Origin of the sequence: Lactiplantibacillus sp. DA1 (assembly GCF_032681335.1) — a bacterium.
Classification (GTDB): Bacteria; Bacillota; Bacilli; order Lactobacillales; family Lactobacillaceae; genus Lactiplantibacillus.
The window spans coordinates 461,373-506,400 of the sequence record NZ_JAWHTQ010000002.1 but is presented as its reverse complement, the minus strand read 5'-3'; the positions used below and the strand labels follow the sequence as shown (position 1 = coordinate 506,400).

The window sequence follows — 45,028 nt, the reverse complement described above, 5'->3', positions numbered from 1 at the left end:
AAGCACCCATAGCGCAATTGGATAGAGTGTCTGACTACGAATCAGAAGGTTGTAGGTTCGACTCCTACTGGGTGCATATAACGGGAAATAGCTCAGCTTGGTAGAGCACCTGGTTTGGGACCAGGGGGTCGCAGGTTCGAATCCTGTTTTCCCGATTAAGTAGTCATTTACGATTATTTAACACATCGCGGTGTAGCTCAGCTGGCTAGAGCGTCCGGTTCATACCCGGGAGGTCGAGGGTTCGATTCCCCCTGCCGCGATAGGAATAAGAGCTTGGACCTTTAGCTCAGTTGGTTAGAGCAGACGGCTCATAACCGTCCGGTCGTAGGTTCGAGCCCTACAAGGTCCATCTACTATTAATAGTGGACATTTCCTAGTTACATCATATGGAGGATTACCCAAGTCTGGCTGAAGGGAACGGTCTTGAAAACCGTCAGGTGGGTCAAACCACGCGAGAGTTCGAATCTCTCATCCTCCTTATTATCGCGGGATGGAGCAGTCTGGTAGCTCGTCGGGCTCATAACCCGAAGGTCGCAGGTTCAAACCCTGCTCCCGCAATTGGTCCGTTGGTCTAGTTGGTTTAGGACGCCTGCCTGTCACGCAGGAGATCACGAGTTCGAGTCTCGTACGGACCGTTAAGTTAATATTTTAAAATGGCTACAATGGCTCGGTAGCTCAGTCGGTAGAGCAATGGATTGAAGCTCCATGTGTCGGCGGTTCGATTCCGTCCCGCGCCATATCTGTATTCTGCGGGTATAGTTTAGTGGTAAAACCACAGCCTTCCAAGCTGTTGTCGCGAGTCCGATTCTCGTTACCCGCTTTTTTGGGCCTATAGCTCAGCTGGTTTAGAGCGCACGCCTGATAAGCGTGAGGTCGATGGTTCAAGTCCATTTAGGCCCATTTTGGAGAAGTACTCAAGTGGCTGAAGAGGTGCCCCTGCTAAGGGTATAGATCGCGCAAGCGGTGCGAGGGTTCGAATCCCTCCTTCTCCGTTGTTTCATATTAAAAATATGACCCCTTGGTCAAGTGGTTTAAGACACTGCCCTTTCACGGCAGTAACATGGGTTCGAATCCCGTAGGGGTCATTATATTATCGCGGGATGGAGCAGTCTGGTAGCTCGTCGGGCTCATAACCCGAAGGTCGCAGGTTCAAACCCTGCTCCCGCAATTGGTCCGTTGGTCTAGTTGGTTTAGGACGCCTGCCTGTCACGCAGGAGATCACGAGTTCGAGTCTCGTACGGACCGTCACAAACATCATTCGTTAATGAATGATGTTTTTTTATGGTGTAAATTATGAACTTGAATCAATGTTGCTAACCCATCGATTCCTTTTCTTAAATCCGTCCGACCACAGACGATATAAATCTGATTTAATTGGCGTAAATCAATTAGCCGATTAGTCATGAGCCGCAAAGGCCTTTTTAAGGACCGCCTCCAGAATACGCTGTTGAATACCGTTATAAATAATGATCGTTTGACCATAGATTCTCAATTGACAGGCTGCTTGACGAGCCGCTTTAGACTGGTCATGGGATGCTTGTTTGGTATTTAGAGATACTGGAACAATTTGGTTATGCATTGGAAAACCTCCGTTAATTGATATGCTAAGCATACCGAAAAAGCGGAGGCGAAAATAGGCATCATCTTATTAAGTGCTTACGTAAATAACTGACCGGATTGCTTTATTCTCTATAGGTTACCTTGAAATACAAAAAGAAAGTTCCAATGCTTCTCGGTTTTGAGGCTATTCGTCAAGTGAAGTTAATGAAGTTACTATGGAGTACCTGACCTTAAATTGGGGTAGGTACTTTTTATTTCCGACAGATTTCCGGTGCTGTACTATTCTGAGTTGAGAAATAATTTATTTTGCAAATTTTGGGGTTCATTGTCAGCGTCTATTAAGGATTAGCGATTTTTTTGCGATAGACTGCAATTTTACCGTCTAAAATCAGCCAAGTTAGAACGTCATTCAGTTGATATGGACAGTCCTATTTTCAATGCCGCTTTGATGATGTGAGTGGTTAATCTATCTAGTACTTGCTAATTTTACGGTAAATATTGAAAGTGCTTAGAATACCAATGATGTAAAAAAAGTCGTTGCGGTATACGCAGCGACTTTGAACTTCATACTGAGTTATGATTTTAATGAACGAACGAATGAATAACGGCTTTCATGGTAACCATAATCGGAAGTAATATACTTCGCAAATGGTTTGAATGATTCGCTTCGCAACCAAACGGCATATTCGGAGTCACTATGCCAATTTGTAACAATTACGAAGGCTGCGTTATTTTTAGATTCACGTAAAATCCAAAAGTGCTTAAGGCCATCTGGTTTGTTGTAATCATGCCGAAAACTACTGAATTTAGAATTAAAGACTTTTTGTTCTTCGACGGGTAACTCAATAAAAATAAAGCTAGTCATTCCATGCCAGTCGGCTGATCCCTTTGAAAGTAAAACGTCATATGTTACGGGACTTGAAAAAACTGTTTTTTCACCAGTTAAGTCGAGTAACATGTAGCGATCTTCAGTAGCGTTGGCCTGCATTAAAAGCAAGTCTCGATCAGCATGTTTTTGTTGGATCATAGTTAGAATTTTGCGTGTCCCAAATGTTGCTGCAATCTTTCCACTCATCAATATCACTCCTTATTTATTACATCTATTATTATACGTGTTTTTCAAAATAATTGAAAATATGTTAAGTTGTTGGTTTCATTTTTTCTTGTGGCTATATTAAAATAAGGTAGTACAGAAAATTGAAGGGATGATCAATAATGAAATTAACAGTTCTAGGTTATTACGGTGGTTATCCATATAATGGGGTAGGGACGAGTTCTTACCTAGTTACGGCTGGTGATTATCACTTGTTGCTCGATTGTGGGTCAGGGGCTTTGAACGCCTTAGAAGAGGTTCTAGACCCCTTACAGCTCGATAGTGTTCTTTTAACACATTATCACCATGATCATACGGCCGATGTGGGTGTTTTACAATATTATTGGCAGTTACGTCCTGGAGAACGTAAAACACCGATTTTACCGATTTATGGCCACACAGCCGATCCACTAAACTTTGGTGCGCTGACGTGGGCCGGTGCTACAGAAGGTCGCGCTTATGATCCGGCCGTCATCAACCAGATTGGGCCGTTTGATATTAGCTTTTTGCCAACTAAGCATCCGGTTCCAGCGTACGCGGTCAAAATTGTTGAGCGGGCTACCGGCCAACAATTGGTCTTTTCGGCTGATACAGCTTATTTACCAGAATTGGCAACCTTTGCGACTGGGGCACAGTTATTAATGACTGATACGAATTTTGATGCCGATAAAACCGGAAAAATCTGGCACATGACATCGGCACAATCCGGTAAAACCGCTAAGCAGGCGCACGTTCAAAAATTATTGTTAACACATTTGCCACAAGATATCTCTTTTGATCGGCTGCAACAAGAAGCGCAAGCGGCAGCTGGTCCGGATATTCCGGTGATGGTTGCTCAGAAGTTTTTACAATTAAATCTTGGTTGATACGATAAAGCTTAGCAAATTATTTTGCTAAGCTTTTTTGGTCAGTTTACTGCAAATCGGTTATTAATATCATAAGGTAGAAATGAATTGTATACAACCTTATTAATAACAAAATTCATAATAAAAGCGATTTATTTTAGAGATAAATAACAAAATATGAATAATTGTAAATTAAATAATCAGTTTAATCTAAAATAATTTCGTTAAACCTATTCACAATTAAAAGCGGTTAGCGTATAATGAATTATATTATAGAAATTGATTAACGACGCCAAGGAGGAACCCAGTATGGTTATTTTATATACCGCACCAAGTTGTACCTCATGTCGCAAAGCTAGGGCCTGGTTACAGACACACGACATTGATTTTCAAGAACGCAATCTGTTTACTGAGCCACTTTCAATTGAGAATATTAAGCATATTTTACAGTTAACTGAATCAGGAACGGAAGAGATTATTTCTACGCGATCAAAGGCTTTTCAGCAATTAAATGTTGATATTGATGACTTATCGCTTAATGAATTATTTGATATGATTACTCGGGATCCAAGCCTGTTACGTCGACCAATCATGTTAGACGAAAAACGATTACAAGTTGGTTATAATGAAGATGAAATTCGGCGCTTTTTACCACGGAAGATTCGAACGTTAGAATTATTACGGGCACAACAATTAGCAAATATGTGATAATCATTGGCTAGTTAGCTTAACTAATTGGCCAATTTTTGTATTTTCAGATAGATTACTTTACAATAAACTGAAATAAGTTAAAATTGTGATAGTGATTATGGCCCTTGACACTTAGAAAGGGGTGGATCTGTAATGGAGATGGAACGCATCAACGAAGATACGATTCGCGTCGTTATTGGAAATGATGATCTCAATGAACGCGGCATTCGCGTATTAGATTTACTAGGGAATCATAAGCAAATTGAAAGTTTCTTTTATAGCATCTTGGAGGAAGTTGATGTTGATCATCAGTTTCAGGATAACGATGCCGTGACTTTCCAAGTATTACCGAACCGAAATGGCTTAGAATTATTTATAAGTAAAAATAGTGATAACTTACAAGATACGATTGCGAAAGCCACCCAGTCACCTGATCAATCAGATGATGATGATTCGCAGGATGATGTTTCGGATTATTTAAAACGCAAACTGATGCAGACGGATACGAATCAAGTTGAAGACGGGCAAGGTATTGCGCATAATCCAACTAAGGATACGAATGATCTCGATCCGTATCTTGATGATCCGGACACACCAACTAAGGAATATGTGTTGAAATTTGATCAATTTGAAGATTTGGTATCATTAGCACAGTTATTCCGGCCAGAAGGACTCGCATCTAACTTATTTAAGTATCGGGATCAATATTATCTAGAACTGGTTTTCTTTGTTGACCAATCAACGACGGCAACTATCAAGGACGATGTAGCGGTGGCGTTGGAATACGCTCATTTAGCTAATGTTTCAGCCGACGTATTACTTGAACATGGTGAAAAAATCATGTCTAACGCCGCGTTAGAAACGATTCGTCACTATTTTAAATAGCAGTTTATCACCCCAACATGACGTTTATCCGTGATGTTGGGTTTTTTTGTGATTTAGTGCATCAAGCTGGCTTAATGACTCATGAGTTGGCAGGGATACTTGAGTTGTTTAACGAAGAAGAAATTTTTAAAAAATAACGAGGGAATTTCATAGGAATCGGTGATGGTGACGTAATTATTAGTTGAAGGGAGGGGGAGCGGATGCTTATGGCAATGAACGACTGTCAACAACTGATCAATGCGGCAACTGCGGACCGTCAGTTAGCTTATCAGTGCCCCGGATGTTCACAACCCGTACGTCTCAAACGGGGGTCAGTGGTTGTGCCCCACTTTGCACACGTGCATGTGACGGATTGTCATATTTTCTCAGAAGGCGAAACGGCTGAACATCTTTGCGGTAAACAACTATTAGCCACCTGGTTTGCGGCTAGCGGCTATACGGTTCGCTTGGAAGCCGAATTAGCGGACTTACACCAGCGACCAGATATTTTGGTCCAACGAGCTACGGCGCCACCACTAGTTTTAGAATTTCAGTGTTCCCCCTTGTCAGTAGATCGACTAGCAGCTCGTACTCACGGGTATTGGCGGCATGGTTATCAAGTGTTGTGGTTGTTGGGGCGGCCCTATCAGCGGCAGTTGCATCTCAATAGCAAGGCCTTAAAGTTTTTACAATACCAACAACAGTGGGGGCCATATCTGCTTTTTTTACACGTTACGACTGCTAATGTCCAGTTATTACATCATATTTTGACGCTGGACGCCGAACCATTGAGCTACCAAAGCTACTGGTTAAACACTAAGCAGCAATCGGTCACGAATTTGCGTCGATTCACAGCGACCGTTGATACACTGCCACTGTCAACGAATCATTTACAGCACTATTATCAACAATTAATGTTCGCCCGGCTACGCCATCAACACGTATTTGATCAGTTACAGGCCTATTGTTATCATCGTGGTGGGACGATTGCGCAACTTCCTAGCTGGACCATTCCGACGATCCCGCAATTGCCAATATTGGCAGTGCCGTATCTTGTTTGGCACGGGCACGTTTTTGGTGCGTTACGGCAATGGACTGGTTGTATCACTTCAGGGCAGTTACGCGCATTGATTTGGCATCAACTCCGGCCGTTACTTGCGCGGCGTGTGTGTTTACACGCACGGGGTCAGCTATTACAACAGCAGATTACAGTGATGATGACTATGCTAGTTGATCAGCGCGTCATTATTAAGCAGGGGTCAGTTTGGCAAATCAACGCGCAGCAACTCAAATGGCGTAATCGTTGATTTGAAAACACATGCTACCGTAGTTGCTACAATATGTGGTAATCTAGTGCTATATTGAAATAATTGGAGGAATCTGCATGGTAGCAACTAAAAAATTGCCGACTCGTTCGGCCGTTCCTGAATCGTTGACTTGGGATCTCACGCCTATTTATGCTGATCAGGCTGCGTATGCGGCGGATGTCGCGCAAATCAAAGCTGCAATCCCCACCGTTACAGCACTTAAAAATGATTTCGTCAGCTCGGCCGATACGGTGCTAGCAGGGATTCAGGCTGTCTTAGACTTGTATCGACGATTAGAAAAAGTAGCGGTATATGCTAGTTTGAAGAGTGATCAGGACACTGGAAACAGTACGAATGCGGCTTTAGATGATCAAGCTAGTAGTTTGACGGCCAAGGTATCAGCAGCAACAGCTTGGTTTGAACCGGCTATTTTACAATTGACACCAGGTGAATTGGATACGTATCTTGATGAAAACGTCATGTTACGTGATTATCGGCACTTGTTAGACACGGTAAGGTTGCAAAAAGGGCACGTATTGTCTGAAAGTGAGGAAGCTTTACTGGCAGGGGCTAGTGATATCTTTGGGGCCTCAGCTAAGACGTTTAGTGTGCTAAACAATGCAGATTTTCAATTTCCGACTGTTCAGGATGATGATGGCAATCCTGTAAAGCTCTCACAAGGGCTTTACGGCGTGTTACTAGAGTCCGTCCACCCGGCAGTCCGGCGTAAAGCTTTCGAGGCATTATATCAAGTGTATGGTCAATTTCGGCGCACACTCGCCTCAACGCTTGCCAGTCAAGTCAAAGTGCATAATTTTGTGGCCCAAGCCCATCATTATCCCGATGCGCGAACGGCTGCTTTAGCTGCTAATCAAATTCCAACGTCGGTTTATGATTCTTTAGTCACGGCTGTCGATGATCACTTGCACTTGTTGCATCGGTACGTGGCGTTGCGTAAGCGCCTATTAGGTGTTGATCAGTTGCATATGTATGATATGTATACACCGTTAGTACCTAAACCGACAATCAATTATTCTTATCAACAAGCGCAGGTAACGGCTTTACAAGCACTGAAGATTTTAGGCCCCGACTATCTCAAACATGTAAAAACGGCCTTTACTTCACGGTGGATAGACGTTGTGGAAAATCAGGGCAAACGCAGTGGTGCTTATTCGTCAGGGATGTATGATACTGCGCCGTATATGTTATTGAATTGGCAGGACAATATTGATAATCTATACACGTTGGTGCATGAAATGGGTCATAGCATGCATTCTTATTTCACGACACATAATCAACCTTATCAATATGGTGATTATTCAATTTTTGTGGCGGAGATTGCCTCAACCACTAACGAAAATTTGTTGACTAATCATTTTCTCGCAACTGAAAAGGATCCCCAGATGCGGGCCTATGTCTTGAATTATTACCTGGATGGCTTTAAAGGGACCGTTTTCCGTCAAACCCAATTTGCAGAATTCGAAGAATGGTTACACGAACAAGATCAAGCTGGCCAAGCCTTGACTGCTGACCGGTTATCGAAACAATACTTGCAGTTGAACCAACGCTATTACGGTGATGCCGTGGTCAGTGATCCACAGATCGCCGATGAATGGTCGCGTATTCCACACTTTTATTATAATTACTATGTTTACCAGTATGCCACGGGCTTTGCGGCCGCATCGACATTGGCTGACCGGATTAGTACTAAACAGGCAGGGGCTGTTGATGATTATTTAGGCTATTTGAAGGCGGGTTCTTCGGCATTTCCGATTGACGTCATGCACGGGGCCGGTGTTGATATGACCAAGCCTGATTATCTAGATGCAGCTTTCAAGGTTTTTGAAGCACGCTTAGATGAATTTGAACAGTTAGTGACGAAGCAGTAAGCAGTTGTGTCAGTGCGTATTCATAGTGCAGACGATGAGAATTTAAAAACTGGTATTAGTCAAAAGCACCCGGCGAAAATGATCGTCGGGTGCTTTTGACTGGTAAACCAGTTGAATAATTGCAATTGATGAAATTATAAAACGTGTAATTGTGCGTTAGTCAGGTTAGCGCAACTGGCATTGGTTGCGCGAGTGGCATCTTGAAAAGGGTCTAAGTTGCCATTAACCAAATCAAAAAGTGTCGTGTAATTAAATTGTTCTAACAAGACGCCATAATCATATTGGTCGCAATCAAAAACGACGGCGGAAGACGCCTCGGTAATATTCATTTCTGAAGCCAGTCGTTGATCAGCGTGAAAAGCTTGTTTCGCCAAGTCACTGTCACGATCCTCCATGAACATATCTAAATCAATTTGACAGTCCGTCGCTACTGTTTTGACGAGGTCTTCTGAATAATGTTGGCCGGCCTTAAGCATCGCGGACTGTAATGCAATCAAAAAGTTACGGCCGCGTTTTTTACCTTGAAATAGGGCCGCTTTGTAATCCAAAATAACCCGGTACAACGTTTGTGACTGTTCATTTTGGGCGTGCCAGTCGGATGTTTTGATTCCTTGGCATTTTAAAGCCCGTTGGATAACATTGATGTTCAGTAACGGTACGAATTGAAATTGGATTTGCTTGTCTGAGTCGTTTGCCAATCGTAACACATTTTGTTCATCGCGTACGCATTGGTTTGCCAACGGATTTACAAATAAGTACACTTCTAACACGTCATAATTCCTCCACTTTCTCTATTCGCGTCATAGTGCAGAATACCAATCAAACGAGGTATTTGCAAGTTTTTCATTTCATAAATTTTTAGGACCAAAGCATAACTCGTTACTTAGATTAAACCTTCACCCGTTATCATGCACCGATTTGCTAAATTCGTAAAGTATTTTGTTTCTAGGCTTGTAGTTTGGAAAAAAAGTGAACTTAGGGTTCAATCTCGAGAACGTTAACTTTTTATTCTAGCAAATTATGGTAAAATTTTAGGGTATGGATTGAAACGGAGGTGCCCCGATGGAAGATTGGAATCATTTTTTACTGCCTTATCAGCAAGCTGTTGATGAGCTCAAAGTTAAATTGCGGGGAATGCGGAAACAATTTCGTGATTTGAATCAGCATGAACCGATTGAATTTGTAACGGGGCGGGTCAAACCCGTTGATAGCATTAAGGAAAAGATGACCCGACGTAAAGTTCAAGAAGACCGCTTGGAACAAGATATGCAAGATATCGCCGGTTTACGGATTATGTGTCAGTTCGTTGAGGACATCTATCAAGTCGTTGATTTGTTGCGAAAACGGACTGATATGACGATTTTAGAAGAACGAGATTATATTAGTAATGAAAAGCCATCTGGCTACCGTTCGTATCATATCGTGATTGAGTACCCCGTCCAGATGGTTGGTGGTGAGAAGAAAATTTTGGCCGAGATCCAAGTCCGGACGCTTGCTATGAATTTCTGGGCAACGATTGAGCATTCACTTAACTATAAATATCAAGGGGATTTCCCTGAAAACTTGAGTCAGCGGCTACAACGAGCCGCCGAGGCCGCCTTTAGTTTGGATAAAGAAATGTCAGAAATTCGTGAGGAAATTCAAGAAGCTCAGAGCCTGTTCTCATATGGGAAGGGGCCTAGCAACGATGATCCTGACTCGACAAAGGAAGATCAGAATTCATGAAAGTAACGATTTTTGCAAATGCGAGCGCTAAAACGAAAAAAGTGGCGGGTGAGTTACATACTAAGTTACTAGCTGCTGGATTTGAGATCGACGATGAACACCCCGATATTGTTTTATCTGTAGGGGGCGATGGGACGCTCTTAGCAGCGTTTCATCATTATAGTCACATGGTTGATCAGGTACGCTTTGTTGGCGTGCATACTGGCCATCTCGGCTTTTATACGGACTGGCGTGATTATGAAATCGACCAACTGATAACTGGTTTGCTAGAAGATAATGGGCAGAGCGTCACCTACCCCTTGCTAGCTGTGGATATTACTTATGCTGACACCGATGCTACGGATCATTATTTGGCGTTGAATGAGTCAACGCTCAAAAAACTTGGGAGCACCATGGTTGCCGATGTTTATATTCAAGATGAATTATTTGAACGTTTCCGTGGCGATGGGTTATGCGTCTCAACACCGACCGGTTCAACAGCCTACAATAAATCAGTGGGCGGTGCGGTTATTCATCCGCGATTAGATGCTTTACAAATGGCTGAAATTGCATCGATCAACAACCGAGTCTTCCGAACACTTGGTTCGCCAGTCATCGTAGCGCCATACGAAACAATTACGATTCGCCCACAACAAAAGTCGCACTTTATCTTTACGGCTGATCAAATGGATACCCAACCACGTCCAATTGAACAAATTCGTTATTCGATTGCTAACCGGCGGATTGCCTTTGCACAACACCGGCATAACCGTTTCTGGAAACGAGTTGGAACGTCCTTCATTGGGTTGGACGAACAATGAGGTTTACTTGGATCAATCATGAGGCGACGCCGATGAAGGTCAAAACGCTCCTGGCACAGCACGGCGTGACGCGTAGTTTATTGAAAAAAGTCAAGTTTCATGGCGGAGCGATTCTCGTTAATGAGCAACCAGTATTAGCGATTCACATGTTGACGGGTGGTGAGACCGTGACGATGGTTACACCCGCCGAAATTGGCAATGATCATCTCGGCGTCTCAATGATGCCAATAACTATTTTGTATGAGGATCGGGACTATTTAATCGTGAATAAACCAGCTGGGGTGGCCTCGGTGCCGGCACACGCGTTACCCGATAATACGTTAGCTAATCGGGTGAAGGGCTATTATCAAGCTGCCCATTATGATAATGAAGTTGTGCATATTACAACTCGTTTGGACCGTGATACGAGTGGCATTGTGCTGTTCGCCAAGCACCACTTTGCACACTCGATCATTGACCATCAATTGAAGGCCCACGCGATGCGCAAAATGTACTTAGCCGTGGTCAGTGGCGAATTAGCTGCCGATCATGGTTGGCTAGATGCGCCGATTGGTCGGGCTGCTGATTCGTTTATTAAACGGACCACGCGGCCTGATGGTAAACCATCCTTGACTGAATATTGGGTAGTTAAACGATTGCGCAATATGACGGTGGTGCGGGTACGTTTGCATACTGGTCGGACGCACCAGATTCGGGTTCACTTTGCGGCTAGCGGTCATCCGTTAGTTGGAGATGAGCTTTACAATGGGCCTCGTGATCCGTGGATTCAACGTCAAGCGCTGCATTGCATGCAATTGGAATTTGATGATCCGTTCATTGATAAGACCCTGACGACTTTTGCGCCGTTGCCGTCTGATCTTAGTCGCTTGATTACACATAATCAGCGTGCCAATTCGTAAGTTGGACAGTGGAAGTATTAGTATTTGGTACCAGATTATGCTCGTTCTACTTAGTGCGAATGGTGATTAAAATGTGCTAAATAGTCAGTGCCTATCGTGGCCAACTTAGAACGAAAGCCGACAGTTTGGTTAGGGGCGCCTTGTACTGATACGCAGGCGTTTGAATAACAGCTATTGACGTCTTGATTTTTTAAATCAAAAGGCGCATCTCAAAAAATGAGATGCGTCTTTTTTGGAAGCTCTTAGTATTTAATGATTTTTGTCCCGTGGGCCTGATTAACCCCTAACGTTGCCGTGATGGTCGTTACGTTTGCAGCGGTAATGCCACCACCAGGCAAAATCTGAATCCGATCGGCTGCTTGGGCAATCGTCGTTTGTAAGTGGGGGACACAGTTGTCAATCGTCTGATCAAGTGGACCACCATGTGTCAAAATACGGTCGACGTCATGCTCTACTAACCAATCGATCGCTGTTGCCTGTTGGTCGGCAGGGATGGCGTCAAAAGCCATGTGGAAGGTGATCGACATGCCACCGGCCGCACCAATTAATAGTTCCAAGGCTTCTTCGTCAAGTTGATGATCCGCGGTTAAAGCACCAAATGCGACACCGTCAACACCCAATGATTGGGCCTGTAGGAGATCCGCTTCCATAATTTTTAATTCCGTATCGTTATAGACGAAATCCCCACCACGAGGGCGAATCATGGCGACTAGGGGCACGTGATGTTCACCAGTATACTTGGCCGCTTCGGCCATTACGCCGCGACTGACAGTGGTGCCACCAACGGCCAAATTATCGTTGAGTTCAATCCGTTTCGCACCGGCCGCAATCGCTGCGGGAATGTTGGTGTAATTTTCAACACAGACTTCTTTTAATAACATGAGCTTCATCCTTTGCTAGAAACGAACGCAAACGCCTTCGGGCACGTTGACGTCCTTTTGTAATAGACTTAGTTTACCACTCGTTAAGTCCCGAGCATACAAAGTCGCGTTGTCGGTATTTTGGTTGACGACCACAACAAAGGTTTCAGTTGGATCTAAATCAAAGTCACGGGGGAAGTCACCTTCCGTACTGATTTGCTGAATCAGGGTCAAGTGACCATCTGCGGCTACTTCAAAGACGGCTAACGTGTTGTAGCCACGATTGGAGACGTAGAGAAAATGACCGTCGTGACTTAAACGGATGGCTGCGGCACCGTTATGCGCCGTGTAGTCGGCCGGAATGGTTTTGACAATGCCAAGTTGCGTGAAGGCGCCAGTTTGGGCATCATATTTTAAGCTTGCAATCTGGCTTGATAATTCACCAGCCAAGAAGGCATATTGGCCGTCCGGACTGAACACGAGGTGGCGTGGCCCGAAACCAGCTTCCATAGTGAGTACGGATTGTTCACTTAACTGACCGGCGTCGCTGACGTTATAGACGTAGACCTTATCGCTACCCAAATCGATTACGGCTAAGCGATTGTCTGGCGTGAGGTCGGTGTAATGAATATGGGAGCCATCTTGTTCAGGACAAGGGCCATTGCCACGATGTTGAACGGTATCGACCAAAGTTAGCGCCCCATCCGCAGCAATTTTCATGACTTCGGCCGTTCCCTTATGGTAGTTAGCACTGTAGACGAGTTGCCGGGCTTCGTCGACGGCAACGTAGGCTGGTGGGGTGCCAGGTGCGACGACAGTATTTAGTTTGTGAGCGGTCTGGCCATCTAACTGCCAAGCTGCGATACCGCCCTCGTCATCTTCCTTATCGACACTATATAGGCGATCCTTAGCTGAAAGGGCCAAATAGGTGGGATTTTGAGTAACTGCTAGTAAGCCATCATTAGTTAAGGTTTTGGCAGTGGTGTCAAGGGTTCCTTGGTAAATCCCTTGGCTTGTTTTTTTCGTATACGTTCCGAATAAAATGCGTTCTTGCATGATAACAAACCTCCTTGATAGATAATTCAAGTATAGCATAGATATGCCACGTGTAAGCGATGACAAATTGGCGTCTGCGATTAGGACTATGCTACAATTAAAGCAATTAATTAATCGATGGGGGACTCAATATGACAATAACTGCAACAGTACAATCGATTGGTACGAATGCCATCGATTCCAAGGAACCAATTCTAGTTCTATTCGACGAAACGGCTACGGCACCATTACAGCAAATCGCGGTGGTTCAAAAATTTGAACAGCCCATCACGAGTCTTTCATTAGTTGCTGGTAGCACCATTACGATCGATCAACAAACTTATACGGTGGTTTTTGCCGGTGGGCTAGTTGAAGCTAATTTAACGTCAATCGGGCACGCGACGTTGTACTTCAAACCAGTACCTGCCAAACCAATGGAAAACGGTATTTATTTGACGCCGAACCAGTTACCAGTGATCAAAGTTGGTAGCGTCATTACGTATCAGGCTTAGGAAGGAGGGATTGTTTGAAACCTGATTCACAGAAACAACGGTGGTCAGCACAACGACTCATTCGGATTTTGGTCATTATTTTATTAGTATTGACGATCTTCTTTATGAGTAAACAAGTTGATTGGTTGTTGGCTCCGGTCCGGCAATTCTTTAGTATCGTAGGCCTGCCGATTATTTTGGCTGGCGTCTTGTACTACTTGCTTAATCCGCTGGTTGACTGGCTAGAAAAACGTTTTCACGTGCAACGGACTTGGACGATCATTGGGCTATTTATTGTGGTTGTCGCGCTGCTAGCGTTAGGTATAATTGCGATTATTCCGACGATTCGCGACCAAACCTTATCGATCATCAATGACTGGCCTACTTACTGGAAAAATGCCAGCACAGAAGTTAATCGCTGGATCAATGATCCGCAACTCAGTGGTATTCGTGATCAACTCGAGAGCTGGAATACGGACCTCAGTAAGTTGGTGAGTGGTCGCTTTTCGAAGTACTTGACCGGGACGGTGACTTCGCTTACGGGCGTATTCAGCACTGTGACGACCGTCATCATTGGGTTGATAACGATGCCGTTTATTCTTTTCTACCTATTACGCGATGGTCATCAGCTACCCAAGTATATGGCTAAGTTTGTGCCCACCAAGGCACGCTCGGGATTTTTAGAAGTGTTAACGGAAATCAATTCACAGGTCAGTAATTACATTCGTGGTCAATTGACTGTGGAGTTCTTTGTCGCTGTGATGTTTGCGGTCGGGTACAGCATTATTGGACTGAAATTTGCTTTGACGCTGGGGATTGCGGCCGGAATCTTAAATCTGATTCCGTATTTAGGTTCCTTCCTCGCGATGGTGCCCTCGGTGGTGATTGCGTTAGTCACTTCGCCGTGGATGCTGATCCAAGTTCTGATTGTCTTCGTCATCGAACAAACGATTGAAGGTCGCTTTATTTCACCGTTAGTCCTAGGGAGTAGCTTAGATATTCATCCGATTACGATTCTAGTCGTCTTATTAGCGGCTGGTAAAATCTTTGGGTTGATGGGCGTTATTTTCGGGATTCCGGGCTATGCGATCTTGAAAGTCTTATGGACGCATCTCTTTGACTGGTATCGACGCTCTTCGGGACTATATGAACCAGAAAAAAAGTCATCAGTTGATAAGCCCTAAAAATTAGCATATTAGTTGGCTAGTTGCATGAAAAATACGTGGTAGGGCTGCAGTTAGACGAATAAAGCCAAGTAAAAAGGTTCCACAGAGATCTGTCTGATGACAAATCCTGTGGAACCTTTTTATGGTAGTTGCACTGTTAATCATTAATGAGCTTAGTACTGATTGCCCCTTTACCAGCTCGCCTTTTTAACACCCGGAATTTGACCAGCGTGTGCTAAGCGACGAAAGTTAAGACGGGACATGCCGAACTTACGTAGGTAAGCATGTGGTCGACCGTCAAGTGAGTCGCGTCGATGAATACGCACGGGCGAGGCATTACGCGGTAATTTTGCTAATTCGGCATAGTTACCAGCAGCCTTAAGCGCTTGGCGCCGTTCAGCATACTTAGCCACAGTTGCTTCGATCCGTTTTGCTTTCGCAATTTTTGATTTCTTTGCCATCTGAATGAGTCTCCTTTATGTCATTAAATTCATGCCATTCGGTAGCAAATTCATTTGGACAATTTAAGTCAGCCTTTAGAACAGTTAATAAGATACCACACCTAAATCGTAACAGCTACTATTTTGTTCGCGATGATATGGTATGATTGAACACACGTCCTTTATATGATGTTGTAGTGGCGAATTCTTAGTCTCAGAGAAGCGCAAAAACATCGGATTGATAGGGGACGGCTGATGATAAAATTAACCAAGGCAAGGTGACACCTGTGAAAAAAATTGACCGCGGCATCCAGTTTGTTCAGTCAAACATTGGCCGCTTTCGGTGCTTAGTTTGTAACCAAGCATATGTGACAATTGACGGCCACAGCTTATGCTGTCCCAATGGGCATCAAGTGGATTTTTCTAAAAAAGGGACGTTGTATTTTTTGACGCATCAGGTTGCTAGTGAATATGATGCCAATATGTTAGCGGCCCGCCGCCGTGTTTTGCAAGCTGGTTTTTTTGGCCCGATTGTTCAGGCCATTAATGCGGCATTACCAAAAACGGCGCAACGAATCTTAGATATTGGTAGTGGTGAAGGGACGCCGTTAGCTGACTTGCTGACATTACATGCTAATCCTGCTGATGTTGGGATTGGCTTTGATATTAGTAAAGACGGGGTTAACTTAGCCACCCAATTGACAACATCCGCTTATTATTGTGTGGCAGATTTGGCCCAGTTGCCTTTTACTGATGGGGCGTTTACGGCTATTATGGACGTTTTCTCGCCATCCGCTTACCAAGAGTTTGAACGGGTACTAGTCCCCGGTGGACAGTTACTGAAGATTGTGCCTAATCCTGAATATTTAGTTGAACTGCGCCACCTACTGTTTAAACCAACTGATCGACAATATCAGTATGATAATCAACGCGTGTTAGATCTATTTGCTCAGCATTACCCAGCTGCTAAGCGGCAACGAATTCAATATCAGGTTGCACTTGATGACATTGATTTTAACGACTTATTAGTAATGACGCCACTGCACTGGGGGGCGGATGCTGAACAATTGACAATTGCTAAACAGCAAGGACTAACTAAGATTACGGTTGATGTGAGTTTACTGACGATGCAAAAAGGTTAACATAGGTGCTTGCATGATTGAAATGCCGGTGTTAAGATAACCTTTGAGAAATCGTTTGGCAGTTAACATCGACATGTCGTTGGTGACTACCGAGTTGTACTTCATTAACGTAGCGTTTCGCCGTGCCCACACCGAAATACTACGTTTTTTTGTATTTTCAAAAGGTGTCAGTAATTTGTGAATAGCAATTTTAACGAGAATCGTGCTGATAATATCTTGGTAAGCAATAACGCAGATCATGGATAAATCGTTGTTAATCCGTTTGCCGGTGAAGCAGCTTAAAAGGCCCTCCAGATCAGTCAAGTAAGACTGACGGTGGGCCTTTGTGTATTGAACGATTAATGTAAACTTGAAGTTGTTTGCTGCTTGCGACTGATTAGCCAACCTAAGATGAACCCAATTAGTGCGGGTACACTCCAGCCTAGACCTAGACTGGCAAGTGGTAACCAGGCGTTGAGGTGAAGCAAGGCTTGCAACCAGGACGCTTGCAACCAAGCGGATGGCATGGCGTTAATTCCAGCTAGACTGGCCGGAATCATGGTCCAGGCAGTTGTCATTCCGTATAGCCACCGGGACATCCCAAGCCAAGGGGCTAATACGGCCAGTAGGATTAACACAATGGCGAGCGGGTAAAGAAACATCAGCACTGGGGTTGAATAAGTAATCATTTCAGTTAGCCCAACATTGGCAAGAATGGCTGGAATGAGACAAGCAAGCGTGATTAGCCAATGATAGGAAATCTTAGGAAACATGCCATGCAACGTATCACCGAAAGCTGAGGTGAGACCGATAGCAGTTTTTAAACAAGCGATAATAACAATTAAAGCCAGTAAGACGTTACCGAATCGGCCAAAGTAGGCATCGGCAATTTGAGCTAACGTAATGCCCCCGTTTTCAGCTGGGGCAAACCGGCCTAAGCTCATGGTCCCCATAATCGCTAGCAAGCCATAGATGACGGCCATTAGACTCATACTGATCAGGCCGGCCTTGATCGTGTCAGTTGCGATTTGGCCTGGATCGCGCACACCGAGGTCACGAATCGCATCGATGACGACGATGCCAAAGGCTAACGAAGCTAGTGCATCCATTGTATTGTAACCTTCAGTGAATCCAGTTAGAATTGGATGTTTGATATAGGCTCCACTAGCGGCAACGTTCAGTGTTCCCAGTGGTTTGATGAGGGCTACGAGTATTAAGACCCCTAATAATAGTAAAAAGAGGGGGGTGAGCCACTTGCCAACGTAAGTCATAATCTTGCCTGGATTACGAGCGAGCAGCCAGGTGACCACGAAAAAGGCGATTGAGAAGACCAATAAAACCCCGGATTGTGACTTGGCGGTCAAAAAGGGAGCCAAGCCAATCTGAAAGGCGGTGGTTGCTAACCTCGGCATTGCAAATAGTGGGCCGAGAGTAAAGTATAGTAGTACGGTGAAAACATAGGCGTAAGGGCGGTTGACATTAGTGGCTAGGTCAAATACGCCCTGACTGCGCGTCAGCCCCATGCCGATCACGCCTAGTAATGGAAGTCCAATCCCGGTGATCAATAGTCCGATAATGGCCGCACCAACGTGTTGGCCGGCTTGCTGGCCCAGAAAAATTGGAAAAATCAAGTTACCAGCACCAAAAAAGAGTCCAAATAACATGGTGCCAATGAAGAGCAAATTCCGCCCTGATAAACGGTTATGCATGGTATCCCCACTTTCAAATAATCATGGCAATATTTTAGCATGCTTTGGTGAAGAATTAATTAAAGGTCGGTGAGGGCCCAAACTAGCGTTGATGCTCAGATTAAGCTGTGCTCAGCATTTTTTTATCAATCAGAATTAATTAGTTAGTACGCGTTGACGTTGTCATTAGCAAGTCTAAAGGCCGAGCACTGGCACCAAGCGTCACGAGTAATTGCCTAAAAGGAGATTGAGATAAAACTAAAAGTGTTCAGTTGCTTGAGAAAAGACTGCTTCTCAAGAAACCGAACACAATTTTTCTGCCAATATTGTCGAAACGTGCGCCAAAAGGTGGTTTGTTCCGCTTAATCCAAATTTGGTGACTATTCCAAGCCCGGGAATGAGCGCCGAATTGACGTTAATGCTTGCGAGCAGACCACCTGTTGTTCCACTCTCTGGGAGTTATATGCTAAATTCACACAGGCTGTCTAAGTTGACACAATTAAGTCACCTTAGTGAAGCCGCTGGTATGCTAACTACATGGCGAGCATTACTGGTTGGCGACTGTGAACCGTTCCTGATGATGTTGAGGTGCTTCAAGCTCGTCTAAAACGGCGACCGCCATCGTCCCACTATTGGTCACTGATTCACCATCAGCGTTCGTTAGCAACGTATCTTGACCGTACTGAACCGGAGTGGCGGGACCAGTCGTGAAGGTTGCGGCTGGGGAGATGCCCACCCAATCGACGTTGGTGACCGTCCGTAAGAAAGTCAGTTCGGCCAATTGATTTTGCGGAATGGCGACAAAGGCAGCGTTAGCCGGATTACTTTCGATGTCGTGTACGAAGAGGTGCTGATCATCGCCAGTGGTTAAACTACCAGCACCTAGAATAAAGACGAGGCGTGGTCGTTGCTGTTCACGAAGTTGCGCGATAAGCTTAGTTGCGAGGTCCACGTGTCGATAAGCTTTGTCCGGACTAGTGGCCATGGCATCCACGACCACATCAACCGTTTGTAATTCGGATAATGTTAGGTCAAACGCATCTTGGGCCTTGGTCTGTAAGTTAGGGTTGGCCGGCAGGGTAGCTAGTTTTGTTTCGGAGCGCCCGATGGCTACAACGGTGTGCCCACGGTCAAGTGCTAGTTTGGTGATGGCTGACCCGGCCATACCGGTTGCCCCAATAATCATAATTTTCATAGATGATTCCTCCTCGGTTTATATCAATTGTTTAGATGAATTGTCAGTACTAATTGTAAGGCGTACGGTGATTAGTATAGGAAAGATTAGTTAAGAATGCGAACAATGCGTTTTTTTAATTTCAAAATTCGCTGTTGGGTCGGAGACATGGTATGATTAATAAGATTGCTATGAATCAACATGGCACAGAGACTAATATGAATGAGGACGATTATTTTGACAAATCACATTGCGTTATTTGAACCGTTAATGCCGGCTAATACTGGTAATATTGCCCGGACCTGTGCCGGAACGGATACGGCCTTGCATTTAATTGAACCATTGGGTTTCAAAATTGATGATAAGCACCTAAAACGGGCTGGCTTGGACTATTGGGATAGTGTGGATATTACTTATCACGCTGACTTGCAAGACTTTTTAGCTAGTATTCCTAATTTAGATCAGCTGTACTTAGTGTCCAAGTTTGCCGAGCATGATTATGCGGATGTTGATTACAGTGACACCAGTAAGGATCATTACTTTTTATTTGGTAAGGAAACGACTGGTTTACCAGAACCCTTTATGCGCCAGTATCCAGAAAAAGCGATTCGAATCCCCCAAGATGATTCACATATTCGGGCCCTGAATTTATCGAATTCCGCTGCCATCGTGATTTATGAGGCCTTACGCCAACAACAATTTCCGAACCTTGAACGGTCACACCACTATGAAAATGATAAGTTGAAGTAACCAGCAAAACGTGCACTAGCGCTAAACGTTAGGGTGCGTTTTTTGATGGGGGACGGGGGAACTTGAGTTTGTTATAATAAAGATAGGACTAATTGAGAAAGGATGAACGAAGCGTGGCGCGTAGACAAGCAACAACGAAAAAGCGCCGAACCTCGACGCGTAAGAAGAAGCCGACGGTTGCGGCTAAGCGACAGATGACTGGGAATGTCATTGGCCTGATAGGATTACTGATTACAGTACTAGCCTTGTTGAAAGTTGGATTAGTGGGCATGGTATTTGCAGAGCTTTTCCGAGCCATTGCTGGTAATGCCTACCAGATTTTTGCGGGCTTAACATTACTCGTAATGGGTTACTTAATGATTTTTGGTCGTTGGCCACGGCTGACTTGGCGGTGGTGGGTCGGTGGTAACTTGTTTTTCTTCAGTTACTTATTGTTATTAGAGATCCCAATGTTTAATCAATTAAACCGCCATACTGATTTCTGGCAGATTACTTGGAACCTGATCAAAAATGATCTTAGCAAGGGCGGCATGGCCAGTAATCTTGGTGGTGGTTTAGTTGGTGCTGCTGGGTACAGTATTACGTATCCAATGTTAGCCAATGTTGGGACTATCTTGATCGCACTGATTTTGATGATTGCTAGCGTGTACATCACCTTTAACTTGCCATTTCACAAGACCATGCAAGTGTTACGTCAGGGACTGATACAGTTGGGGCAACAGTTGCGCGCGGGCTATGAACACCTTGCCCACGTGGTACGGGTTCAAGTGGCGCGCTGGCGTGTTCACCAACAAGTGCGCGCCAACCAAGCGGCAACCAAACCTGAACCGCAGGCAACCCCAGCAGAACCGCAATCAGCAGTTTCTGCCGAAGCCACCAGTGCAACCGCCAAGCCTGTTTCGGCAACTAGTGCAACGACGAATTCATCAGCGGATTTGAATATTACGGTGGCCAGTGATCGTGATGAGCCACCAGCTAAATCAGCGCCTTCGATGGCCACACTAGAGCATGAACAGGAATTACAAGGTACTGAAGTGATGGATGATGCGGACTATCAATTGCCAGAATCGACATTATTGACGAAAATTCCGAAAACGGATCAGAGTGCTGAATATGCAACAATTGAAAGCAACTCACAAAAGTTGACCACTACACTGGCGAGCTTTGGCGTTCAGGTTGAAGTGAAAAACGTCAGTTTAGGGCCGTCCGTAACGAAGTATGAATTACATCCAGCAGTCGGTGTTAAGGTCAGTAAGGTCGTTAATTTGGCTGATGATTTGGCGTTGGCCCTGGCCGCAAAAGATTTACGAATTGAAGCTCCAATTCCTGGTAAATCCTTGATTGGAATCGAAGTGCCAAATAAGCAAATTTCAACAGTGTCGTTTCGGGATATCGTTGAAGCCCAACCAGCGCATCCAACGAAACCGCTGGCAGTACCGTTGGGCCGCGATGTTTCTGGTAATTTAGTCGTTGCAGATTTGTCTAAAATGCCGCACTTACTGATTGCCGGTTCAACGGGGAGTGGTAAGTCAGTAGCCATTAACGTGATGATTACGGGGCTATTGATGAACACGAAACCAAGTCAAGTTAAGTTCATGTTGATTGATCCTAAAAAGGTCGAATTAGGAGTCTACAATGGTATTCCGCATTTGCTGACGCCCGTGGTAACTGAGCCGAAGAAGGCCGCACGGGCGTTGCACAAGGTGGTTGCTGAAATGGAACGGCGTTATGAATTATTTGCTGATTCTAAGCAGCGCAATATGCAGGGATATAATCAGTATATTCGCCAACAAAATGCAGCGGATGGACAAAATCGACCCGTCTTACCGTATATCGTGGTGGTTGTTGATGAATTAGCCGATTTAATGATGGTTACTTCAAGTGAGGTTGAAGATGCAATCATCCGCTTGGGACAGATGGCCCGTGCAGCCGGAATTCATATGATCTTAGCCACACAACGACCATCGGTAGATGTTATTACTGGGTTGATTAAGGCCAACGTGCCATCACGTATGGCATTTGCCGTTTCCAGTGGCACGGATTCTCGGACGATCATTGATAGTAATGGTGCCGAAAAGCTACTTGGACGTGGGGATATGCTTTACCAGCCAATGGGAATGAATAAGCCATTGCGGGTTCAAGGCGCTTATATTTCTGACCATGATGTTGAAGAAGTTGTCAATTTTATCAAAGCACAGCAGACGGCTGATTACGATGATAGTATGTTGGTCAAAGATGACGAGACTGATGCCGGTGGTAGTGGTGATCCACGCGATGGCGAAGACGAGTATTATGCTGAAGCTGTTGAGTTGGTGACTGACCAGCAGTCGGCCAGCGTCTCCATGTTGCAACGGCGTTTTCGAATCGGATATAATCGGGCGGCGCGGATTGTCGATGAAATGGAGGAACGCGGTGTGGTTGGACCTTCTGAAGGAAGTAAACCACGCAAAGTTTATCGTCAAAAGTCAGCCGATGAGGCGCCAGCTCCAGGCGACGATGTCGAACATCGTGTGTAATGAATGACGATACAAACAAATAGGCTTCCAAATGTGTTAGTGTACTTAGTCTTAACATATTGGAAGCTTTTTTAGTGTCGCTTGTGACGCATCGTGCTAGTTGTTGTTTAATAGAAATCATGGTTAAAACATGCCGTTAATTAGGTTGCTGTTTGACAGTAGTGACACCTCTTATGCTGACTTTCGGGGCTGGGTGACAATTGCTGGATCAGGGCGGACATCGATTTGAACTCATGCAGAAGCCCACTGCGCAATTTCAAATACGAGTCCTTCTTCTAACCCAAAAAATCACCCAGACAAGCAGAACTTCGCCCTGAGCATTGTCACCCAGCCCCTCCAGTCTTAAACTTGTGCGTGGGCTAGCCAACGGAGTAGTGTAGTCTTGGCATTAGTCCATTGACGTAGCCGGCAAAGGTTTCAGTGGCACAGAATACGTTTCGGTCAGCCGCCCGAATGGCAAAGTAGAACAATATTTATTAATGATAACCAAAAAGTCAGTTGCGATTGTGATTAGCAACCGTAACTGACTTTTTTGTGAGTCTTAAAATTATCATGGTATGGGCCTAGAAGGTGAGTAAACCTAAGCCGGATAAGGCAGTCAGCACCAATGAGCCAATGGTTGAAATGATCATTAACCAGATAACAATCATTGTAATTTTTTGAAAAGTTGATTTCTTCTTCATTATGTTTGTATGCACCACACTTTACGAGTAATTCTTTCATAGTTTAACGTGGAATCAGGTTTTTTTCAATTGAAATTAAAAATAGTCATGATTTCGTAAATATTCAATGCTAATAATGCAGAGAATAATCGTGCCGAGCATAAGCCAAGTAAAAGCATGAACAAGACTGGCGCCAGGTAACTTGACGTTCATACCATAAATACCGCCGATAATCGTTGGAATCGTTAGGACCATGGTGAGTGAAGTTAAGAATTTCATCACATCATTTAAGTTGTTGGAAATGACTGAACCAACTAACTGACTATACTGTTGGAGAATTTGGTTAGTTGTATCGGCCATATCAGTTGCTTGTTGGGTCTCGATCTTAATGTCATTCGTGAGCGATTGGTGGTGGGGCGCATTAAAATGGGTGACTGAATTCTCAACTGCGTCTAGTGTCGGCGCATTCTGATTAAGGGCAGCCATGAAGCGAATTAATGATTTTTGATAAGCCATGATCCGAAAGAGTTCCACATTGTGGGTGGCTTGGTTTAAGCGACTTTCCAATGTTGTTGTCCGGTGGTTGATTAGTTCAAGCGCGGTCACAAAACTGTGTTCGATATACCACATGACAGCTAGAACAAAGTTTTCGTGGTTGTCCAGACTTAATTTGGAAGACGCCGGGTCCATCACAAAATCTTGGATGAAACTGGCCGGATAGTTGCTGACGGTGAGCACAACGTCATCTACTAAAATCAAAGCGAAGGGATAGACTTGAAATTCTAAATAGCCTAAGTCGCTTGTCGTTAATTTGGGATACTGCATGACGATTAAAATCGGCTGACCAGACTGTGTTGTGGTTAACTGTTCTGTTCGGGAGATTTCCGCATCATCTAGTATGGCCGTTAAGTAATCTTTAGGTAGCTCAAATTGTGTCACCAGTTGGTCAATTTCGGCAGGGGTTGGTTGTTCGGCATTGATCCAGTAAGGCTGGTCGTGATGGTCGTCGGGTGTGGTCAGGAGACCATTTTTGCCAGTTGTGAAATATTGTAACAACGGTTATCCCTCCAATTATCAGTTTATGTTTATTATAGGGCTGTCGCAGATGATTGAAAAGTGTAAGGATAATCTCTATAATTTAACCCGACACTAATGGGGAGGCAAACACACATATGCGAGAGTTATGGACCACTTGGTATGGGCAGCTGGTTTTCCTGGCTGCAATTTCAATGATCATTTTAGGTATCAAACGGGTTGCGCACCGCGTTTGGCCACATGGTTTAAGGTTGTTAGATTTTTGGCCACCACTTTTAATTGTTTTTACCCACTTTTTGACACTGCAAGCAACGGATAGTTCGCTGGCACCTTATGAGGTGTTATCCTTGATGATTTTGGGGATTGGACTAACGCTCATTGAAGCCGCTGAACGAGGAGAAATCCTGTATTGGCGCTTCTTTAAGCTCTATTGGCGGGGGGCAGAACTGTTGACGCTTATCGTGTATATTTTGGCATTAGCTAGTCATTTCTTGCTATCGTAAATAAAAAGCTCCCCACGAAGCCCCACCTAACGAAACTAACGTTAGGTGGGGATTTTTTTGATATTTTGTTAACAATTTGGAAAAGTAACAAAACGGTGTGGTAGGAAGTGGGGGGGTGTGGTAGACTGGAATTATGTTTAATGAAAGGGGTTGATTGGCCGTGGCGTCTAAGATGTTTTTTGGAGAATTTGAACATGCTTTAGATGCAAAAGGGCGGTTAATCATTCCTGCCAAGTTTCGTGAGTTGTTGGGAGCGTCATTTGTGATAACGCGTGGTATGGATGGTTGTATTTTTGGCTATCCTGCTGAACGTTGGGCGACACTACAGGCGCAGTTGGACGATTTACCATTGACGCGTAAAGATGCGCGGGCGTTTGTCCGGTTTTTCTATGCTGCGGCCGCCGAATGTGAGTTAGATAAGCAGGGGCGGGTGATGATTCCTGCCACGTTGAGGCAATATGCGAAGTTGGAAAAGCAATGTGTGATCGTTGGCGTTTCTGATCGGTTTGAAATCTGGGGTGCTGAGCAATGGCAACAGTTTGAGACGGAAACTGAAGCGAACTTCGATGAGCTTGCAGAAAATTTAATTGATTTTTAGAAAAAATAATAATTAGGAAGGGGGCGCACGCGTGGCAACATTTGAACACACAACGGTACTCTTACATGAAGCAATCGCCGCGTTAAACGTCCGGCCGGATGGTGTCTACGTGGATTGTACGTTAGGTGGCGGTGGTCATTCACGAGAAATCTTGCAACAGTTAGGTCCTGAGGGCCATCTGTTTAGTTTTGATCAGGATCAAACGGCTATTGATTATAATCAAAGTAATTTAGCACCTTATCTTGAACGCGGTCAGGTCACGTTCATTAAAAGTAACTTTGCAAACTTGAAAACCGAATTAAATGCCCGTGGGATTGAACACGTCGATGGTGTGGTTTATGACCTCGGGGTTTCGTCGCCACAATTTGATGACGCTACCCGGGGTTTTTCGTATCAACACGATGCCCCACTGGATATGCGGATGGATCAAAGTCAAGCGCTAACGGCGCAAACGGTCGTTAATACTTGGTCATATGCGGATCTTGTTCGAATCTTTTATCGTTATGGTGAGGAGAAGTTTTCTAAGCAAGTTGCGCGACTAATTGAACGTGAACGAGCGGTACAACCGATTATCACGACTGGTCAGTTGGTCGAAATCATTAAGAATGCTATTCCTGCTCGAGCCCGGCGAACTGGTGGACATCCAGCGAAACGGGTTTTCCAAGCGATTCGAATTGCAGTCAATAATGAGCTAGGGGTTCTCGAAACTTCCCTTGAGCAAGCAATTGATCTAATCGATGTCCATGGGCGGGTTAGCGTGATTACGTTCCAATCGTTAGAAGATCGATTAGTGAAGACAATTTTTAAAGAACACAGCGATTTACCGGAGTTACCACCTGGTTTACCAGTTATTCCGGCTGAGATGCAGCCGGATTACCGATTGGTCAGTCGTAAACCAGTCGTGCCTAGTGATGCAGAGATTGAAGCTAATCGTCGTGCTCGCAGCGCGAAGTTACGTGCTATCGAACGATTAAAGTTAATGAATAAATAATATTCAGGAATAATTAAAGGAGTGATTAAAATGGCCCAAAATGGATTAGCGCGGGAGTTGCCACAGCAGACTCCTGGCGCAACCACCCCGGTACATAAAACTAAAACCGTTGTGACCCCCAACCCGTCTATTAAGACGCAACGGGTCGCATTTTCAATGTTTGAGAAAGTATTGTGTGTTGGCCTGAGTTTGGTGGTTTTTGGTTTAGCCATTATGTTAGTTTCAACGAACATTACGTCTGGTAACGCACAAAGTCAGTTACAAACGGTACAGACAAAAGTAACTAAAGTGCAGGCGAAAAATACATCGGCCGCACAGGAAATTAGTGAACTTTCAAGTCGAAGCCGGTTAAATAAAATTGCTAAGCAGTACGGGCTATCACTCAACAACGGTAGCATAAGGAATGTTTACAAATGAATAAGAACAAACAACGAATGACTTCGAAACGGTCACCAAAACAAAATCGTAGAATTTTTGGCCAATGGCTATTTTTTGGTGCGATTGCCGTCTTTGGTGTTTTGATCATTCGTTTTTCATATATCGCGATTGTGCGCCACGTTAACGGGGTCAATCTGGTCGAGGCCACTAAGAAATTATATACGGAAGATCAGACGATTACGGCCAAGCGTGGCACCATTTATACGGCCAATGGCGACCCGATTGCTGAAGACACGAGTACTTATACGCTTTATGCGATTATGGCGAAGAATCAACAAAGTGCTAGTGGTAAGGCTCTGTATGTTAAAAATAATGTGAAGGCCGCCCAAGTGTTGTCGAAGTATTTACCAATCAGTTACAAGAAAGCCCTCGCAACGTTACAAAAGGGTGCGGGTAAGTTCCAAATCGAATTTGGCACTGCCGGTAAGAATATTTCATTGACAACCAAGGAGAAAATTGACGCGCAAAATGTAACTGGCCTTCATTTTATTGAATCTGAAGCCCGGCTGTATCCGAATGGGATGTTTGCCTCCCACTTGGTGGGGCTAACGACGTCTAAAAGTCAAAAGAATACTGATCAAACTCGGCTGACGGGTTCGATGGGAATTGAACTGGCTTTTAACAAGCAATTATCGGGGACCGATGGCCGTAAGACGATTACGAAGAGCGGATATCAAGGTAGCACTGAGACTGGTAAAAAGGTCAAGGATGGTGATAATATTTATACCACCCTGGATAGTAAGTTACAGACATTACTTGAAACCAAGGTTTCACAAGTGAATGCTAAAGTTTCACCTAAATCAATGACAGCAACGTTGATGAATGCCAAGACGGGAGCAATTTTGGCCACAACGCAACGACCAACATTTAATGCGCAGACTAAGTCGGGACTATCTAAGATGTGGCGTAACTTGTTGGTTGAAGATACTTATGAACCGGGATCAACAATGAAGGTTTTCACGATGGCTGCGGCAATCGACAGTGGTAAGTACAATGCTAACGTGACCGTGCCGACTGGCGAGTATAAGATTGGCAATAATACTGTTCCCGATTGGAATACAAATGGTTGGGGCAATATCACTTACGCCAAGGGATTTGCCCTTTCAAGTAATACGGCCATGGCCCACCTTGAACAGACAATGGGGGCTAAGACGTGGTTGAAGTACATTAAACGCTTCGGACTACGTGAAAGTACTAATAGTGGTCTTGACAGTGAGCAAAGCGGATCCATTCAATTCACGTATCCCATCGAACAGGCGGACACGGCTTTTGGTCAAGGGATTCAGGTGACAGCCATGCAAATGTTACGTGGATTCACAGCAATTGCTAATCATGGTAAGATGATACAGCCGTACTTTATTTCTAAAATTACCAATCCTAATACCAATAAGACGGTTTATACAGCTAAGAAGAAGGTCGTTAGTCAGCCAATTAGTTCGAAGACGGCTAGCCAAGTTCTGGATCACATGCAAGATGTTGTCTATAAATCATACGGGACCGGGTCGGCGTATAAGATCAGAGGGTACCGGATCGCTGCTAAGACTGGGACAGCGCAAGTTAGTAACGGGAGTACTTATGAGCAGGGTGACAATACCTACTTGTACTCCGTTGTGGGAATGGCACCAGCGGAGAATCCAAAGTACATTATGTATATCACAATGAAACAACCAACGCTTAACGGCAGTTTGGCTGAAGATGATATGGGAGACATCTTTGACACCGTGATGAAGCGGGCGTTGGAAGAGCAAAAAGCGAGCGAGACGAAAACGACGACGGTTAAAATGAAGGATTTAACGGGTAAATCAACTAGCACGGCTGACCGTACTGCTAAGAAGCAGGGACTAGACGTTGTGGTTGTTGGTAAAGGTAGTCGGGTCGTCAAGCAGTCGGTTTCTGCTAGCACCGTTGTTTCAAGTGGTCAACGGGTTATTTTGGTTACCAATGGTCAGATGTACATGCCAAACTTATCCGGATGGTCAGCCAGTGAAGTTGCAGACTTTGCTACGTTAACGGGCGTTAAACTCACGACTAGCGGGACAGGTTATGTCAAGACGCAGAGCGTGACGGCGGGTAATCCGATTGAAGCAAAGCAGTCAATTAGTGTGACACTGAAGTAGTCCTTATTAAGTTTTAGAATGGAGAATTGTTGTGAGTGTATTAGTGTGGGGTGCAACCCTAATCAGTGGTTTTATTATTGTGTTTGCGTTAATGCCGTCACTTATTCGGTATTTTCGTGCCCGCAAAGAGGGGCAAATGATTCGTGAGGAAGGGCCCACGTGGCATGAAAAAAAATCAGGAACACCGACTATGGGGGGCTTACTCTTCATTATTGCGATTCTGATGACCACACTGTGGGTCGGTGGGTGGCAACATCAATTACAACCAACCACATGGATTTTAATGTTTATCCTGGTGTTATACGGGGCATTAGGCTTCTGGGATGATAGTATCAAGTTGTGGCGTAAACAAAATGAAGGCTTGAAGGCATGGCAGAAATTACTTGGGCAAATTATTGGCGCCGTAATTTTAACTTTAGTTTATCAGCATGAACATTTACCAATGGCACTTAGAATCCCGGGCTTGGGTGATTGGTCGATGGGAATTTGGTACATGCTATTCGTTATTATCTGGTTAGTAGGCTTCTCAAATGCGGTCAACTTAACGGATGGGTTGGATGGATTAGTTGCTGGTCAAGCCACGATTGCCTTTGGCGCGTATGCCGTCATTGCTTACGCTCAAAATCAATATAATGTCATGTTGTTTTGTTTAGCGGTGGTGGGGTCGTTAGTCGGATTCTTCGTTTATAATCACAAGCCTGCTAAGATTTTTATGGGTGACATGGGTTCGCTAGCGTTAGGTGGTGCTTTGGCCGCGGTATCGATCTTATTGCATCACGAATTGTCACTCTTATTGATTGGGATTATCTTTGTGATTGAAACGGCTTCAGTCATGTTACAAGTGGCTTCGTTCAAATTGACTGGTAAGCGAATCTTTTTGATGAGCCCGATTCACCATCACTTTGAGATGAAGGGTTGGAGTGAATGGAAAATCGATCTTGTCTTTTGGTCGATTGGTTTAGTGGCCGCCGTTATTAGCGTTGCCACCATTATCTAAAGCTAGATTTTAATTAACGCGGACGGCATTGCCCGTGTTGATTGTACATAATTGTATTTTGCGGTATGACTTTATCCAAATTATCCATTGGTGGTCAGAAAGTAAGTAAGTTAAAGTGAATAGTGCTGGTTCCTGTCAATGTAGCTATGCATAATTGAATAGCTGCGGGGTCTGCCGCAAATTATGTCATGGAAACAGTCACTGGCGTATCAGGAATAATTAGCCGATACCTGGATTCAAGGTTATCGGTCACATAACAAGTTAATTTAGGCACCATCTACAAACATTATAGGGAGATCTTGGTTTATGAAGTCGGTTGAGCAGTATCGTAACCAAAAAGTTTTAGTTCTTGGTTTAGCAAAGAGCGGGGTCAATGCCGCACGGTTGCTCCACAAATTAGGCGCATTTGTGACCGTTAATGATAAAAAGGAATTTGATGATAATCCGGATGCGCAAGAATTATTGAGTGACGGCATCAAAGTCATCACGGGTGGTCATCCACTGTCATTACTAGATGAAGATTTTAAAGTAGTGGTCAAGAATCCAGGTATCCCATATTCAAATCCACTCGTTAGTGGGGCCCAAGAAAAGGGGATTCCAGTCATCACTGAAGTCGAGCTTGCTTCGCAAATTCTGTCAGGTGAACTGATTGGGGTTACTGGGACGAACGGTAAAACTACGACGACGACCATGATTACGATGATGTTGAATCAACGATCCGCTGCCGGTAAGGCCTACGTAGCAGGTAATATTGGTGTGCCGGCTTCAGCTGTTGCCCAAAAAGCAACGGCAGCCGATACCATGGTCACAGAGTTATCAAGTTTTATGCTATGTGGTATTCGGACGCTTCATCCGCACATTGCGGTTATTACGAATATTTATTCGACCCATTTGGATTATCATGGTTCGCGTGAGAACTACGTTAAGGCCAAAATGCGCATTACGATGAACCAGACAGCTAGTGACTACTTGGTCATCAACTGGGACACTGAAGAATGGCGACAACTAAGTACTCAATCGAAAGCAACGGTTATCCCATTTTCACGGCAAGCCAATACCAAGGATGGGGCTTATGAGGAAGCTGGCAAGCTGTATTTCAAAGATGAATATATTATGGATGCAACCGACATTCGGATTCCTGGCGATCATAACGTTGAAAATGCGTTGGCGGCCATTGCCGTTGCTAAATTACAAGATGTTCCAACAGCGGGAATCGTCCAGGTCTTGAAGACCTTTACGGGAGTTCGACATCGGACCCAGTACGTTGAAACGTATCAAGAGCGACAGTTCTACAATGATTCTAAGGCAACCAACCTCGTTTCAACTGAAATGGCATTGAAGGGCTTTGACCAACCTGTTATTTTATTGGCCGGTGGTCTGGATCGTGGTAACACGTTTGAAAAGCTCGCACCGGCATTAAAGGCTCATGTTAAGACATTGATCGTCTTTGGTGAGACGGCTGAAAAGGTCGCGGATGCAGGACGCTTGGCTGGTATTCAAGATGTTGAATTTACGGATAACTGTGAGACAGCTGTGCCAATTGCATGGCAGCATAGCCAAGCCGGTGATATTATCATGTTATCACCAGCTTGTGCCAGCTGGGATCAGTACCCGAATTTTGAAGTTCGGGGTGATCGGTTTATTAAAGCGATTGAGCAGTTAACTGGAAAGGCGGAAGAGAACTAATGCGATTAATGATTTCTGGCGGTGGAACTGGTGGGCACATTTATCCTGCACTAGCTTTGATTGATGCACTGAAAGCGCATGATCCTGAAGCCCAGGTTCAATTCGTGGGGACGCATCGTGGGCTTGAAAGTCGAATTGTTCCTGAACGTGGAATTGATTTTAAGACGATTAAGATTCAGGGGTTCAAGCGGTCATTGTCATTGCAAAACGTTAAAACAGTTTATTTGTTTTTAAAGAGTGTGGTTACCGCGCGTAAATATATTAAGGCGTTCAAGCCTGATGTCGTGGTAGGAACTGGAGGGTATGTCAGTGGGGCAGTTGTGTTTGCGGCGAGCCAGATGCACATTCCAACGGTTATTCACGAACAGAATTCAGTCGTTGGGGTTACTAATAAGTTTTTAAGCCGCTTCGTGAATAAGATTGCGATTTCATTTGAAAGTGCGCGGTCACAATTCCCAGCACAAAAGGTTGTGATGACTGGGAACCCGCGTGCTCAGCAAGTGGCCAATATCAAAAAAACAGGCGCACTAGCACAATTTGGATTGGATCCTGATATTCCAACGGCATTGATTTTTGGCGGTAGTCGCGGGGCAGCTCGTATTAATGCGGCGGCGGTAGCGGCAATTCCCGAACTAAATGAGCGAGACTACCAGACCCTGTTTGTTACTGGACAAGTGCACTATGATAAGATTCGAAATGGCTTGTCGGCGACAGCACTAGCTACGAATGTTAAAATCGAACCATACATCAAAAATATGCCTGCTATCTTACCAGAAGTGGCAGTTATTCTTGGTCGGGCTGGTGCTACTAGCATTGCGGAAATTACGGCTTTGGGAATTCCTTCAATTCTAGTACCGAGTCCATATGTCACCAATGATCATCAGACTAAGAATGCTCAGAGTCTTGTGAATGCGGGGGCGGCTGAATTAATCAAGGAGGCCGACCTGACTGGTGCTAGCTTAGTGGCTGCACTAGATAGGTTGTTACAAAGCACAACCCACCGTGAAGCGATGGCGGCAAATGCTAAGAAGTTAGGTATGCCGGATGCAGCCGATCAATTATTGCACGTTTTGGAAACGGTGATCAAGAAACACTAAGACTAGAGTGAAAGGGTGGGTGTGATGGCCATTTTTCATAAAAAGCCTAAGGATCGTGAGCACCCTGAGCAATTAACACCGTGGGAGCGATTTCAACGTGATGCCGCTGAAAATCATCGGGCAGAACAGAAAAGTCGTCATAGTTGGTCGGGAAAACGACTGCGAATTGGTGATAAATTGCCGAAGCTTAAATCGCAACGTCGCCGACTGCTTTTCAAGCGAGTCTTGATATTGATGGGGATTTTTCTGGCTGGTGCTGGGGTGGCAGGGTACTTTGTTTCACCACTGAGCCATGTCCAAACGGTGTCCGTTCAAGGCAATAATCAGTTGTCGGTGACGCAGGTTAAAACGGCAACCAAAATTAACCCAGGGGTGGCGTTGTGGTCTGTCATTGGTCATGATCAGCGAACAACTAAGCGTGCCAATCAATCGCAACCACAAATTGGCAAGGTCACGACTAAGTTGGTGGGACTCAATGGTGTTCGGGTGACAGTTAAAGAAATTCGGATTGCAGGGTACTTGTCGTCAGGACAGCATTATCGTCGGATTTTAGAGAATGGCTTGATCTTAAAGGCAACTTATTCGCAACCTGGTGGTGGATCGCCCATTTATGCCAATTTTAAGAGTGGTCAACGATTAAAGACGATGATTAACCAGTACGCTAAGTTGCCATCAGCGGTCAAACATAACATTTCTGAAATCAAGTTTGCACCGAACAAAGCTAATCCCGAACGGGTTCATCTCTATATGAACGATGGTAATGAAGTGTACGCAACCATCAGTACTTTTGCTAATAAGATGGCCTATTATCCGGGTATTGTTGCGAAAATGAAGAGCAAGGGTGTTATTAATCTTGAAGTGGGCGCTTACTCCCATCCGTTCAAGAATCAGAATAATTGATAGAATGCTAAGTGTCACCTTTTTAAAAGCGCTTAGGATATGGTAAACTAGGGGTTAACTGGATATGTCAGCGAATCCTTGAATATTTATGTAAAATACTAGGAGGTTCCTCTATTATGGATAATTCAGGAATTTATGTCGGACTTGATATAGGGACCACCTCAATAAAAGTCATTGTTGCTGAACGTGTTAAAGGGCAAATGAACGTTATTGGTGTGGGAAGCGCACGTTCTAATGGTTTAAGTCGTGGCGTTATCGTCGATATTGATAAGGCGGCCGAAACGATTCGATCAGCAGTACGCCAAGCTGAAGAAAAAGCAAGTATCGAAATAAAAAAGGTGATTGCAGGAGTACCTGCTAACCTGGTCAAAATTGAGCGCTGTCGTGGCATGATTGCCGTGGCAGATGAATCAAAAGAAATTAATAATGAAGATGTTCAAAACGTTGCGGCGGCAGCGTTAGTTCAGAGTTTACCACCAGAACGGGAAGTTCTAGATGTCATTCCTGACGAATTTGTTGTCGATGGGTTTGATGGTATCAAGGATCCCCGTGGCATGGTCGGGGTCCGGCTTGAAATGCATGGTACCCTGTTCACTGGTCCAAAAACAATCATTCATAATACGCGCAAGGCTTTGGAAAAAGCCGGACTACAAATTGAACAGATTGTGATTGCACCTTTAGCACTGAGTTCATTAGTGCTCAATGATGGTGAACAGGATTTTGGTTCGATCATCATTGATATGGGTGGTGGTCAGACGACCGCGGCGGTGATTCATGATCACCAGCTCAAATATACTTACGTTGATCAAGAAGGCGGCCAGTATATTACCAAGGATATCTCAGTTGTCTTGAACACCTCGATTGAGAACGCCGAGAAGTTAAAACGTGATTATGGCTATGCCGATGCTCAGCAGGCCTCGGACGATGAACTTTTCCCAGTTGATGTTGTTGGGCAAAGTACACCGGAGCAAATAAGTGAGCAATACTTAGCAGAAATCATTGAAGCTCGCTTGGACCAAATCTTTGATAAGGTCAAGCAGCACTTAGATGAGATTCGGGCGCTTGAATTGCCTGGAGGTATTGTATTAACTGGCGGGGTGGCTGCGTTGCCAGGAATCACTGATTTGGCAGCCCAACGGTTTGGCACGCGGGTGCGTGTCTTCACGCCTAACCAAATGGGCTTGAGGCATCCGTCGTTTGATGAGGCGTTGGCCGTCATCAAATATCAAGCAGCCTTGAGTGAAGTAACGTTACTTGTTAAGAGTGCGTTAACTGGTGATACGCGGGCTAGTGTGGCGTTGGAATTTGCTGACGCAACGCCGACACCTAGTCAAACAGTACCACAACCTAAGCAAACAACTAAAAAACAGTCTGAACCGCAAGCATCTCAGGAACAGACTGATCCAGATCGCAAGGGGACGGTTGAACGGGTCAAGGGCTTTTTTAACCACTTCTTTGATTAATAATCGGATAGAAATGACGGAGGAAAAAACATGGAATTTTCTTTAGATTCAACCCAGAATTCAGGGGCTAATATTAAAGTCATTGGTGTCGGCGGTGGTGGTGGCAACGCTGTTAACCGAATGATTGCTGAAGACGTTAAAGGTGTCGAATTTATTGTCGCTAACACTGATGTACAAGCATTACAGACGTCAAATGCTGAAACTAAGATTCAGCTTGGGCCAAAGCTCACCCGAGGCTTGGGTGCTGGCTCTAATCCTGATGTTGGTTCAAAAGCGGCACAGGAAAGTGAAGAAGCGTTGACAGAAGCATTGCAGGGTTCTGATATGGTCTTTGTAACGGCCGGCATGGGTGGCGGTACTGGTAACGGTGCGGCCCCAGTTGTGGCCAAGATTGCGAAGGATTCCGGTGCCTTGACGGTGGGCGTTGTGACGCGACCATTCACCTTCGAAGGGCCGAAACGAGCGCGCAATGCTGCTGAAGGAATCGCCCAGATGAAAGACAACGTTGATACGTTGATCGTCATTGCCAATAATCGCTTACTTGAAATCGTTGATAAGAAGACGCCAATGATGGAAGCCTTCCAAGAAGCTGACAACGTATTACGTCAAGGGGTCCAAGGAATTTCTGATTTAATTACGTCACCAGGTTACGTTAACTTGGACTTTGCCGATGTTAAGACGGTGATGCAAAATCAAGGTTCTGCGCTGATGGGAATCGGTTCTGCTAGTGGCGAAAACCGGACGGCTGATGCGACCAAGCAGGCAATTTCTTCACCATTATTGGAAGTTTCCATCGATGGTGCTGAACAAGTCTTACTGAACATCACGGGTGGCCCTGACATGTCCTTGTATGAAGCCCAAGCCGCTTCTGACATTGTCTCACAAGCAGCAACCACGGATGTTAATATTATCTTCGGGACATCGATTGACGAGAGCCTTGGGGACGAAGTGCGGGTGACAGTGATTGCCACTGGGATTGACCAGAAGCAACGGGAACTCAAGATGGGTAGTCAACCAAGTCGCAGTGAAGCTAGTCAACAACGGGGTGGCATGTTTGCCACTCCAAACGACCAACCAGCAACTAGTGAAGCCGCCGCCCAACCAAGTGAATCACAAGCGAATGATCCGTTTGGTAACTGGGATATTCGACGTGAACCTAATAATTCACGGCCAGTTAATAATGGTCAGGAATTTAATAACGTTGAAAAGACTGATTTTGATGTTTTTAATGATAATTCACAGACTGATGACAGTAAGGATGACAACAATGGGGATTCTTTAGATACCCCACCATTCTTTAAACGTCGGCGCAAGTAAAGCGGTGAAGGGAGCGTAAGCAGATGGCCGGATTCATTAGTAACTTTTTTGGGGTTGGTGATTCTGACGGTCAGTATGAGGAGCCAACCGCTTCACAAGCAGCGGCGCCCACTGAACAAGCAACCAACACCCGTAGTACCCCGAAAGTTGTGCCCATGCAGGGGGGAAAGTCAGTGAACAGTAAAATTGCCTTGTTCGAGCCTAAAATTTATTCGGACGTTAAAGAAATTGCCACGCAGCTCCTTAAAAATCAAGCCGTGATCGTTAATTTTGATCACGTCGATGATGAAATGGCGCGGCGAATTGTCGATTTTCTGACCGGAACGGTGTTCGCCATTAATGGTGAAATTGAACGAATCGGTGATGAAATCTTTCTCTGCATTCCAGAAAACTATGAAGTCTCTGGAAGTACCACGAGTCAGTTTGATACTAGCAAATTATAAGGAGTGAGTGGCCTGTTAGTGACGATTATTAGTCGGTTGTTTCAACTATACCAATTAGCCATTGTGGTTTACATTTTGATGTCATGGTTCCCGGGAGCTTATAATACCCGTGTGGGCCAGTTTTTAGGTCAGATTTGTGAACCGTTTCTCAGTATTTTTCGACGCTTCATTCCCGCAATTGCCGGACTGGATTTTTCACCGATTATTGCGCTATTAGTGCTCCAATTAGCTGAAAGTGGCTTGTTTTATCTTTTAACATTGATAATGTACTAAATTAAAATAACGAGGATAGTATCGTGAATGATAACTTAAAACAGCATTTTCGCGATAGTGAAGCCCCATTTATTGAACAGGTCACTGGTTGGCTACGGCAAGTCGCTGATCAGTATCGCCCAATCCTAACGGCATTCTTGAACCCACGTCAGATTTATATTGCGCAAACACTGGCAAATCAATTGGACGATGTGCGCATGCGGGCATTTGGCGGTTTTGAAGGGGCAGAGTTGCAACGGATCTTGTTTTATCCGGTGTACTATGAACCTGAGGTGGCCGATTTTCAAATCACACTGTTTAACATTGTCTACCCTGTCAAGTTTGCCACTTTAAAGCATGGTCAAATTTTGGGGACGTTGGCAAATTCCGGGGTTGAACGCGATGTTTTTGGGGATATTGTCACTAATGGTGAGACCTGGCAGTTTGTGTGTGAGACTGAAATGGCAAACTACTTTAGTGATCAAATTGATCGTTTCGGTAAGACAAAAGTTCATCTAACGGAAGTCCCATTGACCGACGTGGTCACGCCGGAAGATGATTGGGAAACCATAACGACCACGGTCAGTTCATTACGAGCGGATAATATTATTAAAGCAGCGTTCAACTTGTCGCGGCATCATGCTAAAGAATTAATTGAGGGTGCCAAGGTGCGGCTCAATTGGGCTGACTTGCCGAAAGCGGATTACGAATTAGCATTGTTAGATATGCTGAGTGTGAATCATTATGGCCGTGTGCGGCTTGCCGAGATTAGCGGTGAGACTAAGAAAGCGCGGTTGCGAGTAACGTTAAATCTTATTCATAGTAAATAGATATTGGAGGAATTCTAATGGTGTTAAGTCCAGATGACATTCATAACAAAGAGTTTTCAACGAAACTACGTGGTTACAATATTGACGAGGTCAATGATTTTCTTGAACAAATTATTAAAGATTATCAAATTACCTTGAAGCAAAATAAGGACCTCCAAGAGCGGCTGGATGCAAGTGAAGGCAAGTTGAAATATTTTAACGAATTGAAGGACTCCTTAAATCAATCCATCTTGGTTGCCCAAGAAGCTGCGGATAAAGTGAAGACGAACTCTAAGAAGGAAGCCGACATTATTACTCGTGAAGCACAAAAGCAAGCGTCTGATATTGTGAGTGAAGCGACAGACAAGTCAAATCAAATGATTGATGAAGCTTCCCAAAAAGCTAAGCGGTTATCCGTTGAAACTGATGATTTGAAGAAACAAACGCGGGTCTTCCGTCAGCGTCTCCAAGTGATGCTTGAATCGCAGTTAGAAGTGGTTAAGAGCAAGGATTGGGATCAATTACTTAGTGAGACGAATACGGCTGATTATGCTGAAATTCAACACGTTTTAAAGGAAGATAACCTTGACAACTCAGGTGATGCGAGCGTAAACTCAGAAGCAACCGTTGAAATTACGGAAGCAACGAGTGGTGAGACACCCGTTGCAGACGGTGGCGATCAAGCCCAACAGCAGACGGTGGTTATTTTCCCTGATGACAATACTAATGACTAATTAGGTTATCAGCAGAACAATTGAAGCAAACTAAGGTATTGAGGAGAACAGCAAACAGTTAACTAATACGTCCAGAGAGCTGCCGATAATGGAAAGGTAGTCGTCCCTTAGTCAATTGCAGATCATCTCCGAACGTTACCCTGAAATGAGTAAGGGTGGCCGGTTCATGGACGTTAACCATGCTAAGAGAGAATTTAAACAATTCTAAAATTGGGTGGTACCACGATAACTTCGTCCCTGGGTGGACGAAGTTTTTTTGTATCTAAAAATCCAATGACAGGTTGTTTGATAAAAAATTTAAGGAGTGAGAATATGCGCGTTAAAGAAACGTTAAATCTTGGCAAGACCAAGTTTAAAATGCGTGGCAACTTACCGGTCAAGGAAGTTGAACGACAAAATGTGTGGGCTGAAAACAAAGTCTACGAACAACGGCAAAAATTGAATGAAGGCAAGCCAAGCTTTATTTTACATGATGGCCCACCATACGCGAATGGCGACATTCATATGGGGCATGCCTTGAACAAAATCACAAAAGATTTCATCGTTCGTTATAAGTCGATGAATGGTTTCCGGGCACCTTACGTTCCTGGTTGGGATACCCATGGGCTACCAATCGAACAGAAGTTAAAGCAAGCCGGTTATGACCGCAAGAAGATGACGGACAATGAGTTCCGAGAACTTTGTCGGAAATACGCGTTGGAACAAGTTGATCGTCAACGTGATGAGTTTAAGCGCTTAGGCGTTGCTGGTGAATGGGACAACCCATACTTAACGTTAAAGCCAGAATTTGAAGCGGCTCAAGTGCGGGTCTTTGGTGCGTTTGCTAAACGCCACTTGATCTACCGGGGCCAAAAGCCTGTCTTCTGGTCATGGTCTTCTGAATCGGCTTTGGCAGAAGCTGAAGTGGAATATCATGATGTGACATCGCCATCCGCCTTCTACGGCGAACATGTCATTGATGGTAAGGGCGTCTTAGATGATGATACTTACATGGTTGTTTGGACGACAACCCCTTGGACGATTCCAGCTTCAGAAGGAATCACCATCGATGCAAGTTTTGATTATGTCGTTGTGCAACCGGCTGGTGAAAATCGTAAGTTTGTGCTCGCGGCTGAATTGCTGGACGAAAATGCCGAACGATTTGGTTGGGAAGATGTTCAAGTGCTTAAAACGGTCAAGGGTGCGGAACTCGAAAACGTTTTATGCGAACATCCTTTTGACAATAGTCGGCATTTAGTAACGATGTTAGGTGATTTTGTCACGCTTGATTCTGGGACTGGGCTAGTGCATACTGCGCCTGGTTATGGGGAAGATGACTACCGGATCGGTAAGCAATACGACCTGCCAATCTTTGCTCCCGTAGATGACAAAGGGTTCTTAACGGCTGAAGCTGGTGATGATTTTGCAGGGGTCTTCTACGATGACGCTAACAAGATCGCACTGGATAAGTTGAAGGCCGCTGGGCTGTTACTGAAATATATGCCATACGAACACAGCTATCCATTTGATTGGCGGACTAAGAAGCCGATTATCTTCCGGGCAACGCCACAGTGGTTTGCTTCCGTTGGTGATATGCGTGATGAAATCCTTAAGTCGATGGATGACGTTGAATTCTTCCCAGAGTGGGGTAAAAAGCGTCTTTACAACATGATTCGTGACCGTGGTGACTGGGTCATTTCACGGCAACGGGTCTGGGGTGTACCGTTACCAATCTTCTATGCTGAAGATGGCACTGCAATCATGGACGAAGTGACGATTAACCACGTGGCTGATTTATTTGGCAAGTATGGTTCGAATGTTTGGTTTGAACGCGACGCTAAGGACCTATTGCCAGATGGCTATACCAATGAACATTCACCAAACGGTACCTTTACTAAGGAAACCGATATTATGGATGTTTGGTTCGACTCTGGTTCATCACACCAAGGTGTCCTGGCAGAACGCTCATACCTCGACTATCCAGCCGACTTATACCTTGAAGGTTCTGACCAATATCGTGGTTGGTTCAACTCAAGCTTGATTACGAGTGTGGCCGTTTCTGGGCATGCCCCATACAAGCAAGTCTTGTCACAAGGCTTCACGTTGGATAATCAGGGCCGTAAGATGAGTAAGTCACTGGGCAACACGATTGCGCCAGCTGATGTTATCAAGCAGATGGGTGCTGAAATCGTTCGGATGTGGGTCGCTTCAGTGGATACCAGTTCCGACGTTCGGGTCTCAATGGAAAGCTTTAAGCAAGTGGCCGATTCCTACAAGAAGTTCCGGAACACGATCCGCTTCATGTTAGGCAACACCGCGGACTTTGATCCGAAGGCCAACCGCGTGGCTTATGAAGATTTAGCAAGTGTGGACCAGTACATGGAAACACGGTTGAACCAATTCGTGGCTGAGACGAAGGACCATTACGATCATTATGATTTCTTGGATATCTACAAGAAGTTGATCAACTTCTTGACGGTTGATTTATCAAACTTCTATCTCGATATTGCCAAGGATATTATGTACATTGATGCCGAGGATAGCCATTCACGGCGGTCGATGCAAACGGTCTTCTACGATGTTTTGGTTGCCTTGACGAAGCTCTTCACACCAATGCTGCCACACACGACTGAAGAAATTTGGCCATTCTTGAAAGAACCAGAAGAATTTGCGCAATTAGCTGAGATGCCAGCTGTTCAAAATTATGCGAACGGCGACGAGTTGATGACTCAATGGACGCGGTTCATGGATCTTCGGAGTAACGTCTTAAAGGCGTTGGAAGAAGCCCGTGATGCTAAGTTGATTGGTAAATCCTTGGAAGCACACTTGGATTTGTACGTTGATGATGATACGCGAGCCTTCTTAGATCGTTTGAACACCAATGTTCGGCAGATGTTGATGGTTTCAGCATTAGATCTACACGCGTTAAGTGACGCGCCTACAGACGCAGAAACATTTGGTGACACGTTAGCCATCAAGGTTGGCCATGCTGACGGTGACGTTTGTGATCGTTGTCGGATGGTCAAGACGGATGTTGGAAGCGATGAAGCTTATCCGATGTTATGTGCACGGTGTGCTGCAATTGTTCGGGAAAACTATCCTGAATCAGTGGCAACTGGGTTGGAAGCTTAAGTTGAATTAAATTTAGAGTGAGTATTGATAACTTACGATAGGTGTCACAATCAGTCTTAATTGACTGGTTGGTGACACTTTTTTTGTGTATTGGAGTGTCTGAACTTGATTTCTTGATCATCAACATCAGGCTGCGTGCATCCGAGAGGCGTTAGTTTAAATAGCAGCAATAATCAGGTGCTTTAAGATGATTGACGAGAGAATGCGCCTGCTCACCAGATTTGTAAGTATTATGTGTTCGGATAGTATTATGAGAAATGGGTCTTTGCAATTGAATTTTCATGAAAAAGCCAGTATCATAATGAAGTAGTTTAAATTAAGACCGATATTATATAGATAGGATGTTGATGGCTGTGAAAATGATCAAGGTACACGGTTCTGGTAACGATTTTTATTTATTAGATCAAACACAATTTCAAGCACCGTTATCGGATGCGGATTTGAAGCAACTGGCAATTAACATTTGTAAACGTGACGGCGCTGGCTTGTACGATGGTGCTGATGGGGTGTTAGTTGTCGATAAATCAGAACATCCGCAAGTACTTGGTCGGATGCGAGTCATTAATGCAGATGGGACGGAAGCCAGCATGTGTGGTAATGGCTTGCGAACCGTTGCTCGTTATTTGGGCACCCAAAATAGTCAGGAAGATTTTCGCGTACAGACGATGTATGCTGATTTGAAAGTGCAAGCTGTCGCCGATTTTGATGCGCATGTCCCGGCCTATAGCGTTGAAATCTCGCCCGTAACGTTTGATGCCCAGACGCTCGGAATGCACGCTAACGATGATGCTACGACGATTATCAATGAGAATATTCCGGCATTGTCAGCCGACTTAAAGTTCTCAGCCGTTGCTGTGCCTAACCCCCATTTAATTGCTTTTGTGGACCATGCTACGTTAGTTGGTCCTGAATTGGGCCGTATCGGCAAGTGGATGAATGATGGTCAAAATCAAATTTTTCCAGATGGAGTCAACGTCAGTTTTGTTGAAATCTTAGGGCCAAATTCAATCTTTGTGCGGACGTTTGAACGTGGGGTTGGCTTTACCAATGCTTGTGGAACCGCCATGTCGGCTTCTTCATTGATGTACGTTTTATTACACCAAGAAAGTACGGATTTTAATCAAGAAATCCACGTCACTAATCCTGGTGGGATGGTCAAGACGGTCGTTCATCAAGGCGCTGATGAAGAATACTGGATGGAACTGATTGGCAACGCGACGTTTGTCCGGATTGTGACCTTGCCACTAGAAGATGCACTTCAGGGCGATTATAGTCCCGCCACGGCGACGGAAACTGGTGAACAAACTGCGTACGAGGACTTTGTTGCTAATTTAGCAAAGGTTTAGTAAAAAAAGACAACCGCTGCTTGATTCAAAGTGTGATTGGGATGGGTTAATGGGCAATGCTGATTGTCCGTTAACCCATTTTTTTGCGAGGTTCGTTAAAATTATCGTAATCAGTCAGTTGAAAATTGCAATCAGTCGTAAAAATCGGTATCCTTATTGAGAGAGCAGACACTGAAAGGGGTTCTTGATCAATGACATTTGAGGAACGGGTTCAAAGTCGCAAGTTGGTCTATCAAGGTGGCTTAGTACAAGTCGAACGTCAAGAAGTGACCTTGCCGGATCAAACGACCGCAACGCGTGAAATTGTACGGCACCAACCAGCTGTTGCAATGTTGATGATAACCGCGCAACGAAAAATGATTGTTGAACAGCAGTGGCGGGCAGCAACCGGGGGTCTGACCATTGAAATTCCGGCTGGCAAAGTTGAAGCTGATGAAACGATAGATCAGGCCGCGGTTCGGGAATTGAATGAAGAGACGCGGTTAACGGCTCAGCATTTAGAAGCCGTCGCCCAATTTTATACGTCGCCGGGCTTTACGGATGAATTAATGAAATTGTACGTTGCCACTGGACTAGCAAAGGTGACAACGGCGCTACCGCAAGACCCTGATGAACAAATTGGCCTCATTAAGCTAGATTTACCAACGGCGATACACCAGGTCCAGACTGGTCAGATTCAGGATGCTAAAACTGTGATGGCGATTTGGTACTGGCAAAGTCACCCTGAGTTAGGAGTTGAGGGATAGTGGCAGATGATGATCGGGTCACCAGACAGCAATACCGCCAACAACGTAGCTGGCCTACTGGTGACGAGACTCAGGAGCAACAACCGGAACCGGAAGAAACGAGTGCTTCTAGACAGGCGTATGCTGCTGAGAACAACCGGGCCGTTGAGGAAGCTAAGACCAAACGGTTGGCCCGCAAATTAAATTGGGTCATTGCCGGGTTGGTCGTTGGTATTATTATTGTTTTTTTAATCTTATTTTTAACACCATAGAAAGTAGGCGCTAGGGTCACATGAAATTTGGAATTATTTGTGCGATGGAAGAAGAACTTAAAACGTTACGGGACGCATTGCAAGATGAAAGAATCGTTAATATTAAGGACATCACGTTTTATGATGGAACGATTGACCAACAGGAAGTCGTGTTAGTTCAATCGGGTATTGGTAAAGTTCAGGCTGGTATGACGACGGCTTTAATGATTACTAACTTTGACGTGGACGTGGTCATCAATTCCGGTTCCGCTGGTGGTATCGGGGCTGGGTTGCATGTTGGCGATGTTGTTGTAGCTAAGGCAACTGCTTATCACGATGTTGATGCGACGGCTTTTGACTACGAATATGGTCAATTACCACAACAGCCGCTATACTACGAAACAGATGCCAATTGGGTAAAGCAAATCATGGCGGCAGCCAAGGCAACTGGTTTGAATGCCAAGACTGGACTGATTGTTTCGGGTGACCAATTTATCGCGGGTAAGGCGGCTACCGATAAGATTTTAGCACACTTTCCAGAAGCCCTATCCAGTGAAATGGAAGGCGCCGCAATTGGTCAAGCTTGTCACCAGTTCAAGACGCCATACGTAGTGATTCGCGCGATGTCCGATGTCGGTGA

At 44.7% G+C, this 45,028-nt stretch carries 45 protein-coding genes and 14 tRNA genes (1 of these 59 running past the window's edge); 47 read left to right on the top strand and 12 right to left on the bottom strand.

The annotated features are described in order from the left end of the window. Positions 1–2 precede the first annotated feature (2 nt). From RXV91_RS05090 to RXV91_RS05025, 14 genes are all read left to right on the top strand, one after another. A tRNA-Arg gene (locus RXV91_RS05090) sits at positions 3–76 on the top strand. 5 nt (positions 77–81) lie between these two features. After that, positions 82–155 (top strand) — tRNA-Pro (locus RXV91_RS05085). Positions 156–186: 31 nt separating this feature from the next. Then, a tRNA-Met gene (locus tag RXV91_RS05080) sits at positions 187–260 on the top strand. A 15-nt stretch (positions 261–275) separates the two neighbouring features. Next, positions 276–349 (top strand) — tRNA-Ile (locus RXV91_RS05075). Positions 350–388: 39 nt separating this feature from the next. Continuing rightward, positions 389–478, top strand: a tRNA-Ser gene (locus RXV91_RS05070). Between the two features lie 6 nt (positions 479–484). Continuing rightward, a tRNA-Met gene (locus RXV91_RS05065) sits at positions 485–558 on the top strand. Positions 559–560: 2 nt separating this feature from the next. Continuing rightward, a tRNA-Asp gene (locus RXV91_RS05060) sits at positions 561–635 on the top strand. 29 nt (positions 636–664) lie between these two features. Further along, positions 665–737 (top strand) — tRNA-Phe (locus RXV91_RS05055). A 12-nt stretch (positions 738–749) separates the two neighbouring features. Then, positions 750–820, top strand: a tRNA-Gly gene (locus RXV91_RS05050). 5 nt (positions 821–825) lie between these two features. Then, positions 826–900: transfer RNA gene (locus tag RXV91_RS05045), tRNA-Ile, on the top strand. 4 nt (positions 901–904) lie between these two features. Further along, positions 905–992, top strand: a tRNA-Ser gene (locus RXV91_RS05040). Positions 993–1,012: 20 nt separating this feature from the next. Beyond that, a tRNA-Glu gene (locus RXV91_RS05035) sits at positions 1,013–1,085 on the top strand. Between the two features lie 9 nt (positions 1,086–1,094). Then, a tRNA-Met gene (locus tag RXV91_RS05030) sits at positions 1,095–1,168 on the top strand. Positions 1,169–1,170: 2 nt separating this feature from the next. Beyond that, a tRNA-Asp gene (locus RXV91_RS05025) sits at positions 1,171–1,245 on the top strand. Positions 1,246–1,254: 9 nt separating this feature from the next. Here RXV91_RS05025 and RXV91_RS05020 read toward each other — a convergent pair. The 3 genes from RXV91_RS05020 to RXV91_RS05010 all read right to left on the bottom strand — a co-directional run bounded on the left by RXV91_RS05020 (position 1,255) and on the right by RXV91_RS05010 (position 2,635). Beyond that, entirely contained in the window at positions 1,255–1,404 is a 150-nt protein-coding gene (locus tag RXV91_RS05020; protein ID WP_316438944.1) for an IS66 family insertion sequence element accessory protein TnpB, read from the bottom strand. After that, entirely contained in the window at positions 1,397–1,579 is a 183-nt protein-coding gene (locus tag RXV91_RS05015) for a hypothetical protein (RefSeq protein ID WP_316438943.1), read from the bottom strand. The genes RXV91_RS05020 and RXV91_RS05015 overlap by 8 nt, the downstream gene beginning before the upstream one ends. Positions 1,580–2,134: 555 nt before the next feature. After that, positions 2,135–2,635 (bottom strand): hypothetical protein, encoded by a 501-nt coding sequence (locus tag RXV91_RS05010; protein WP_316438942.1) that lies wholly within the window; start codon positions 2,633–2,635, stop codon positions 2,135–2,137. 140 nt (positions 2,636–2,775) lie between these two features. On the opposite strand from RXV91_RS05010, the gene RXV91_RS05005 reads away from it, so the two are divergent. The 5 genes from RXV91_RS05005 (at position 2,776) to pepF (ending at position 8,248) form a co-directional block, all read left to right on the top strand. After that, positions 2,776–3,519: an MBL fold metallo-hydrolase gene (locus RXV91_RS05005; protein WP_316438941.1), complete on the top strand. Its 744-nt coding sequence runs from the start codon at positions 2,776–2,778 to the stop codon at positions 3,517–3,519. 288 nt (positions 3,520–3,807) lie between these two features. Then, positions 3,808–4,206, top strand: coding sequence for a transcriptional regulator SpxA (gene spxA / locus RXV91_RS05000; protein WP_021732151.1), 399 nt, complete (start codon positions 3,808–3,810; stop codon positions 4,204–4,206). A gap of 135 nt (positions 4,207–4,341) precedes the next feature. Next, on the top strand, positions 4,342–5,073 hold the full coding sequence (locus tag RXV91_RS04995) for an adaptor protein MecA (protein ID WP_316438940.1): 732 nt from the start codon (positions 4,342–4,344) through the stop codon (positions 5,071–5,073). 200 nt (positions 5,074–5,273) lie between these two features. Then, positions 5,274–6,359: a competence protein CoiA family protein gene (locus tag RXV91_RS04990; protein ID WP_316438939.1), complete on the top strand. Its 1,086-nt coding sequence runs from the start codon at positions 5,274–5,276 to the stop codon at positions 6,357–6,359. Between the two features lie 77 nt (positions 6,360–6,436). Continuing rightward, positions 6,437–8,248 carry an oligoendopeptidase F gene (gene pepF, locus RXV91_RS04985; RefSeq protein WP_316438938.1) on the top strand — a complete coding sequence of 604 codons (1,812 nt, stop codon included), beginning with the start codon at positions 6,437–6,439 and terminating at the stop codon, positions 8,246–8,248. A gap of 134 nt (positions 8,249–8,382) precedes the next feature. Here pepF and RXV91_RS04980 read toward each other — a convergent pair whose 3' ends face one another. Then, positions 8,383–9,018 carry a DsbA family protein gene (locus tag RXV91_RS04980; RefSeq protein ID WP_316438937.1) on the bottom strand — a complete coding sequence of 212 codons (636 nt, stop codon included), beginning with the start codon at positions 9,016–9,018 and terminating at the stop codon, positions 8,383–8,385. Positions 9,019–9,310: 292 nt separating this feature from the next. On the opposite strand from RXV91_RS04980, the gene RXV91_RS04975 reads away from it, so the two are divergent. The 3 genes from RXV91_RS04975 to RXV91_RS04965 are packed head-to-tail and all read left to right on the top strand — an operon-like array spanning position 9,311 to position 11,672. After that, a complete protein-coding gene (locus RXV91_RS04975; RefSeq protein WP_021732145.1) occupies positions 9,311–9,973 on the top strand; it encodes a GTP pyrophosphokinase family protein in 663 nt (220 codons plus the stop codon). Then, positions 9,970–10,773 (top strand): NAD kinase, encoded by an 804-nt coding sequence (locus RXV91_RS04970; protein ID WP_021732144.1) that lies wholly within the window; start codon positions 9,970–9,972, stop codon positions 10,771–10,773. The genes RXV91_RS04975 and RXV91_RS04970 overlap by 4 nt, the downstream gene beginning before the upstream one ends. Beyond that, positions 10,770–11,672: an RluA family pseudouridine synthase gene (locus tag RXV91_RS04965; protein WP_316438935.1), complete on the top strand. Its 903-nt coding sequence runs from the start codon at positions 10,770–10,772 to the stop codon at positions 11,670–11,672. The genes RXV91_RS04970 and RXV91_RS04965 overlap by 4 nt, the downstream gene beginning before the upstream one ends. 242 nt (positions 11,673–11,914) lie before the next feature. Here RXV91_RS04965 and RXV91_RS04960 read toward each other — a convergent pair whose 3' ends face one another. Further along, positions 11,915–12,553, bottom strand: a complete 639-nt coding sequence (locus RXV91_RS04960; RefSeq protein ID WP_316438933.1) for a copper homeostasis protein CutC — start codon at positions 12,551–12,553, stop codon at positions 11,915–11,917. Positions 12,554–12,568: 15 nt separating this feature from the next. After that, positions 12,569–13,588, bottom strand: coding sequence for a lactonase family protein (locus tag RXV91_RS04955; RefSeq protein ID WP_316438931.1), 1,020 nt, complete (start codon positions 13,586–13,588; stop codon positions 12,569–12,571). Between the two features lie 131 nt (positions 13,589–13,719). On the opposite strand from RXV91_RS04955, the gene RXV91_RS04950 reads away from it, so the two are divergent. Together RXV91_RS04950 and RXV91_RS04945 are read left to right on the top strand one after the other, a co-directional pair. After that, positions 13,720–14,079 (top strand): PTS glucitol/sorbitol transporter subunit IIA, encoded by a 360-nt coding sequence (locus tag RXV91_RS04950; protein WP_316438930.1) that lies wholly within the window; start codon positions 13,720–13,722, stop codon positions 14,077–14,079. 14 nt (positions 14,080–14,093) lie between these two features. Then, the gene (locus RXV91_RS04945; RefSeq protein WP_316438928.1) at positions 14,094–15,242 is read left to right on the top strand and encodes an AI-2E family transporter; all 1,149 of its coding nucleotides are present in this window, start codon (positions 14,094–14,096) and stop codon (positions 15,240–15,242) included. A gap of 173 nt (positions 15,243–15,415) precedes the next feature. Here the strand turns inward: RXV91_RS04945 and rpsN are convergent, their stop codons facing one another. After that, the gene (rpsN, locus tag RXV91_RS04940) at positions 15,416–15,685 is read right to left on the bottom strand and encodes a 30S ribosomal protein S14 (RefSeq protein WP_021732138.1); all 270 of its coding nucleotides are present in this window, start codon (positions 15,683–15,685) and stop codon (positions 15,416–15,418) included. 266 nt (positions 15,686–15,951) lie between these two features. Between rpsN and RXV91_RS04935 the strand changes: the two genes are divergently transcribed. Continuing rightward, entirely contained in the window at positions 15,952–16,806 is an 855-nt protein-coding gene (locus RXV91_RS04935) for a methyltransferase domain-containing protein (RefSeq protein ID WP_316438927.1), read from the top strand. Here the strand turns inward: RXV91_RS04935 and RXV91_RS04930 are convergent. The 3 genes from RXV91_RS04930 to RXV91_RS04920 form a co-directional block, all read right to left on the bottom strand. Beyond that, complete coding sequence (locus tag RXV91_RS04930) at positions 16,783–17,046, bottom strand: hypothetical protein (protein WP_316438926.1); 264 nt, start codon at positions 17,044–17,046, stop codon at positions 16,783–16,785. The genes RXV91_RS04935 and RXV91_RS04930 overlap by 24 nt on opposite strands. A gap of 98 nt (positions 17,047–17,144) precedes the next feature. Then, positions 17,145–18,494 carry a branched-chain amino acid transport system II carrier protein gene (gene brnQ, locus RXV91_RS04925; protein WP_316438924.1) on the bottom strand — a complete coding sequence of 450 codons (1,350 nt, stop codon included), beginning with the start codon at positions 18,492–18,494 and terminating at the stop codon, positions 17,145–17,147. A 526-nt stretch (positions 18,495–19,020) separates the two neighbouring features. Then, on the bottom strand, positions 19,021–19,668 hold the full coding sequence (locus RXV91_RS04920; protein ID WP_316438923.1) for an NAD(P)H-binding protein: 648 nt from the start codon (positions 19,666–19,668) through the stop codon (positions 19,021–19,023). 216 nt (positions 19,669–19,884) lie between these two features. On the opposite strand from RXV91_RS04920, the gene RXV91_RS04915 reads away from it, so the two are divergent. Then, a complete protein-coding gene (locus RXV91_RS04915; protein WP_316438922.1) occupies positions 19,885–20,397 on the top strand; it encodes a tRNA (cytidine(34)-2'-O)-methyltransferase in 513 nt (170 codons plus the stop codon). Between the two features lie 113 nt (positions 20,398–20,510). Next, a complete protein-coding gene (locus RXV91_RS04910) occupies positions 20,511–22,913 on the top strand; it encodes a DNA translocase FtsK (protein WP_316438920.1) in 2,403 nt (800 codons plus the stop codon). 563 nt (positions 22,914–23,476) lie between these two features. Here the strand turns inward: RXV91_RS04910 and RXV91_RS04905 are convergent. Continuing rightward, the gene (locus RXV91_RS04905; protein ID WP_021732130.1) at positions 23,477–23,596 is read right to left on the bottom strand and encodes a DUF4044 domain-containing protein; all 120 of its coding nucleotides are present in this window, start codon (positions 23,594–23,596) and stop codon (positions 23,477–23,479) included. Between the two features lie 75 nt (positions 23,597–23,671). Next, complete coding sequence (locus RXV91_RS04900) at positions 23,672–24,631, bottom strand: magnesium transporter CorA family protein (protein WP_316438919.1); 960 nt, start codon at positions 24,629–24,631, stop codon at positions 23,672–23,674. Positions 24,632–24,747: 116 nt separating this feature from the next. Between RXV91_RS04900 and RXV91_RS04895 the strand changes: the two genes are divergently transcribed. The 20 genes from RXV91_RS04895 to RXV91_RS04800 all read left to right on the top strand — a co-directional run. Then, a complete protein-coding gene (locus RXV91_RS04895) occupies positions 24,748–25,113 on the top strand; it encodes a DUF3397 domain-containing protein (protein ID WP_316438917.1) in 366 nt (121 codons plus the stop codon). A 172-nt stretch (positions 25,114–25,285) separates the two neighbouring features. Beyond that, positions 25,286–25,711, top strand: coding sequence for a division/cell wall cluster transcriptional repressor MraZ (gene mraZ, locus RXV91_RS04890; RefSeq protein WP_316438916.1), 426 nt, complete (start codon positions 25,286–25,288; stop codon positions 25,709–25,711). Between the two features lie 31 nt (positions 25,712–25,742). Continuing rightward, a complete protein-coding gene (rsmH, locus tag RXV91_RS04885) occupies positions 25,743–26,702 on the top strand; it encodes a 16S rRNA (cytosine(1402)-N(4))-methyltransferase RsmH (protein WP_316438915.1) in 960 nt (319 codons plus the stop codon). A gap of 30 nt (positions 26,703–26,732) precedes the next feature. After that, entirely contained in the window at positions 26,733–27,119 is a 387-nt protein-coding gene (ftsL, locus tag RXV91_RS04880; RefSeq protein WP_316438913.1) for a cell division protein FtsL, read from the top strand. Next, complete coding sequence (locus tag RXV91_RS04875) at positions 27,116–29,257, top strand: penicillin-binding transpeptidase domain-containing protein (RefSeq protein WP_316438912.1); 2,142 nt, start codon at positions 27,116–27,118, stop codon at positions 29,255–29,257. Before ftsL ends, RXV91_RS04875 begins: the two co-directional genes overlap by 4 nt. Before the next feature lie 31 nt (positions 29,258–29,288). Then, the gene (gene mraY, locus RXV91_RS04870) at positions 29,289–30,254 is read left to right on the top strand and encodes a phospho-N-acetylmuramoyl-pentapeptide-transferase (RefSeq protein ID WP_316438911.1); all 966 of its coding nucleotides are present in this window, start codon (positions 29,289–29,291) and stop codon (positions 30,252–30,254) included. Between the two features lie 306 nt (positions 30,255–30,560). Further along, entirely contained in the window at positions 30,561–31,940 is a 1,380-nt protein-coding gene (murD, locus tag RXV91_RS04865; protein ID WP_316438910.1) for a UDP-N-acetylmuramoyl-L-alanine--D-glutamate ligase, read from the top strand. Continuing rightward, positions 31,940–33,037, top strand: coding sequence for an undecaprenyldiphospho-muramoylpentapeptide beta-N-acetylglucosaminyltransferase (gene murG / locus RXV91_RS04860; protein WP_316438909.1), 1,098 nt, complete (start codon positions 31,940–31,942; stop codon positions 33,035–33,037). The genes murD and murG overlap by 1 nt, the downstream gene beginning before the upstream one ends. Before the next feature lie 24 nt (positions 33,038–33,061). Next, positions 33,062–33,937, top strand: a complete 876-nt coding sequence (locus tag RXV91_RS04855) for a cell division protein FtsQ/DivIB (protein WP_316438908.1) — start codon at positions 33,062–33,064, stop codon at positions 33,935–33,937. A 116-nt stretch (positions 33,938–34,053) separates the two neighbouring features. Further along, positions 34,054–35,400 (top strand): cell division protein FtsA, encoded by a 1,347-nt coding sequence (ftsA, locus tag RXV91_RS04850; protein WP_316438907.1) that lies wholly within the window; start codon positions 34,054–34,056, stop codon positions 35,398–35,400. Between the two features lie 30 nt (positions 35,401–35,430). After that, on the top strand, positions 35,431–36,717 hold the full coding sequence (ftsZ, locus tag RXV91_RS04845) for a cell division protein FtsZ (protein WP_021732118.1): 1,287 nt from the start codon (positions 35,431–35,433) through the stop codon (positions 36,715–36,717). Positions 36,718–36,740: 23 nt separating this feature from the next. After that, positions 36,741–37,160: a cell division protein SepF gene (locus tag RXV91_RS04840; protein ID WP_021732117.1), complete on the top strand. Its 420-nt coding sequence runs from the start codon at positions 36,741–36,743 to the stop codon at positions 37,158–37,160. Positions 37,161–37,178: 18 nt separating this feature from the next. Further along, on the top strand, positions 37,179–37,433 hold the full coding sequence (locus tag RXV91_RS04835; RefSeq protein WP_050584279.1) for a YggT family protein: 255 nt from the start codon (positions 37,179–37,181) through the stop codon (positions 37,431–37,433). A 23-nt stretch (positions 37,434–37,456) separates the two neighbouring features. Then, positions 37,457–38,242 carry an RNA-binding protein gene (locus tag RXV91_RS04830; RefSeq protein WP_316438906.1) on the top strand — a complete coding sequence of 262 codons (786 nt, stop codon included), beginning with the start codon at positions 37,457–37,459 and terminating at the stop codon, positions 38,240–38,242. A gap of 17 nt (positions 38,243–38,259) precedes the next feature. Then, positions 38,260–38,955 (top strand): DivIVA domain-containing protein, encoded by a 696-nt coding sequence (locus tag RXV91_RS04825; RefSeq protein ID WP_021732114.1) that lies wholly within the window; start codon positions 38,260–38,262, stop codon positions 38,953–38,955. A 312-nt stretch (positions 38,956–39,267) separates the two neighbouring features. After that, positions 39,268–42,066, top strand: a complete 2,799-nt coding sequence (ileS, locus tag RXV91_RS04820; protein WP_316438905.1) for an isoleucine--tRNA ligase — start codon at positions 39,268–39,270, stop codon at positions 42,064–42,066. Between the two features lie 347 nt (positions 42,067–42,413). Next, positions 42,414–43,412 carry a diaminopimelate epimerase gene (dapF, locus tag RXV91_RS04815; RefSeq protein WP_316438904.1) on the top strand — a complete coding sequence of 333 codons (999 nt, stop codon included), beginning with the start codon at positions 42,414–42,416 and terminating at the stop codon, positions 43,410–43,412. 191 nt (positions 43,413–43,603) lie between these two features. Continuing rightward, on the top strand, positions 43,604–44,158 hold the full coding sequence (locus RXV91_RS04810) for an NUDIX hydrolase (protein ID WP_316438903.1): 555 nt from the start codon (positions 43,604–43,606) through the stop codon (positions 44,156–44,158). Beyond that, entirely contained in the window at positions 44,158–44,409 is a 252-nt protein-coding gene (locus tag RXV91_RS04805; RefSeq protein ID WP_316438901.1) for a hypothetical protein, read from the top strand. Before RXV91_RS04810 ends, RXV91_RS04805 begins: the two co-directional genes overlap by 1 nt. Before the next feature lie 20 nt (positions 44,410–44,429). Then, positions 44,430–45,028 carry the 5' portion of a 5'-methylthioadenosine/adenosylhomocysteine nucleosidase gene (locus RXV91_RS04800; RefSeq protein ID WP_316438899.1) on the top strand. The gene runs 94 nt beyond the window's last position, so 599 of the gene's 693 nt are visible here — the first part of the coding sequence; the start codon lies at positions 44,430–44,432; its stop codon lies off the right edge, out of view.

Excerpts from the sequence above, each read along its gene's own strand:
- RXV91_RS04875 (WP_316438912.1), top strand. The coding sequence starts at position 27,116 with ATGAATAAGAACAAACAACGAATGACTTCGAAACGGTCACCAAAACAA.
- RXV91_RS04990 (WP_316438939.1), top strand. The coding sequence starts at position 5,274 with ATGCTTATGGCAATGAACGACTGTCAACAACTGATCAATGCGGCAACT.
- ileS (WP_316438905.1), top strand. The coding sequence starts at position 39,268 with ATGCGCGTTAAAGAAACGTTAAATCTTGGCAAGACCAAGTTTAAAATG.
- mraZ (WP_316438916.1), top strand. The coding sequence starts at position 25,286 with ATGTTTTTTGGAGAATTTGAACATGCTTTAGATGCAAAAGGGCGGTTA.
- murD (WP_316438910.1), top strand. The coding sequence starts at position 30,561 with ATGAAGTCGGTTGAGCAGTATCGTAACCAAAAAGTTTTAGTTCTTGGT.
- RXV91_RS05005 (WP_316438941.1), top strand. The coding sequence starts at position 2,776 with ATGAAATTAACAGTTCTAGGTTATTACGGTGGTTATCCATATAATGGG.
- RXV91_RS04855 (WP_316438908.1), top strand. The coding sequence starts at position 33,062 with ATGGCCATTTTTCATAAAAAGCCTAAGGATCGTGAGCACCCTGAGCAA.
- RXV91_RS05010 (WP_316438942.1), bottom strand. The coding sequence starts at position 2,635 with ATGAGTGGAAAGATTGCAGCAACATTTGGGACACGCAAAATTCTAACT.
- ftsA (WP_316438907.1), top strand. The coding sequence starts at position 34,054 with ATGGATAATTCAGGAATTTATGTCGGACTTGATATAGGGACCACCTCA.
- RXV91_RS04840 (WP_021732117.1), top strand. The coding sequence starts at position 36,741 with ATGGCCGGATTCATTAGTAACTTTTTTGGGGTTGGTGATTCTGACGGT.
- RXV91_RS04950 (WP_316438930.1), top strand. The coding sequence starts at position 13,720 with ATGACAATAACTGCAACAGTACAATCGATTGGTACGAATGCCATCGAT.
- RXV91_RS04975 (WP_021732145.1), top strand. The coding sequence starts at position 9,311 with ATGGAAGATTGGAATCATTTTTTACTGCCTTATCAGCAAGCTGTTGAT.
- RXV91_RS04965 (WP_316438935.1), top strand. The coding sequence starts at position 10,770 with ATGAGGTTTACTTGGATCAATCATGAGGCGACGCCGATGAAGGTCAAA.
- RXV91_RS04905 (WP_021732130.1), bottom strand. The coding sequence starts at position 23,596 with ATGAAGAAGAAATCAACTTTTCAAAAAATTACAATGATTGTTATCTGG.
- RXV91_RS04920 (WP_316438923.1), bottom strand. The coding sequence starts at position 19,668 with ATGAAAATTATGATTATTGGGGCAACCGGTATGGCCGGGTCAGCCATC.
- RXV91_RS04825 (WP_021732114.1), top strand. The coding sequence starts at position 38,260 with ATGGTGTTAAGTCCAGATGACATTCATAACAAAGAGTTTTCAACGAAA.
- brnQ (WP_316438924.1), bottom strand. The coding sequence starts at position 18,494 with ATGCATAACCGTTTATCAGGGCGGAATTTGCTCTTCATTGGCACCATG.
- RXV91_RS04970 (WP_021732144.1), top strand. The coding sequence starts at position 9,970 with ATGAAAGTAACGATTTTTGCAAATGCGAGCGCTAAAACGAAAAAAGTG.
- RXV91_RS05015 (WP_316438943.1), bottom strand. The coding sequence starts at position 1,579 with ATGCATAACCAAATTGTTCCAGTATCTCTAAATACCAAACAAGCATCC.
- RXV91_RS04810 (WP_316438903.1), top strand. The coding sequence starts at position 43,604 with ATGACATTTGAGGAACGGGTTCAAAGTCGCAAGTTGGTCTATCAAGGT.
- RXV91_RS04960 (WP_316438933.1), bottom strand. The coding sequence starts at position 12,553 with ATGTTATTAAAAGAAGTCTGTGTTGAAAATTACACCAACATTCCCGCA.
- ftsL (WP_316438913.1), top strand. The coding sequence starts at position 26,733 with ATGGCCCAAAATGGATTAGCGCGGGAGTTGCCACAGCAGACTCCTGGC.
- RXV91_RS04995 (WP_316438940.1), top strand. The coding sequence starts at position 4,342 with ATGGAGATGGAACGCATCAACGAAGATACGATTCGCGTCGTTATTGGA.
- RXV91_RS04955 (WP_316438931.1), bottom strand. The coding sequence starts at position 13,588 with ATGCAAGAACGCATTTTATTCGGAACGTATACGAAAAAAACAAGCCAA.
- RXV91_RS05020 (WP_316438944.1), bottom strand. The coding sequence starts at position 1,404 with ATGACTAATCGGCTAATTGATTTACGCCAATTAAATCAGATTTATATC.
- RXV91_RS04895 (WP_316438917.1), top strand. The coding sequence starts at position 24,748 with ATGCGAGAGTTATGGACCACTTGGTATGGGCAGCTGGTTTTCCTGGCT.
- dapF (WP_316438904.1), top strand. The coding sequence starts at position 42,414 with ATGGCTGTGAAAATGATCAAGGTACACGGTTCTGGTAACGATTTTTAT.
- spxA (WP_021732151.1), top strand. The coding sequence starts at position 3,808 with ATGGTTATTTTATATACCGCACCAAGTTGTACCTCATGTCGCAAAGCT.
- RXV91_RS04930 (WP_316438926.1), bottom strand. The coding sequence starts at position 17,046 with ATGATCTGCGTTATTGCTTACCAAGATATTATCAGCACGATTCTCGTT.
- murG (WP_316438909.1), top strand. The coding sequence starts at position 31,940 with ATGCGATTAATGATTTCTGGCGGTGGAACTGGTGGGCACATTTATCCT.
- ftsZ (WP_021732118.1), top strand. The coding sequence starts at position 35,431 with ATGGAATTTTCTTTAGATTCAACCCAGAATTCAGGGGCTAATATTAAA.
- pepF (WP_316438938.1), top strand. The coding sequence starts at position 6,437 with ATGGTAGCAACTAAAAAATTGCCGACTCGTTCGGCCGTTCCTGAATCG.
- rpsN (WP_021732138.1), bottom strand. The coding sequence starts at position 15,685 with ATGGCAAAGAAATCAAAAATTGCGAAAGCAAAACGGATCGAAGCAACT.